The sequence below is a fragment of the Rhizobium sp. 01T444 genome, from assembly GCF_056398305.1.
The window spans coordinates 1-57671 of the sequence record NZ_JBFTPD010000032.1; the positions used below are offsets into that span (position 1 = coordinate 1).

54 protein-coding genes, 1 tRNA gene and 1 pseudogene (1 of these 56 running past the window's edge) are annotated in these 57671 nt (G+C 60.3%); 29 read left to right on the top strand and 27 right to left on the bottom strand.

Annotation, left to right across the window (positions count from 1 at the left end):
- The first annotated feature begins 405 nt into the window (after window positions 1–405).
- From AC1DTN_RS30380 to AC1DTN_RS30460, 17 genes are all read left to right on the top strand, one after another.
- Window positions 406–744 (top strand): hypothetical protein, encoded by a 339-nt coding sequence (locus tag AC1DTN_RS30380; RefSeq protein ID WP_007815384.1) that lies wholly within the window; start codon window positions 406–408, stop codon window positions 742–744.
- A gap of 135 nt (window positions 745–879) precedes the next feature.
- Window positions 880–1086 carry a hypothetical protein gene (locus tag AC1DTN_RS30385; RefSeq protein WP_477923929.1) on the top strand — a complete coding sequence of 69 codons (207 nt, stop codon included), beginning with the start codon at window positions 880–882 and terminating at the stop codon, window positions 1084–1086.
- Window positions 1087–1250: 164 nt separating this feature from the next.
- Window positions 1251–2057 (top strand): pseudouridine synthase, encoded by an 807-nt coding sequence (locus tag AC1DTN_RS30390; protein WP_477923930.1) that lies wholly within the window; start codon window positions 1251–1253, stop codon window positions 2055–2057.
- A gap of 11 nt (window positions 2058–2068) precedes the next feature.
- On the top strand, window positions 2069–2752 hold the full coding sequence (locus AC1DTN_RS30395; RefSeq protein ID WP_477923976.1) for a phosphoribosyltransferase: 684 nt from the start codon (window positions 2069–2071) through the stop codon (window positions 2750–2752).
- A gap of 108 nt (window positions 2753–2860) precedes the next feature.
- A complete protein-coding gene (locus tag AC1DTN_RS30400) occupies window positions 2861–4603 on the top strand; it encodes an SLC13 family permease (RefSeq protein ID WP_477923932.1) in 1743 nt (580 codons plus the stop codon).
- 78 nt (window positions 4604–4681) lie between these two features.
- Complete coding sequence (locus AC1DTN_RS30405; protein ID WP_477923934.1) at window positions 4682–5626, top strand: phosphoribosylaminoimidazolesuccinocarboxamide synthase; 945 nt, start codon at window positions 4682–4684, stop codon at window positions 5624–5626.
- A gap of 98 nt (window positions 5627–5724) precedes the next feature.
- On the top strand, window positions 5725–6327 hold the full coding sequence (locus tag AC1DTN_RS30410; protein WP_439016441.1) for a TetR family transcriptional regulator: 603 nt from the start codon (window positions 5725–5727) through the stop codon (window positions 6325–6327).
- Between the two features lie 150 nt (window positions 6328–6477).
- The gene (locus AC1DTN_RS30415; RefSeq protein WP_477923935.1) at window positions 6478–7695 is read left to right on the top strand and encodes an efflux RND transporter periplasmic adaptor subunit; all 1218 of its coding nucleotides are present in this window, start codon (window positions 6478–6480) and stop codon (window positions 7693–7695) included.
- Window positions 7696–7745: 50 nt separating this feature from the next.
- The gene (locus AC1DTN_RS30420) at window positions 7746–10856 is read left to right on the top strand and encodes an efflux RND transporter permease subunit (RefSeq protein ID WP_477923937.1); all 3111 of its coding nucleotides are present in this window, start codon (window positions 7746–7748) and stop codon (window positions 10854–10856) included.
- Window positions 10857–11010: 154 nt separating this feature from the next.
- Window positions 11011–12444, top strand: coding sequence for an efflux transporter outer membrane subunit (locus AC1DTN_RS30425; RefSeq protein ID WP_477923939.1), 1434 nt, complete (start codon window positions 11011–11013; stop codon window positions 12442–12444).
- A gap of 170 nt (window positions 12445–12614) precedes the next feature.
- A complete protein-coding gene (locus AC1DTN_RS30430; RefSeq protein ID WP_477923940.1) occupies window positions 12615–13658 on the top strand; it encodes a LacI family DNA-binding transcriptional regulator in 1044 nt (347 codons plus the stop codon).
- A 1-nt stretch (window position 13659) separates the two neighbouring features.
- Window positions 13660–14682, top strand: a complete 1023-nt coding sequence (locus AC1DTN_RS30435; protein WP_477923943.1) for an ABC transporter substrate-binding protein — start codon at window positions 13660–13662, stop codon at window positions 14680–14682.
- 65 nt (window positions 14683–14747) lie between these two features.
- Entirely contained in the window at window positions 14748–15575 is an 828-nt protein-coding gene (locus AC1DTN_RS30440; protein WP_477923945.1) for an ABC transporter permease, read from the top strand.
- A complete protein-coding gene (locus tag AC1DTN_RS30445; protein ID WP_113323756.1) occupies window positions 15572–16351 on the top strand; it encodes an ABC transporter permease in 780 nt (259 codons plus the stop codon). The genes AC1DTN_RS30440 and AC1DTN_RS30445 overlap by 4 nt, the downstream gene beginning before the upstream one ends.
- A complete protein-coding gene (locus tag AC1DTN_RS30450) occupies window positions 16344–17369 on the top strand; it encodes an ABC transporter ATP-binding protein (protein WP_113323757.1) in 1026 nt (341 codons plus the stop codon). The genes AC1DTN_RS30445 and AC1DTN_RS30450 overlap by 8 nt, the downstream gene beginning before the upstream one ends.
- Window positions 17370–17373: 4 nt before the next feature.
- Window positions 17374–18294 (top strand): nucleoside hydrolase, encoded by a 921-nt coding sequence (locus AC1DTN_RS30455; protein WP_477923946.1) that lies wholly within the window; start codon window positions 17374–17376, stop codon window positions 18292–18294.
- Complete coding sequence (locus tag AC1DTN_RS30460) at window positions 18291–20078, top strand: adenine deaminase (RefSeq protein ID WP_007826963.1); 1788 nt, start codon at window positions 18291–18293, stop codon at window positions 20076–20078. The genes AC1DTN_RS30455 and AC1DTN_RS30460 overlap by 4 nt, the downstream gene beginning before the upstream one ends.
- A 6-nt stretch (window positions 20079–20084) precedes the next feature.
- Here AC1DTN_RS30460 and AC1DTN_RS30465 read toward each other — a convergent pair whose 3' ends face one another.
- From AC1DTN_RS30465 to AC1DTN_RS30500, 8 genes are all read right to left on the bottom strand, one after another.
- The gene (locus AC1DTN_RS30465; RefSeq protein ID WP_113323759.1) at window positions 20085–21260 is read right to left on the bottom strand and encodes a M20 aminoacylase family protein; all 1176 of its coding nucleotides are present in this window, start codon (window positions 21258–21260) and stop codon (window positions 20085–20087) included.
- A 92-nt stretch (window positions 21261–21352) separates the two neighbouring features.
- Entirely contained in the window at window positions 21353–22858 is a 1506-nt protein-coding gene (locus tag AC1DTN_RS30470) for a tripartite tricarboxylate transporter permease (protein ID WP_113323760.1), read from the bottom strand.
- A 9-nt stretch (window positions 22859–22867) separates the two neighbouring features.
- The gene (locus AC1DTN_RS30475; protein WP_007826966.1) at window positions 22868–23329 is read right to left on the bottom strand and encodes a tripartite tricarboxylate transporter TctB family protein; all 462 of its coding nucleotides are present in this window, start codon (window positions 23327–23329) and stop codon (window positions 22868–22870) included.
- 101 nt (window positions 23330–23430) lie between these two features.
- Window positions 23431–24414, bottom strand: a complete 984-nt coding sequence (locus AC1DTN_RS30480; RefSeq protein WP_113323761.1) for a tripartite tricarboxylate transporter substrate-binding protein — start codon at window positions 24412–24414, stop codon at window positions 23431–23433.
- A gap of 204 nt (window positions 24415–24618) precedes the next feature.
- On the bottom strand, window positions 24619–25065 hold the full coding sequence (locus AC1DTN_RS30485) for an SRPBCC family protein (protein ID WP_113323762.1): 447 nt from the start codon (window positions 25063–25065) through the stop codon (window positions 24619–24621).
- Between the two features lie 56 nt (window positions 25066–25121).
- A complete protein-coding gene (locus AC1DTN_RS30490) occupies window positions 25122–25445 on the bottom strand; it encodes an ArsR/SmtB family transcription factor (protein WP_037072691.1) in 324 nt (107 codons plus the stop codon).
- Window positions 25446–25567: 122 nt separating this feature from the next.
- Entirely contained in the window at window positions 25568–26923 is a 1356-nt protein-coding gene (locus AC1DTN_RS30495) for a sigma-54-dependent transcriptional regulator (protein WP_439016450.1), read from the bottom strand.
- Window positions 26920–28839: a sensor histidine kinase gene (locus tag AC1DTN_RS30500; RefSeq protein ID WP_442206364.1), complete on the bottom strand. Its 1920-nt coding sequence runs from the start codon at window positions 28837–28839 to the stop codon at window positions 26920–26922. Before AC1DTN_RS30500 ends, AC1DTN_RS30495 begins: the two co-directional genes overlap by 4 nt.
- A gap of 65 nt (window positions 28840–28904) precedes the next feature.
- Here AC1DTN_RS30500 and AC1DTN_RS30505 point away from each other — a divergent pair, with 65 nt between their 5' ends.
- Complete coding sequence (locus tag AC1DTN_RS30505; RefSeq protein WP_442206365.1) at window positions 28905–29567, top strand: sulfite oxidase-like oxidoreductase; 663 nt, start codon at window positions 28905–28907, stop codon at window positions 29565–29567.
- Here the strand turns inward: AC1DTN_RS30505 and AC1DTN_RS30510 are convergent.
- The 3 genes from AC1DTN_RS30510 to AC1DTN_RS30520 all read right to left on the bottom strand — a co-directional run bounded on the left by AC1DTN_RS30510 (window position 29552) and on the right by AC1DTN_RS30520 (window position 31196).
- Window positions 29552–30154 carry a hypothetical protein gene (locus AC1DTN_RS30510; RefSeq protein WP_442206366.1) on the bottom strand — a complete coding sequence of 201 codons (603 nt, stop codon included), beginning with the start codon at window positions 30152–30154 and terminating at the stop codon, window positions 29552–29554. The two genes, AC1DTN_RS30505 and AC1DTN_RS30510, sit on opposite strands and share 16 nt — an antisense overlap.
- An 84-nt stretch (window positions 30155–30238) precedes the next feature.
- The gene (locus AC1DTN_RS30515; protein ID WP_439016454.1) at window positions 30239–30973 is read right to left on the bottom strand and encodes a CbtA family protein; all 735 of its coding nucleotides are present in this window, start codon (window positions 30971–30973) and stop codon (window positions 30239–30241) included.
- Between the two features lie 13 nt (window positions 30974–30986).
- Complete coding sequence (locus AC1DTN_RS30520; RefSeq protein WP_113323767.1) at window positions 30987–31196, bottom strand: CbtB domain-containing protein; 210 nt, start codon at window positions 31194–31196, stop codon at window positions 30987–30989.
- A 230-nt stretch (window positions 31197–31426) separates the two neighbouring features.
- On the opposite strand from AC1DTN_RS30520, the gene AC1DTN_RS30525 reads away from it, so the two are divergent.
- Window positions 31427–31972: a histidine phosphatase family protein gene (locus AC1DTN_RS30525; protein ID WP_442206367.1), complete on the top strand. Its 546-nt coding sequence runs from the start codon at window positions 31427–31429 to the stop codon at window positions 31970–31972.
- Between the two features lie 553 nt (window positions 31973–32525).
- On the opposite strand, the gene AC1DTN_RS30530 is transcribed toward AC1DTN_RS30525, so the two are convergent.
- A complete protein-coding gene (locus AC1DTN_RS30530; protein ID WP_442206368.1) occupies window positions 32526–32879 on the bottom strand; it encodes a hypothetical protein in 354 nt (117 codons plus the stop codon).
- Window positions 32880–32939: 60 nt separating this feature from the next.
- Window positions 32940–33182, bottom strand: coding sequence for a DUF6894 family protein (locus tag AC1DTN_RS30535; RefSeq protein ID WP_113323771.1), 243 nt, complete (start codon window positions 33180–33182; stop codon window positions 32940–32942).
- Between the two features lie 201 nt (window positions 33183–33383).
- Here AC1DTN_RS30535 and AC1DTN_RS30540 point away from each other — a divergent pair, with 201 nt between their 5' ends.
- Window positions 33384–34955: a putative bifunctional diguanylate cyclase/phosphodiesterase gene (locus AC1DTN_RS30540; protein WP_442206369.1), complete on the top strand. Its 1572-nt coding sequence runs from the start codon at window positions 33384–33386 to the stop codon at window positions 34953–34955.
- Between the two features lie 107 nt (window positions 34956–35062).
- On the opposite strand, the gene AC1DTN_RS30545 is transcribed toward AC1DTN_RS30540, so the two are convergent.
- Entirely contained in the window at window positions 35063–36658 is a 1596-nt protein-coding gene (locus AC1DTN_RS30545) for an inorganic phosphate transporter (RefSeq protein ID WP_442206370.1), read from the bottom strand.
- 205 nt (window positions 36659–36863) lie between these two features.
- Between AC1DTN_RS30545 and AC1DTN_RS30550 the strand changes: the two genes are divergently transcribed.
- Window positions 36864–38039 (top strand): acetate/propionate family kinase, encoded by a 1176-nt coding sequence (locus AC1DTN_RS30550; protein ID WP_442206371.1) that lies wholly within the window; start codon window positions 36864–36866, stop codon window positions 38037–38039.
- A gap of 72 nt (window positions 38040–38111) precedes the next feature.
- Window positions 38112–40499, top strand: coding sequence for a phosphoketolase family protein (locus AC1DTN_RS30555; RefSeq protein WP_442206372.1), 2388 nt, complete (start codon window positions 38112–38114; stop codon window positions 40497–40499).
- Window positions 40500–40569: 70 nt separating this feature from the next.
- Here AC1DTN_RS30555 and AC1DTN_RS30560 read toward each other — a convergent pair whose 3' ends face one another.
- Window positions 40570–40956 (bottom strand): hypothetical protein, encoded by a 387-nt coding sequence (locus AC1DTN_RS30560; RefSeq protein ID WP_439016463.1) that lies wholly within the window; start codon window positions 40954–40956, stop codon window positions 40570–40572.
- A 158-nt stretch (window positions 40957–41114) separates the two neighbouring features.
- On the opposite strand from AC1DTN_RS30560, the pseudogene AC1DTN_RS30565 reads away from it, so the two are divergent.
- Both AC1DTN_RS30565 and AC1DTN_RS30570 read left to right on the top strand, forming a co-directional pair.
- A pseudogene (locus tag AC1DTN_RS30565) lies at window positions 41115–42012 on the top strand (LysR family transcriptional regulator).
- Window positions 42013–42116: 104 nt separating this feature from the next.
- Entirely contained in the window at window positions 42117–42305 is a 189-nt protein-coding gene (locus tag AC1DTN_RS30570) for a hypothetical protein (RefSeq protein WP_439016465.1), read from the top strand.
- Between the two features lie 4 nt (window positions 42306–42309).
- Here the strand turns inward: AC1DTN_RS30570 and AC1DTN_RS30575 are convergent, their stop codons facing one another.
- The 5 genes from AC1DTN_RS30575 to AC1DTN_RS30595 form a co-directional block, all read right to left on the bottom strand.
- Complete coding sequence (locus AC1DTN_RS30575) at window positions 42310–42747, bottom strand: universal stress protein (RefSeq protein ID WP_113323778.1); 438 nt, start codon at window positions 42745–42747, stop codon at window positions 42310–42312.
- A 106-nt stretch (window positions 42748–42853) separates the two neighbouring features.
- Window positions 42854–43105: a hypothetical protein gene (locus AC1DTN_RS30580; RefSeq protein ID WP_007827016.1), complete on the bottom strand. Its 252-nt coding sequence runs from the start codon at window positions 43103–43105 to the stop codon at window positions 42854–42856.
- Window positions 43106–43194: 89 nt separating this feature from the next.
- A tRNA-Met gene (locus AC1DTN_RS30585) sits at window positions 43195–43271 on the bottom strand.
- Between the two features lie 134 nt (window positions 43272–43405).
- Window positions 43406–44605: a tRNA 2-thiouridine(34) synthase MnmA gene (gene mnmA, locus AC1DTN_RS30590; RefSeq protein WP_477923956.1), complete on the bottom strand. Its 1200-nt coding sequence runs from the start codon at window positions 44603–44605 to the stop codon at window positions 43406–43408.
- 41 nt (window positions 44606–44646) lie between these two features.
- On the bottom strand, window positions 44647–44790 hold the full coding sequence (locus AC1DTN_RS30595; RefSeq protein WP_477923958.1) for a hypothetical protein: 144 nt from the start codon (window positions 44788–44790) through the stop codon (window positions 44647–44649).
- A gap of 82 nt (window positions 44791–44872) precedes the next feature.
- On the opposite strand from AC1DTN_RS30595, the gene AC1DTN_RS30600 reads away from it, so the two are divergent.
- Window positions 44873–45829, top strand: coding sequence for a DMT family transporter (locus AC1DTN_RS30600; RefSeq protein ID WP_442206374.1), 957 nt, complete (start codon window positions 44873–44875; stop codon window positions 45827–45829).
- A 2-nt stretch (window positions 45830–45831) separates the two neighbouring features.
- Here the strand turns inward: AC1DTN_RS30600 and AC1DTN_RS30605 are convergent, their stop codons facing one another.
- Complete coding sequence (locus tag AC1DTN_RS30605; protein ID WP_442206375.1) at window positions 45832–46932, bottom strand: mechanosensitive ion channel family protein; 1101 nt, start codon at window positions 46930–46932, stop codon at window positions 45832–45834.
- A gap of 299 nt (window positions 46933–47231) precedes the next feature.
- Window positions 47232–48356: a TDT family transporter gene (locus AC1DTN_RS30610; protein WP_442206376.1), complete on the bottom strand. Its 1125-nt coding sequence runs from the start codon at window positions 48354–48356 to the stop codon at window positions 47232–47234.
- Window positions 48357–48463: 107 nt separating this feature from the next.
- On the opposite strand from AC1DTN_RS30610, the gene AC1DTN_RS30615 reads away from it, so the two are divergent.
- Complete coding sequence (locus AC1DTN_RS30615) at window positions 48464–49342, top strand: LysR family transcriptional regulator (protein WP_442206377.1); 879 nt, start codon at window positions 48464–48466, stop codon at window positions 49340–49342.
- On the opposite strand, the gene AC1DTN_RS30620 is transcribed toward AC1DTN_RS30615, so the two are convergent.
- Window positions 49334–51415 (bottom strand): putative bifunctional diguanylate cyclase/phosphodiesterase, encoded by a 2082-nt coding sequence (locus AC1DTN_RS30620; RefSeq protein WP_477923960.1) that lies wholly within the window; start codon window positions 51413–51415, stop codon window positions 49334–49336. The two genes, AC1DTN_RS30615 and AC1DTN_RS30620, sit on opposite strands and share 9 nt — an antisense overlap.
- A 271-nt stretch (window positions 51416–51686) precedes the next feature.
- Between AC1DTN_RS30620 and AC1DTN_RS30625 the strand changes: the two genes are divergently transcribed.
- Window positions 51687–51905 carry a hypothetical protein gene (locus AC1DTN_RS30625; protein WP_442206485.1) on the top strand — a complete coding sequence of 73 codons (219 nt, stop codon included), beginning with the start codon at window positions 51687–51689 and terminating at the stop codon, window positions 51903–51905.
- A 90-nt stretch (window positions 51906–51995) separates the two neighbouring features.
- Here AC1DTN_RS30625 and serA read toward each other — a convergent pair whose 3' ends face one another.
- From serA to AC1DTN_RS30640, 3 genes are all read right to left on the bottom strand, one after another.
- A complete protein-coding gene (gene serA, locus AC1DTN_RS30630; protein ID WP_442206379.1) occupies window positions 51996–53591 on the bottom strand; it encodes a phosphoglycerate dehydrogenase in 1596 nt (531 codons plus the stop codon).
- 82 nt (window positions 53592–53673) lie between these two features.
- On the bottom strand, window positions 53674–54852 hold the full coding sequence (locus tag AC1DTN_RS30635; RefSeq protein WP_477923962.1) for a phosphoserine transaminase: 1179 nt from the start codon (window positions 54850–54852) through the stop codon (window positions 53674–53676).
- Between the two features lie 139 nt (window positions 54853–54991).
- The gene (locus AC1DTN_RS30640; protein ID WP_113323788.1) at window positions 54992–55606 is read right to left on the bottom strand and encodes an NAD(P)H-dependent oxidoreductase; all 615 of its coding nucleotides are present in this window, start codon (window positions 55604–55606) and stop codon (window positions 54992–54994) included.
- Window positions 55607–55699: 93 nt separating this feature from the next.
- On the opposite strand from AC1DTN_RS30640, the gene AC1DTN_RS30645 reads away from it, so the two are divergent.
- Window positions 55700–56320, top strand: coding sequence for a TetR/AcrR family transcriptional regulator (locus tag AC1DTN_RS30645; protein WP_113323789.1), 621 nt, complete (start codon window positions 55700–55702; stop codon window positions 56318–56320).
- Window positions 56321–56372: 52 nt separating this feature from the next.
- Here the strand turns inward: AC1DTN_RS30645 and AC1DTN_RS30650 are convergent, their stop codons facing one another.
- The gene (locus AC1DTN_RS30650) at window positions 56373–57218 is read right to left on the bottom strand and encodes an outer membrane protein (protein WP_113323790.1); all 846 of its coding nucleotides are present in this window, start codon (window positions 57216–57218) and stop codon (window positions 56373–56375) included.
- 322 nt (window positions 57219–57540) lie between these two features.
- Between AC1DTN_RS30650 and AC1DTN_RS30655 the strand changes: the two genes are divergently transcribed.
- Window positions 57541–57671, top strand: the 5' portion of a protein-coding gene (locus AC1DTN_RS30655) for a class I SAM-dependent DNA methyltransferase (protein WP_113323816.1). It continues 484 nt past the right edge of the window; the window shows 131 of its 615 coding nt (coding positions 1–131); its start codon is at window positions 57541–57543; its stop codon lies off the right edge, out of view.

Below are 57671 nucleotides of genomic sequence, written 5' to 3' on the forward strand. Positions count from 1 at the left end.
ACGAAAGACTTCGTCGCCAGCAGCGCCGCCGCCCTCGTTCAGTGAGTGGGCTTATAAGCCTCACACATCGAAACAGTCAACACTACTCATCCAACTTTTTTGACATTTTTGTAACAGGTTGATTCGACAGGGGATTTTCTGGTCGAAAGTTATCCACAGACCGCCCTTTGGGACAAAATCCCCGAACAATCTTTTACCAGGCGATAAAAAATCATCCGGAACCCCTCCAAAAAACGCGGAAAGGCCACGAAAAAACAGTGCCTTGGGCAATTTTATGGTTAACGCGGAATAAACGCCGGCCCCATCGCCACTGTCAAACAACCGTCATATCGGATTGTGGCGAAAGGTTTGGAACCTAACGCGGTTTTTCGTGTTTCCCTCCCCATTGAAGGAAAGGAGACAGACATGGCCGCCAATACCGATGATCTCAGAACTTCCGTCAGCAAAGATATCGCCGCTCTGCAACAGGAGGTCTCCCGCCTGCAGAAGATGATTTCAGCGCAGGGCGCCGAAGCCTATTATGAAGTGCGCGACCGCGCCGGCAAGGCATACGAAGACGCGCTTCCCCGCGCAAAGAGCGCTGTCGCCCAGATCCGGGCCGAAGGTGCGGCAGTCGCCGGCACGGCCCGCGAACACCCGGCAGCGACCACAACGGCGCTTCTGGTTGCCGGCGCGATCGGCTTCCTGGCTGGTTATATGTTGTCAGGCGCCTCGCAGCCCGAGCCGCGTCACTGGTGGCGTTGAACTGCCAAGCTCCAGATCCCGCATTTTTTACGCATCCCGCAGATCCATTTTTTGCAGGATGCGTAAACACTTATGTCTTAGAAAAACCAATTTTTAATGCGACTGATAGGAACATAAAAATGAAGGGAGGACATTATGGACAATAAGAGAGAGAAGCTGATCGTTGAAGTCAGCGTCGACGCCAGCGATGGACGTCGCGCAGTCGGCATTATGAACATGCGCCAGGCGCTCGATCTGCCCGAAATGCCGAGCCTCTCCTATACACATCCGGACCCGGCCAAGGCCGCAGCCGGCATTATGATGAGCCGGCAGGAACTCGCCGGTTTCATGGCCTGCCCTTGAGGCGGTAGAAAAACTCTTCTTGCCCACTGCGCTTTGTCCAAAGCGTCGATGATTTCTTTCGGCATCCGAAATCCTGTACTCCCCAGAATTTCGACCACCATTGCTGGCATCCGTGCGCCGTTCATGCAAAGAACGGCTTTCGCAATCGCATCAGGGATGGCGAAGTGAAAGGCCGGCGATCACCGCAGAAAACACACGAACGCAACAGACCCCAGGCCGAACCGGCCGGCAAGAGGGTCACGCTTCCACGTGCGCTCTCCAAGCTTGGCTATTGTTCCCGCACGCAGGCCGAACGGTTGATCGCCGAGGGCCGCGTCGCGGTCGGTGATCGCATTGTCACAGATCCATCGGCATGGGTCGATCTTTCGACCGCCCTTATTAAGGTCGATGGCAAGGAGGTCGCAGCCGAGGCCAGGATCTACCTGATGCTCAACAAGCCGCGCGGCCTTGTGACTACTCGTCATGATCCGGAAGGTCGCCCGACCGTCTTTGACTGCCTGACCGATTTTGATGCCCCGCACCTCTCGCCTGTCGGTCGGCTCGACAAGGCGAGCGAAGGGCTACTGCTCTTTACTAACGATACGGAATTCGCCCAGACGCTGCTCGATCCAATCACCCATGTCTCGAAATCCTACCATGTGCAGATCGATCGGATCGCCGATGACGACATGCTGGCGGCGATGATGTCAGGTCTTCGGCATGACGGCGAACTGCTGCGCGCCACCGCTGCCCGCAAGCTGCGCGAGGGCGACCGCAATTCCTGGATCGAAGTGGAATTGCAGGAGGGCCGCAACCGGCAGATCCGCCGAATGCTGGAAGCGCTCGATATCGCCTGTCTACGGCTCGTGCGTGTCGCGATCGGTGGGCTGGAGCTTGGCGACCTGCCGAAGGGATCGGTCAGGGCGCTGACTGAAACTGAACTGAAAGATCTTCGCCGGAAGGTCGGTACCAGCAAGGCAATACGGGATTGAGAATGAACGAGATGAAGCCGCATGATTTCTGGCAGGAGATCCATCCGTCGGGCAGTTTCGAAACAGGCGGCGATTTCACCTCCTTTTTTATAGCGGAACTGGAAGATGGTAGGCAGTTGCGGCTGCCGATCCGGGTACTTTCGGATGGTGAGCATGCGCTGGCCTCGCTGATCATCAATCAGGCAAGCTTTGCGGTGCTGGATGTGCTCGCCGAAAACCTTGCGGCAGAGATAGAACCATCAGGCATCGATGTCGTCGCCGGCCTGCCAACACTCGGCCTGACGCTTGCGGCGGCCGTCGCCCAGAAKCTCGGCCACAGCCGTTATGTGCCGCTCGGCACCTCCCGCAAATTCTGGTATCGCGACGAACTGTCGGTCGCCCTCTCATCGATCACCACGCCGGAACAACAGAAACGGCTCTATGTCGATCCGCGCATGCTACCCCTCCTAGAAGGACGCCGTGTCGCGCTGATTGATGACGTCATATCGAGCGGGACCTCGATCGCCGCAGGTCTCGATCTGCTCGCAAGCTGCGGCACAGAACCCGTCGTTATTGGCGCGGCCATGCTGCAATCGGACCGGTGGCGCGCCAAACTCGACGCCGCAGGCCCACAATGGCAGGCACGCACGAAAGGCGTTTTTACCACGCCCATCCTAGAGCGGACCGCCGAAGGAAAATGGCGCAGACCTGCCTGAGCGACATCAAGATCACATGTGAGGACCGATCATTCTTTCGTCTGAACGGGCTATACAGCGCCGGACGAAGAGCTACATTCGGCGTGTGATCGAAGACAGGAACCACCGATGACGCTTGAGCAAGCAGCCCTCCTGATCCTGCTGGTGGCGATGCTCTTCCTGTTCTCCCTCGACCGCCTGCGCATGGAAGTTATCTCGATCGGCGGATTGCTTGCGGGCTATGTGCTCGGCCTTTATCCCGCCGATAGCATCTTTGCCGGCTTCGCAAGCCCTGTCGTCGTCACCGTAGTCGAAATCCTGCTGATCGTCCAAGTACTGGCGCGCACCAAACTCTTTGACAGCCTCACCGAGCGCTTCGTGGCATCGGGTCTCTCGCATTTCCGGGTCATAACAGGCGTCTCCGCTCTGACCGGCTTCATCTCGATCTTCATGAACAATATCGGTGCCTTTGCGATCAGCTTGCCGCTGGCGTTGCGGCTGAGCACGCTCATGAGCATTCCGCGCCGGCAGCTCGTGATGCCGATCTCCTTCGCCGCTCTTCTCGGCGGTCTCGTCTCATTGATCGGCACGCCCGCCAATCTTCTCGTCAGCGATGCGCTTGAAAAAACCACCGGCAAAGGTTTCCGCTTCTTCGACTTCGCTTATGTCGGGCTTCCGGTCGCCATAACAGGCATTCTGCTGATCGCGCTGATCGTGCAGCGATTGTTTTCGGAGCCGGATGAGGCCGCGGAAGTGCCAACTCCGCCGGCCCGCCGCATCGTCGTGGAGCGCAGCATTCCCGAGCATTCGCCGCTCGTCGGCGTAACACTTGCCCAATGTCCCGAGCGTTTCGGCATCCAGCCGCATGCCCTGATCCGCGACAGGGCTTTCGTCTTTGGCCCGCTCGAACAATCGGTCATCCAGCCGGGCGATATTCTGCTGGCGCAGGGCGCGGATTCGGTCTTCGCGGATCTGGCCGCATCGCAGGCGCTGGTGCCAGACGCCCATCCGCACGGGCTGCAGCCGGATTTCGTCAGCATCGAAGCCGTCGTCATGCCGGAAAGCACGGTCGTCGGCTCCCGCATCGCCTCACTCGAGGTCTTCCGCAATCGCGGGGTCACGATCTCGGCACTGTCGATGCGTTCTCCCCGCATAGAAGGACGCTTTGCGGATCTGCAGCTTTCGATCGGCGACATATTGGTGCTGGAAGGCCCGAAAGCGGCGATAGCTGAGGCGTTGGAAGAGTGTGAATGCCTTCCGCTTGCCTCCGCAGCGCCCTCCCCCGGATCGTCAGCTTCATGGCAGCCTTTTGCAATCTTTGCCTGCGGCGTTGTCGCTTCCGCCTTCGGCCTACGCCCCGATATTGCTCTTRCCTTCGTGTTGCTGGCGCTCGCACTGCCCGGCTATCTCAACATTCGCCATGCAATGGCGGATCTCAACTGGCCAATCATTATCATGCTTGCCGCGATGATCCCGATCGGCCAGGCGGTCGCAACAACGGGCACGGCCGAGACCATCGCAGTATGGCTGAGCCTGGCCTTCCCTATCAGCCATCCCCTGTGGGGCATTGCACTCGTTTTGTTTCTCGCCATGGCGCTGACGCCCTTCGTCAACAACGCGACGGTCGCAATCGTGCTTGCGCCGATTGCGCTGGAATTTGCAAGAGCCGGCCAGCAGCCGCCGCAGGCCTATCTAATCGCGGTGGCCGCAGGCGCCTCGCAGGATTTCCTGACCCCTTTCGGCCATCATAACAATACGCTGTCGATGAGCATCGGCAGCTACCGCTTCGGCGATTTCCTGCGCGCCGGCTGGCCGCTGACGCTTGCCGGCTATATAGTCACGCTCATTCTCATCGCCCTCCTCTGGCTTTGAATGAGCCTTTGCTTGACTTCCCCGGCAATGAAACTAGAGCAGGGACAGTCTAAGCCGATAGAAGGATAGCCAGGCACCGTGCGTATTCTCTCCGAAGCCCATTTCCCGGAACTGCCGAACTACTATCGTGGCAAGGTACGCGAGAACTACGATCTTCCGGATGGGCGGCGCATTATCATCAGCACCGACAGGCTGAGCGCCTTCGACCGCATCCTGACCTGTATTCCCTACAAGGGACAAGTGCTGACCGAGACGGCCCGCTACTGGTTCGAGGCAACGAAGGACATTTGCCCCAATCACGTTCTCGACTATCCCGATCCGAACGTCGTCATCGGCAAGCGACTCGACATTCTTCCGGTCGAAATCGTTGTGCGTGGTTATCTCGCCGGCACGACCGGCACCTCGATCCTGACGCTTTACAAAAAGGGTGAGCGCGAGATGTACGGCATGCGCCTGCCCGACGGCATGCGCGACAACCAGATTCTTCCCGAGCCGGTCATCACGCCGACCAGCAAAGAGTTCGATGGCGGCCACGACGAGCCGCTGACGCCGGCCGAAATCGTCAGCCGCGGACTGCTGACGAAAGAGCAGTGGGAAACGCTTTCGAAATATGCGCTGGCACTTTTCGCCCGCGGCCAGGAAATGGCGGCAAAACGCGGCCTGATCCTTGTCGACACCAAATATGAATTCGGCACGGACGAGAATGGTAACATCATTCTCGCCGACGAAATCCATACGCCCGACAGCAGCCGATACTGGGTGGCGGAAACCTATCCCGCTGCCTTCGAAGCCGGAAAGCGGCCGGACAGCTTCGACAAGGACTTCGTGCGCGCCTGGGTGGTCGAGCGCTGCGACCCCTACAAGGATGAAATTCCGGAAATTCCGGTCGAGCTGATCGAGCAGACCTCGGCCGTCTATATCAAAGCCTATGAATGGATCACCGGTGAACGCTTTGTACCCGACGACCGCGGCGAAACGCCAGCGGCGCGTGTCCGGGCAAATCTCGCGCCCTATTTTTCCTGAACCGTTGAAGACAAAGCTGCGAGCCTGCTTGCAGCCTTTCAACCAATCGCGCTAGCATCGGAAAAAAGGGGTGCCGGGCCGAGCCCGGCGGGGGACAGATGGCACGCAGGCCCAGACGCAAGGCCGAAGAGACCAGGGAGGATATCCTCTCGATGGCGGAGACACTGTTTCGCCAGCGCGGCTTCGTCGCAGTTTCCATCGCCGATATCGCCTCGTCGCTGCACATGTCGCCGGCCAATGTTTTCAAGCATTTTCAATCAAAGGCGGTGCTTGTCGATGCGATTGCCGAGCGCCACCTCGGCAATGCCACGGAGCGCTTCGCCGCCGTCGACACCAGCCTGCCGCCTAAGGAGCAGCTGCTGAGCTTCGTCCTGCGCCTGCTCGACAGTCATCTGCAGGACATCCAGCAGAACCCCTACATCTTCGAAATGGTGATCTCGACGATCGACGCCAAGCTTGACGCCGGTCATCGCTATCGCGAACGGATAGAGCAGAAGCTCGGCGAGATCATTCGCGAAGGCGTGGCCGAAGGCAATTACCATTGCGACAATACGGACGTGGCAGCCCGCACCGTTGCAGACGTTCTGGCCTGTGTTCTGCATCCCATTCTCATTGCTAAGGACGACAAAAACACACTTGTTCACCGTGCGGAAAAAATCGTGTGTTTCGTGGATGCCGCACTGCAAAATAACCCTTGCTAAGTGACGATTGCTGAATTACGTCACTTCGTAAAGCTTTTCTTAATATCGGATAACGGCATCTGTTTCCGGATCAATCATCACTCTTATATAGAGCGGCGCCTCAAAGGGCCGGCGATTGAACCGCTACTGCCAACCGCACAGGAATTCAGCATGACCAGGCGTGCCCTCATCGTCTCCTCGGCCCTCTTGCTGGTTATGGGCCTCGCCGCCTGCAACGAGAGCGGCAGCAAGCCCGCCGGCAATGCAGGCGCGGGCGGCGCTGCCCAGCAGGCTGCCCCGGTCGGTGTGGTCACGCTGAAGAAGGATACCTATCCGATCACCACGATCCTGCCTGGCCGCGCCGAAGCCTTCCAGGTGGCCGATATCCGCCCGCAGGTGAACGGCATCATCCGTGAAATCGCATTCAAGGAAGGCGGCGAAGTCAAGAAGGGCGACCTGCTCTACCAAATCGACGATGCCGCCTACCGCGCGGCTGTCGAGCAGGCCCAGGCCGCGATTTCCAAGGCTCAAGCGAGCGTGCCAAGCGCCCAGAGCAATTTCGATCGCTACCAGCGTCTGGTCGGCAGCGGCGCAACGCAGATCGAATTCGAAACCGCACGCACGGCCCTTGCCCAGGCAAATGCAGAGGTCGAATCCGCAAAGGCGGCATTGACCGCAGCGCAGATCGACCTCGATCACACGAAGATCACGGCTCCCTTCGACGGCGTCATCGACCAGACAGCCTACAACATCGGCAACGTCGTCGCGGCCAACCAGTCGACCGCACTGACCACCGTCCGCCAGCTCGATCCGATCTACATTTCGCTGACGGAATCGAGCACCAACCTGCTGAAATTGCGCGATGCGATCGCTGCCGGCGAGGTCAAGGGCGAGGACAACAACATCGCGTTCCGGCTGATCCTTGAAGACGGCCGTGAATATAATCAGAAGGGCAAGCTCGACATGTCGAAGCAGGTCGTCAGCGAAACGACCGGCACCTTCATCATTCGCGTGGTTTTCCCAAATCCGGACCGCGTCGTCTTGCCGGGCATGTATGTCCGCGCCACAGTCGAGCTCGGTGCTGAAGCCGGATATTCCCTGCCGCAGCTTGCAACAACTCGCGATGCCAACGGCCGCCTGACCGCACAGTTCATTTCCGCCGAGGGCAAGGTCGAGACCCGTGTCTTCGAAAATGCCACACCCTCCAACAATTCCTGGCTGGTGACGCAAGGCGTGAAGGACGGCGATCAGCTGATCGTCAGCGGCCTGCAGTCGATTGTATCAGGCATGCCGGTAAAGCCGGTTCCAATGAAGATCAACGACAACGGCGTGGTTGTCCCTGCCGATCAGCCGGTGGCCGGAGGCGAACAGAAACCTGCAGCAAAGTAATGCGCAGGCACTTTCGTATCGTCACCGTCCCAGCCGTACAGGAATAACCGATGGCCAAGTTTTTCATCCGACGACCGATCTTCGCCTGGGTCATTGCGATCACCATCATGCTCGCAGGTCTGCTCGCCATCTTTACGCTGTCGATCTCACAATATCCGGATATTGCGCCGACCACGGTCCGCATCAACACCAGCTATCGCGGCGCAAGCGCCGAGACGGTCGAAAAATCGGTGACCACCATCATCGAAGACGGCATGACCGGTCTCGACGACCTGACCTACATGACCTCGACCTCATCGACAGGCTCAGCCAGCATCTCTCTGACCTTCGGGACCAGCATCAATCCTGACATCGCGCAGGTGCAGGTGCAGAACAAGCTGCAGCTCGTCCAGTCGCAGCTCCCGGGCGACGTCATCGATGCCGGCATCAGCGTCACGCGCTCCACCTCGAGCATTCTTCTCGTCGGCTCGCTGGTCTCGACGGACGGCAAGCGCACCTCCGTCGACCTCGGCAATATCATGTCGACCTCGATCGAGGACCAGATCCAGCGCCTGGAAGGCGTGGGCAGCATCAACGTATTTGGTTCCGGCTATGCCATGCGCGTCTGGCTGGATCCATTCAAGCTGCAGAAATACCAGCTTACCCCTGGCGACGTGACCTCGGCCATCCAGGCACAGAACACCCAGGTCTCAGTCGGCTCGCTCGGCGCCCAGCCGGCCGTCCCGGGCCAGCAGATCAACGTCACCATCACCGCGCAGAGCCAGCTCACCACCGTCGCGGATTTCGAGCACATCATCCTGAAGGTCGAAAAGGACGGTTCGACAGTCCGCCTCAGCGATGTCGCCCGCGTCGAGATCGGTCAGGAAAGCTATGGTGGCAGCTCGCGCTATAATGGCCAGCCATCATCAGGCTTCGCCATCAACCTTGCGATCGGCGCGAATGCCATCGATACCGCCGCCCGTGTCCGCACCGCGCTCGAAACGATCGGCCGTGGCCTGCCGGAAGGCGTCGAGATCACCTATCCCTATGACACGACCCCCTTCGTCGAACTGTCGATCGAGAAGGTCGTGCATACGCTGATCGAGGCGATCGTGCTCGTCTTCGTGGTCCTGCTCATCTTCCTGCAGAACCTGCGCGCGACATTGATCCCGACCATCGCCGTTCCCGTCGTGCTTCTCGGCACGTTCGGCGTCCTTGCGGCAACAGGCTATTCGATCAATACGCTGACGATGTTTGCCATGGTGCTGGCGATCGGCCTTCTCGTCGACGACGCCATCGTCGTCGTGGAAAATGTCGAACGCATCATGTCGGAGGAAAAGCTCTCGCCGCTCGAAGCGACCGAGAAGTCGATGGGTGAAATCACCGGTGCCATCGTCGGCATCGCTCTCGTGCTGACCGCCGTTTTCATTCCCATGGCCTTCTTCGGCGGCTCGACCGGCATCATCTATCGCCAGTTCTCCATCACCATCGTTTCGGCCATGCTGCTGTCTGCGCTCGTCGCCATCGTGCTGACGCCTGCGCTCTGCGCCACGATGCTGAAGCCGGTCAACGAGCATAAGAAGCATCGCATCGGCGACTGGTTCAACCGCAACTTCACCCGCTCGACCAACGGTTATGTCCGCACCATCGGCTACCTCTTGAAGCGGCCGATCCGCGTCATGCTGGTGTTCCTGCTGGTCGGCGTCGGTTGCGCCTATCTCTTCTCGCGCCTGCCCAGTTCGTTCCTCCCGCAGGAAGACCAGGGCGTGCTCTTGACCATCGTCACCACACCGCCAGGCTCCACCACGCAGCAGACGCAAGCCGTCGTTGAAAAGGTCGAAAAATACTTCCGTGAAAACGAGAAGGATGCGGTGGATTCCGTCTTCGGCGCGCTCGGCTTCGGCTTCAACGGTTCAGGCCAGAACAGCGCCATCGTCTTTACTAAGCTCAAGGACTTTTCGCTGCGCACCGATCCCAATCTCAGCGCGCAGTCAGTGGTCAACCGGGCTCTCAAGAACTTCTTCACGATCCGCGAGGCGCAGGTCTTTGCGCTGCTGCCGCCCGCGATCCAGGGTCTCGGCGTGTCGAGCGGCTTCTCCATGTATCTGGTGGATACCGGCGGTCATGGCAATCAAGCCCTGACGGCCGCTTCTAAGCGGCTGATCCAGATGGCTGGCACCACCGGCAAGGTCGTGGCACTTCGTTCGAATAACAAGGAAGTCGAGCCGCAGATGAAGATCCTGATCGATCAGGAGAAGATCGGCGCCATGGGTGTGGACCTCGCCTCGGTAAACTCCATGCTGTCGATCATCTTCACCGGCCGCGACGTCAACGATTTCACGCTGAACGGTGAGATCAAGCCGGTTTACGTGCAGGGCGACGCGCCCTTCCGCATGCAGCCGACCGATCTGAACCATTGGTATGCCCGCAACAACGCGGGCGAGATGGTGCCCTTCTCCGCCTTCACGACAACCCAATGGGTCGATGGCGCGCCGTCGCTCGCTCGCTTCAATGCCGTCAGTGCTATCCCGCTCGACGGAGCGGCAGCTCCTGGCGTCTCCTCGGGTGAAGCCATGAACGAGATGGAAGCCCTGACCGAACAGCTCGGCGGCGGCTACACGGTCGCCTGGCAGGGCATCTCCTATCAGGAGCGGCTCTCCGGCTCGCAGGCACCGATGCTTTACGCGATTTCGGTTCTCGTCGTCTTCCTCTGCCTGGCTGCGCTTTACGAGAGCTGGTCGATCCCGTTCTCGGTCATCATGGCCGTGCCGGTCGGCGTGCTCGGCGCGCTTGCCGCAGCAACGCTCTTCGGGCAGGCGAACGACGTCTATTTCAAGGTGGGCCTGCTCACGACCATCGGCCTTGCCGCGAAGAACGCGATCCTGATCGTGGAATTCGCAAAAGATCGAATGGAGACGGGCATGGGGCTTTTCGAGGCAACGCTGGAAGCAGCAAGGCTGCGCCTGCGCCCGATCATCATGACCTCTCTGGCTTTCATTCTCGGCGTCGTGCCTTTGGCCATCGCAACGGGCGCGGGTTCCGCTGCCCAGAATGCGATCGGCATCGGCGTGCTCGGGGGCATGCTTTCGGCGACGGCGCTCGGCATTTTCTTCGTGCCGTCCTTCTTCGTCGTGATCCGCCGCATCTTTGCCACACGGCAAAAAAATGAGGCGGGAGTGTGATATAAATGCACTGTGAGAAAGCTTTCCGGATTGCTACATTGCGCACGGACTGCTTCGGCATGTGTTTAGCGTAAGGAACGAGGCGCGTCAGGCCGATAGTGAAGCATGACGCTTCGGACAAGAATTGACTTGCTCGAGTTACAGGATGAAATGCATGGTATCTCTTCGTTATGCCACACCGGCGCTATTGTTATTGCTGTCGGGCTGTGTAGTAGGCCCTGATCACGTACCTCCTGAAATGGCGCTTCCTGGAAAATTCAGTGAAGGTGGCAAAAAGAACATCGGCGATGTCGCTACCACGGCCTGGTGGACTGCCTATAATGACCGCAAGCTAGACAGCCTTGTCCAGACCGGACTTAGCCAGAACCTGACGATTCAACAAGCGATCGAGCGTATCAATTCCGCATCCGCCAACGTGACCATCGCCGGCGCCGGTGCCTTGCCCGCCCTCGATGTTGGCGCTTCCCACACCGTCAGCGGCCAGACCGGCGAGCTGCGCGACCAGTTTAACACCCGCAATACCAGCGCCGGACAGCTTTCCCTGTCCTGGCTGCTCGATCTGTTCGGTCTTGTCAGGCGCGGCAAGGAAAGCGCCCTCGCCTCTCTTGATGCCGCTTACGCGGGTGCCGACATCGCCAAGCTGTCCTACATCCAGGACCTTGTCTCAACCTATATTGACCTACGCTTCTTCCAGCAGCGCCTGGCGCTTTCGAAAGCCAACCTGAAGTCCCGTCAGGAAACCTACGACCTGACCAAGTTCCAGCTCGACGCGGGCGCGGCCTCCCGGCTCGACGTCGTGCAGGCTGAAGGTCTTGTCCAGTCGACGCTGGCAGAAATTCCCGGCCTCGAAACCAACATCCGCGTTTCGGCCCATCATATCGCCACCCTCCTCGGCCAGCCGGCCGGTTCGATGGTTGATGAACTGTTGCGTGGCTCCGGCCAGCCGACTTTCCGCGGCGGCATCAATTCCGGCATTCCGGCCGACCTGATCCGCAACCGTCCAGATATTCGCCAGGCCGAGCGCAACCTCGCCGCCGCTACTGCCCAGATCGGTGTCGCAGAGGCTCAACTCTACCCGTCGATCTCGCTGTCCGGTTCGATCTCGCCGAGCTACATCAACCAGCGCGGCATACACGGCGGCCTGTCGGCGTGGTCCTTCGGCCCGACCCTGAACCTGCCGATCCTCGACGGCGGTAGTCTGCGCGCCAATGTCGACGTCTCCAAGTCCAACGCCGTCGCATCCTACCTCGCCTGGAAGCAGACCGTCTTGACGGCAATCCAGCAGGTCGAGGATGCCCTGTCGGCCGTTCGCCGTGACGCCCAGACGGTTGATGCGTTGCGCGCCCAGGTCCGGACGACGCAGGAAACCCTCGAGCTTTCGACGGCATCCTACAAGGACGGCGCTTCCTCGCTGCTCGACGTTCTCGACGCCCAGCGTCAGGTCTCTCTTGCTCAGGCAAGCCTTGCCGCCGCTGTTCAGCAGATGGCGAAGGATTACGCTGCGCTCAACATCGCAACCGGCGGCGGCTTCGCTCCGGGCGGCAAGACCACCGGTCCGGGACCGGTCAAGGCTGCCAAAGGCAGCTAAGCTCCTCGCATAGTATCATTCCGAAGCCCCGCGGTTTTCCGCGGGGCTTTTTCTTTGCGTGAATATCTGCCGGGATAGATAATATGCGCATGGAAGGAATTTGGATTCGACAAGCCGCAATCGCTACGCTATGCAGTTGATTAAACGATTAAGCGCAGCACTTCGAAACAATGGCTTCACAACGCCCGGGACCCAACCTCAGCAGGATAGCGACGTCGCTTGGCGTCTCTGTTGCCACGGTCTCGAATGCGCTCTCCGGCAAAGGCCGGGTTTCCGACGCTCTGATTGAAAGAATTCGCACGCATGCTGCTGAACTCGGTTATGTGCCGAGCCAGGCCGGCCGGGCGCTGCGCACCGGCCGCAGCGGCGTGCTCGGCCTTGTCCTGCCTGATATCGCCAATCCTCTCTTTCCGAAGATCGCCCAGGCCATCGAATATGCTGCATCCGCCGCAGGCTACGGCGTGCTGATCGCAGACTCCCGCGGCGATATCACGGCGCAGACCGAGGCGATCAACCGGCTGGTGGAGCGTGGCGTTGACGGCATGGTGGTCGTGCCGCGCCGCGCCACCCGCATTTCCGCCGCAAGCTGCCCGGTCGCAGTCATCGATACCGCCTCCACGCCCGGCAATACGGTCGCTGCCGACCACTGGCAGGGCGGCAGGGAAATCGCCGCCTATCTCGCCGGCCTCGGTCACAAGCAGATCCTGATCATCGGCAATAATCACGAATCCAATGTCCAGAATGACCGCGCCGGCGGCATCAGGGCCGGCCTGCAGCCCGGCATGCGCTCCGAAACGCTCTGGATCGAGCGGTTGGAGAACGAGACGGGCGCCGGCTGCCGGCTGGGCCTTGCGGAAAAGGCGCGTCAGGGCTTCACCGCCTTTGCCGCCCTTTCCGACCTGCAGGCGCTGCGCGCGCTGACCGAACTGCAGCAGGAGGGGATCAGCGTGCCCGCCGATGTCAGCGTCACCGGCTTCGATGATCTCATCTGGTCGCCTGTCGTCACGCCGTCGCTGACAACGGTGAGGATGGACATGGATACCATCGCCGAAATCGCCGTCTCGGCCCTGGTCGACAAAATAAACGAAAGCGGCACACGAGAGGGCGTGCTGGTTACGGCGGAGACCGAACGCGTGCCCATGCAACTCATCATCCGCCAGTCATCCGGGCTCGCGAACCCGGCACCAAAAACCTCAGAGATGGAGAACTTGTAGAATGAAGAAAGCTCTTATTGCATCGGTGGCGCTCGCCGCACTTTCCCCCCTCGGCGCCGCGGCACAGGAACGCACGCTCACGATTTCCGTCTACGCCTTCGCCCAGGATGACTACAAGACGATCGTCTACGATCCCTTCGAAGCCAAGTGCGGCTGCAAGCTCGTTGTCGAAACCGGCAACAGCGTCGAGCGCATCGCCAAGATGGAAGCCAACAAGGCCAATCCTGTGGTCGATCTCGCTGCCGTCTCCATGGCTGACGGCCTTGCCGCTTCCCGCGCAGGCCTGATCGACAAGGTCGATACATCCAAGCTTGAAAATTTCTCCAAGCTCTATGATGTCGCCAAGGATCCGAACGGCGACGGCATGAGCGTCGGCTACACCTTTTACGCCACCTCGATCGCCTATCGCGCGGACAAGATGAAGATCGAGTCCTGGGCTGACCTCTTGAAGCCCGAATATGTCGGTCACGTCGCCTTCCCGAACGTCACGACCAACCAGGGCCCGCCGGCGCTCTATATGCTCGGCCTCGCGCTCGGCAAGGACACCCCTGATCTCAAGGCGCCGATTGAGGCGCTTGGCGAAAAGAAGGACGAGATCGTAACCTTCTATGAAAAGTCTTCCCAGATCGTACAGCTGATGCAGCAGGAAGAAATCTGGGCCGCTCCGATCGGCCGCTTCTCTTGGGCAGGCTTTACCAAGCTCAACGTCCCCGTCGCCTGGGCAACGCCGAAGGAAGGCCAGACCGGCGGCATGAACGTGCTGGTCCTGACCAAGGGTTCGAAGAACCAGGATCTCGCCCTGCAGTTCATGGATTTCTGGCTCTCGACCGAAGTCCAGACCAAGCTCGCCGAAAAGCTGATCGACAGCCCGGCCAACAAGGAGGTCAAGGTCTCCGACAAGGTCGCCAACAACATCACCTATGGCGAAGACACCGCCAAGAGCCTGAAGCTGATCCCCTCCGCAGCCGCCCTCGACAGCCGCAATGGCTGGCTGAAGGAATGGAACGAAAAGGTCGGCCAGTAAGCCACTGCTGAAATCGGTCCCGGCACCGACAGGGACCGACCCTTCCTCCGCTCGAAAGGCGTCTCATGTTTCAGAACCGCGCAGAAGCCCTGGCGCTTGCCCTGCCGGCAGCGATCTTCGCCGCCGTGGTCTTTCTGCTGCCTGTCGCGATCCTGCTCTCCGAAGGTTTTCGCATTGGTGGGGCATGGACACTTGCCGCCTATACGGATTTCTTCTCCGAAACGCTGAACCGCACCGTCTTCTTCCGCACCTTCCGGCTTGGCCTCGAGGTGACAGCGGTGTCGGCCGTCATCGGCTATGCCGCCGCCTTTGCGATCGTCAACCTGCCGCCGAAGGGCAAGCGCCGCATGATCGGCCTCATCACCCTGCCGCTGATGATTTCGCCGGTCGCCCGCACCTATGCCTGGATCGTCATTCTCGGCCGCACCGGCATCGTCAATGAAGCCATCACCGGCCTCGGCCTGAGTGCGGAACCGCTGCGACTGCTCTTCACCGAAACCGCCGTCTTCATCGGCCTGCTGCAACTTTTCTTGCCGCTGATGATCCTGTCGCTCATCAGCGCGCTCGAGAACATGCCGAAGGATGCCATTCCAGCTGCCCGCGTGCTCGGTGCGAACTGGTTCCAGGTCTTCTGGAAAGTCATCCTGCCGCTCACCAAGGAAGGCCTCGTCGTCGGCGGCACGCTGGTCTTCACTGGCTCGMTGACGGCCTATATCACGCCGGCCATCCTCGGCGGCTCCAAGGTGCTGATGCTGGAAACGCTGCTGTACCAGCAGGTCTCCGTCGCCAACAATTTTGTCTCGGCGAGCGTCATCGCCTTCATCCTGATCGTCATGAGCTTTGCCGCCAATATCCTGCTGAAGCGCCTTGCCACTGCGAGGAACCGCCGATGAGCATCCGCCTCTTCTCGCCGGTCGTGCTGTTCCTGCTGCTGGTTTTCCTGATTGGCCCTTTCCTGATCATCATCGCCGCTTCGCTTTCGGCCGGCGACACACTGGCCTTTCCGCCGCAGGGCCTGTCACTGCGCTGGGTCGCCAAGGTCTTCACCATCGATAGTTTCCGCGAGAGCTTCGCCATGTCGATGTTCCTTGCGGTCTTCGGCACGCTGGCGGCCCTCATTCTCGGCATCCCCGCCGCCTATAGCCTGTCGCGCTACCGTCTGCCGGGCGCAGAGACGGTGAGAACCATCGTCTCGCTGCCGATCATCGTGCCCGGCATCATCGTCGGCCTGGCACTACTGCGTTACCTGGTCGTACCTTTCGGCTTCAACATCACGCTGGCTCTCTTCTTCGCCCATACCGCACTCGTGCTGCCCTATGCAGTACGCGTGGTGTCCGCAAGCCTCGGCAACCTGCGCTCGGACATCGAGGAAGCCGCGGTCTTGCTCGGCTCCTCGCGGCTCGGCGCCTTCTTCCGCGTGGTCATGCCGAATATCCGCGGCGGCATTCTCGCGGCCTTCATTCTCGGCTTCGTCACCAGCTTCAATCAGGTGCCGGTCTCGCTCTTCCTCTCCGGCCCTGGCGTGCGCACGCTGCCGATCGACATGCTGGGCTATATGGAGACAACCTACGACCCGTCCGTTGCCGCGCTTTCGGCGCTGCTCGCCTTCCTTTCGATCGGCATCGTCTTCCTCGCCGAACGCTTCCTGGGATTCTCACGCTATGTCTGATGCCTACCTTCAACTCGACAAGCTGACGCTCGCTTATGGCGATACGGTCGCGGTGAAGGACCTCGACCTGTCGATTGCCAAGGGCGAGTTGGTAGCCCTTCTTGGCCCTTCCGGCTGCGGCAAGACGACGACCATGCGCGCCATTGCCGGCCTGCTGAACCCCGCTTCCGGCCGCATCAATCTCGATGGCGCCGAGATCACCCGCGTCTCCGCCAACAAGCGCGCCGTCGGCCTCGTCTTCCAGTCCTACGCGCTGTTCCCGCATCTGACTGTCTATGAAAACGTTGCCTTCGGCCTGCGCTTGAAGGGCCTTCGCGGCGAGGTTCTGGATGGCAAGGTCAATGCCGGCCTCAAATCCGTCGGCCTTGCGAAATTTGCCGGCCGTAAGCCGGGCGAACTTTCGGGCGGCCAGCAGCAGCGCGTGGCGCTCGCCCGCTCCATGGTCATGGAGCCGAAAGTGCTGTTGCTCGACGAGCCGCTTTCCAACCTCGACGCCCGCCTTCGCCTTGAAATGCGTGCCGAGCTGCAGCGCGTCCAGAAGGAAACTGGCGTAACGATGATCTTCGTCACCCACGATCAGGCAGAAGCGCTTGCGCTTGCCGACCGCATCATTGTCATGCTGAACGGCGGCATCGAGCAGATCGGCACGCCCGAGGACATCTACAACAAGCCTGTTTCCTCCTTCGTCGCCGATTTCGTCGGTTTCGAAAACATCTTTGCGCTGAAGGACGGAAAGCTTGCGACGCCGAACGGCCCTGTCGCGCTTTCCGCCGCAGCACCTGACGGTGCGGCGGGCCTGGCCTGGCGGCCGCGTGCGGTGGTCCTTGGTTCTGGCCCTTTCCACGGCACGGTGCGTGGCACATCCTTTGCCGGCAATAGCCGCGAATATCTGCTGGACAGCGTGCTCGGCCCGATCAAGGCGGAAGTCGATGCCGCCCTGCCGCAATACGAACTCGGCAGTATGATCTCCTTCGACCTGCCGGTCGCAGCCTCCGCAAGCCTCAAACGTTTCGGGTGACATCATGGGCGTCTGGATCGACACGGATATGGGCTTCGACGACATTGCCGCCATCATGGTGGTGACGAATGCCGAGCTCGACATCGACGGTGTCTCGCTGGTCTTCGGCAACGCGCCACTGCCGCAGGTGCGCACCAATGCGGCGGGCGCAGCCAAGGCCTTCGGTTGGAAATTTCCGATCCACACCGGCCGCGACATGCCCGTTCTCGGCAAGCTAGAGACTGCCCAGGCGATCCTCGGCGAAAGCGGCATTCCGACGACCGGTAGACATCTGCCGCCGGCCCCGATCCTGCCGGATAGCGATGCCTTCGTCGCGCTTTGCCGCTGGCTGGAACTGGAAGGCCCTCACCGCATTCTGGCGCTTGGACCGCTGACGAATATCGCGGCACTCGCGCTCGCCCGGCCCGATCTTGCCGCCCGCATCACCGAACTCGTCTGGATGGGCGGCGGTGTTACCTCCGGCAATCATACGGCCTCCGCAGAATTCAATGCGCTCGCCGATCCAGAGGCGCTCGCAATCATCATCGCCCGCGAGCTGCCACTGCGCATGGTCGATCTCGATCTCTGCCGCAAGGTTCTTGCGAAGCCCCAGGATGCCGATCCAGTTCGCGCTGCCGGTGGCGCCAATGCCGAGCTGATCGCCGATATGTTTGYCGGTTATATTCGCATTGGCACGAACCGCGGTCGTCCCGCCATGGCAATCTATGATCCTTCGGCTGCCGTCGCCTTCGTCGCTCCGCAAGTGGTGAGCTTCCGCCCTGCCCGCATCGACGTGGAATTGCAGGGGCAGCATACGCGCGGGCGCACGGTCGTTGAAACCCGCGCCACTCACGCAACGTTCAATGCACAGTTCGCCGCCGACATCGATGCCGACATGGCGCGTGTCATCATTCTCGCCGCCCTGGTCAACGAGGCCCGCAAATGACTGCAACTCCGCGCCAGGAACCCGCCGATCTCAACGAGCCCGCCTTACGGGCCCGCGCTGTTGCTGCCGCCCGCGGCGATGCTCCCTTCGATGTGCTTGTGACCGGCGGCCGCATTCTCGATGCCGTCACAGGCCTGATCCGCGAGGCCGATATCGGCCTCGTTGGCGCGATGATTGCGAGTGTTCACGCATCGTCGAGCCGCACGGACGCTGCCAAGGTAATTGACGCAGCCGGTAGCATCGTCTCTCCCGGCCTCATCGATACACACATGCATATTGAAAGCTCGATGGTGACGCCGGCTGAATATGCTGAAGCCGTGTTGCCTCGCGGCGTGACAACGATCGTCTGGGATCCGCACGAATTCGGCAATGTCCATGGTCTCGATGGCGTACGCTGGGCAATCGAAGCCTCGCGCAATCTGCCGCTGCGCACGATCCTGCTTGCCCCCTCCTGCGTTCCTTCCGCCCCTGGTCTGGAACTCGCCGGTGCGGATTTCGACGCCAGTGTCATCGCCGAGCTGCTGCGCTCGCCGGCGATCGGTGGCGTGGCGGAAGTCATGAACATGCGCGGCGTCATCGATGGCGATCCGCGCATGACCGATATCGTCAATGCCGGCCTCACCTCCGGCAAGCTCGTCTGCGGCCATGCCCGCGGACTGGAGGGTACCGATCTCAACGCCTTCATGGCCGCTGGCATCACCTCCGATCACGAGCTTACCTCGGGCGCCGATTTGCTGCAGAAGCTGGCGGCCGGAATGACGATCGAGCTGCGCGGCTCGCACGATCATCTGCTGAAGGAATTTGTCGATGCATTGAACGGCATCGGCCACCTTCCGCCGACCGTCACGCTCTGCACGGATGATGTCTTCCCCGATGAACTTTATCAGAATGGCGGCCTCGACGACGTCGTGCGTCGCCTCGTGCGCTACGGCATGCGCCCGGAATGGGCATTGCGCGCCGCTACCTTCAACGCCGCGCAACGCCTGAAGCGTTCCGACCTCGGGCTCATCGCCGCCGGACGCCGCGCCGATCTCGTGCTGTTCGAGGACATGAGCGAATTCAAGACCCGCGCCGTCATCGCCAACGGCCGACTAATCGCCGAAAATGGCATGGTCAGCGATCGCCTTCCGTCGTTCGACGCCGGGCCGCTCATGCAATCGGTCAAGCTCGCACCGCTTGCCGAAGACGATTTCCGCATTCCCGCCAACGGCACGAAGGTGCACCTCGCAACAATCGACCGTCCACGCTTCACCCAGTGGGGAGCAACCGAAGCGGATATCCGCGACGGCTTCGTCGTACCGCCGGCTGGCAGCGCCATGATAGCGGTTGCACATCGCCATGGACTGGCGGATGGCAAGCCGCGCATCGGCTTCCTGACCGGCTGGGGTGAGTGGCGCGGCGCCTTCTGCACCACGGTTTCACATGACAGCCACAACCTCACTGTGTTCGGAGGAAATATCAGTGATATGGCGCTTGCAGCCAATGCCGTCATCGACGCCGGCGGTGGCATGGCCGTGGCAAAGGATGGGCGCATCGAAGCCCTGCTGCCCCTGCCACTCTCCGGCCTCGTGACGGATGCATCCCTGCAGGAAACCGCCGATGGCTTTGCTGCCATCCGCAAGGCAATGGAAAAGATCGTCGACTGGAAACCGCCCTATCTGGTCTTCAAAGCCTGCTTCGGCGCGACACTTGCCTGCAATATCGGCCCACATCAGACCGACCGCGGCATTGCCGACGTCATTACCGGCAAGGTGTTGGAAAGCCCCATACTGGAAACGTTTTGAGGCGGCTTACGCCTCAGCCTTGAGCTCCCGCTCCACCAGCGCCACCCAATAGGCCGCTCCATATCCGAGCGCCTCATCATTGAAGTCGTAGGCTGTATTATGATGCAGCGCTCCATCGACGGCCGGGCCGTTGCCGAGCCAGACATAACAGCCGGGCGCATTTTGCCCGAAGAAGGCGAAATCGTCGCCGGCAGTCGACGGCGGAAAGCTCGTACGCGCCTTTTCACCGAACACCGACTGTGCGGCGCCTAGCGCCCGCACAGTCGCATCCGCGTCATTGACGACGGGCGGAATGCGGCGTTCGAATTCATAATCTACCGAAATGCCGAACATGGCGGCGGTTCCCTGTGCCAGACGGCCGATTTCGGCCTCAAGCTGATCGCGAACCTCAGGCGAATAGGCCCGCGCCGTTCCGCCGATCTCGACAATATCGGGGATGACATTCAATGCCTTCGGATTGCCGGCCTGGAGTGAACAGGCGCTGACGACTGCCGGCTGAAGGGGATCGATGACGCGCCCGACGATCGTCTGCAGAGACGAAAGGAAAGTGGCGGCAGCTGTGATCGGATCGCGGCCGAGGTGCGGCTTTGCGCCGTGCGTACCAACACCCCGGAAGATGATCCGCCAGCTATCCGAAGAAGCAAGCTGCGGCCCCTCGACGACCGCGATCTCATCCACGGCAAGCCCGGGCATATTGTGCAGCCCATAGACGGCATCGCAGGGAAACTGCTTGAACAGCCCTTCCTCCACCATGCGCTTCGCACCGCCACGGCCCTCTTCGGCCGGCTGGAAGATGAAATGCACGGTGCCGGAAAAACCGCGCGTTTCAGCCAGATACCGTGCCGCGCCGAGCAACATCGTCGTATGCCCGTCATGGCCGCAAGCATGCATCTTGCCCGGCACGGTCGACTTATAGGGGCGATCCGCCGTTTCCGGCATGGCGAGCGCGTCCATATCTGCCCTCAGCCCGATCCTGCGCGTACCATTGCCGATCTGCAGCGTTCCGACGACACCGGTGCCGCCAAGGCCGCGGTGCACCTGAATACCCGCCTCATCCAGAAGTTTCGCGACGATATCGCTGGTACGCTCCTCCTCGAAGCCGAGTTCGGGATGGGCATGCAGATCACGGCGGAGATTGGTGAGAAAAGGCAGATCGTTGCTGATCCGGGCGGGAATGCTCATGAGCCTGGATATCCTGTAAAGCGAAACGGGCGCCCGACGGCGCCCGCATCAGATCGTTCTTTTTTCAACAAACAGGCCGTAAGCGCAAGCCCTTACGCCTCTTCGACGAAGACCTCCTCGCGCTTGCGCTTGACGCTCGGCAGGAAGACGATGATCAAAACCGCCACGGCAATCGTCAGCAGGATGGCGCTGATCGGCCGCGTGACGAAGGTGGTCGCATCGCCGCGCGACAGGATCATGGCCCGTCGCAGGTTTTCCTCCAGCAACGGTCCGAGCACGAACCCGAGCAGCAGCGGCGCCGGCTCGCAGCGCAGTTTCGCCAGCACGTAGCCGATGAGGCCAAAGAAGGCGACGGCGTAGAGGTCGTAGACGTTGGAATTGACGCTGTAGACCCCGATCGAGCAGAAGGCCATGATGACGGGGAAAAGCACATAGTAAGGCACCGTCAGCAGCTTCACCCACAAGCCGATCAGCGGCAGATTGAGGATGACGAGCATCAGGTTGCCGATCCACATGGAGGCGATGATGCCCCAGAAGAGCGCCGGCTGTTCGGTCGCCACGTTCGGCCCCGGCACGATACCCTGGATGATCATCGCGCCGACCATCAGCGCCATGACAGGGTTTGCCGGGATGCCGAGCGTCAGCAGTGGAATGAAGGAGGTCTGCGCACCGGCATTGTTGGCCGATTCCGGTCCGGCGACACCGGCAACTGCGCCGTGGCCGAACTCTTCCGGCTTCTTCGAGACACGCTTTTCCACCGTATAGGAAGCGAAGGAAGCAAGGATCGCTCCGCCGCCCGGCAGGATGCCGAGCGCCGAACCAATGACAGTCCCGCGAATGACCGGCGCGATCATCTCCTTAAACTCTTCCTTCGACGGCAATAGACCCGAGACTTTCGCCATCAACACTGTGCGCGTCTTTTCGCCTTCCAGATTGCGCAGGATTTCCGCAATGCCGAAGACGCCGACGGCAAGAGCCACGAAATTCAGCCCGTCAGCATATTCGCGGATGCCGAGCGTGAAGCGCGGCGTGCCGGTATAGATATCCGTGCCCACAAGGCCGAGCAGCAGCCCGAGCGCCACCATCGCCAGTGCCTTGACGACCGAGCCATGGGCCAGTGCGATCGAGGATACGAGCCCGACGATCATCAGTGAGAAATACTCGGCCGAGCCGAATTGCAGCGCAATCGCCGTTAGTGGCGGAGCAAAGACAGCCACGAGGAAGGTCGATACCGTGCCGGCGAAGAAGGAGCCGAGCGCCGCGATCGCGAGCGCCGCGCCGGCCCTGCCCTTCCGCGCCATCTGATAGCCGTCGATGGCTGTCACGGCCGAGGAAGATTCGCCCGGCATATTGATGAGGATTGCCGTCGTCGAGCCGCCATATTGCGCGCCGTAATAGATGCCGGCGAGCATGATGAGCGAGGAGACCGGCTCGAGCTGGAAGGTGATCGGCAGCAGCATGGCGATCGTTGCCGTGGCGCCGATGCCGGGCAGCACGCCGATCAGCGTGCCGAGCAGCACGCCGATCAGGCAGAAGAACAGGTTTTCCGGGCTTGCCGCCGTATAGAAACCGAGTGCGAGATTGCTGAAGAGTTCCATACCCGCCTCCTAGAACCGGACCCAGGGGCCGAAACGTTCGAACGGCAGCCCGAGTGCGTAGCTGAAAACCCCAACCGAAAAGACCGTCAGCAGCAGCGAAAGAACCAGCGCGAACAGCACATTCATGCGACTGGATGCAAAGCAAGCGATGAAGGCCGTCAGAAAGATTGCCGGAGCAAAACCGAGCCCGCGCACAGTCAATCCGAAAAAGACCGGTGCGGGCAGGATGAAGAGCATGCCGCGCCAGGCGAAGGGATCGATCGGCTCGCCCTGAACCCGCACCGCCTGCACGAGAATGATCAGGCCGAGCAGGACGAGGATGCCGGACAGGACGAGTGGGAAATATCCGGGTCCCATGCGCAGCGCCGTGCCGATATCGAGGTTCAGCGACTGATAGGCAAAGAAGGCACCGGTCGCGGCAAGCAAAGCGCCGCAGATGACATTGGTGGTGTCGAAACTGAGAGATTTCATGATGTCTCCTGGGGTTGGAGATGAAGCGTCGCGACGGATACGAGGCTGCGCAAACACCCTCCTCCCCGGCTGGGAGGAAGGTGCGCGTGCGGCGGCCAGGCTCAGTCCGCGTATTCGCCGGCTGCTTCGATGACGGACCTCCAGCGGGTGATTTCGCTCTCGAGCTTCGCCTTCAGCGCCGCCGGCGTCGCATCAGCGTCCAACGAGGGAGCGGTGCCAAGTTCGGCAAAGCGGGCGCCAACATTCGGGTCCTTTAGTGCGACCTGCAGCGACTTCGACAAGCGCTCATTGATTTCGGCCGGCGTGCCCTTCGGCGTGTAGATGCCGTGCCAGATACCGACTTCGAAGCCCGGCAGACCGGCTTCGACCGCCGTCGGAATGTCCTTGAGCACATCGAGGCGCGCCGGCGACGTCACGGCATAGGCCTTGATCGTGCCACCCTTGATCTGCTTCGTCGTATTGGTCGTCTGGTCGCACATGATATCAACCTGACCGCCGAGAAGGTCGGTCATGGCCGGGCCGGTTCCCTTGTAGGGAACGGTCGTCAGCGGCGTCTGGATGGCGCTCATGAACATCATGCCGCAAAGATGGGATGCGGCGCCAATACCGGCATTGGCGACGGTGACCTTGTCCTTGTTCGCCTTCACATAGTCGATCAGGCCCTTCAGATCGGCCGGTTCGAAATCCTTGCGGGCAACGATCGTCATCGGAACATCGGTGACGAGACCGACATATTCGAAGGCGTTCAGTGTGTCGTAGGCGAGCTTGCGGTAAAGCGTGGCGCTGGTCGCCATGCCGATATGATGCAGCAGGATCGTGTAACCATCCGGATCGGCATCGGCGACGCGGCCGGCGCCAAGCGTGCCGCCAGCACCGCCGACGTTTTCGACGACGATCTGCTGACCGAGATCCTTCGACATGGATTCAGCAACGAGGCGCGCGACGGTATCGGTCGGGCCACCGGCTGCGAAAGGCACGACCATGGTGATGGTGCGTTCGGGATAGGTCTGCGCCGAAGCAGAATAAGCGAGCAGCGAAACGGCAGCGGCGGCGGTCACGCCGAGCATGGCCTTCAGGATTTTCATCGTTTTCCTCCCTGATGAAAATGGTCGTTCCGCCGGCGCATCCTCCGCACCGGCTCGGATGTCCCATTTGCAGGCCAGGGACTGATGGTCGCAATCGCGAGGCGAGGAGAGGAATGACGATTTTGCGACAGTGCACCGCAGCATGGGTTGATTTGGAAACAAATGGCTAAAGCGATGGGTGGAAATCCACCCATCGCTGGTCCTTCACCGGTTGGGCGGCAGAACAACCTCGCCCGTTTCCAGCAGCGATTTGAGGTTGGAGAGAATTTGTGGCCATCCGCCGGAAACGGCACCGATGAATTTGGAACCTTCTATCGGCATCGAATGTGTCAGCGTCAGCTTGACCGCCTCGCCGACCGGCTCGAGCTCCATCACGCACCGGGAAAACCCTTCAGCCTTGAGCTCCGGCCTGAACTCATTATGCCACTTCAGGACAAGCCGCTTGGGCGGATCGAATTCGAGGATTTCGCCTGTATCGGTAACGGTTCCGTCGGAATAGCTCATCTGCCAGGCAGAACCGACTTTCCAATCGGTCTCGAATTGCACGCCGAGCCAGAATTTCTTCATGAATTCCGATGTCGTGAGTGCCGACCAGAGCTGCTCCGGTGTAGTGCGGATATAGGTGACGTAATTGAATGCGCTGCCAGCCATGATGGTACTCCTTTTGGCCAAGGCTTGGTCACACCCTCGCCGGCAGGCGGGACGATTCATTCGTCTTTGCTGCCTTCGAGGCTCTTCTTGAGATCGGAGAGCGCCTCTAACGCACGGCGCTCGAATTTGCTGATCCAACGGTCCGCGATCTCGTTGATCGGAACCGGATTGATGTAATGCAGCTTCTCGCGCCCCTGCCGGCGCGTGGAAACAAGGTTTGCTTCCTCGAGAATGCCGAGATGCTTCGTCACCGCCTGGCGCGTCATCTCCAGCCCTTCACACAATTCGCCGAGCGTCTGGCCATTGCGCGCATGCAGGCGATCCAGCAGACGTCGCCGGCTGCCATCCGCCAGAGCTCGAAAAACCGCGTCTTCATCCATGTCAATACGGAACCATTTGGTTGCCTGTTGTCATTTTATAGGCAACCAAATGGTTGCCTGTCAAGGCATAAATCGAGCGAGGCCTGAAAACAGACGATCACATCAAGAAATTCGGGATTGGATCAGAGCTCGCGGCGCATCTCACCAGCCATGTCGTTGGCCAGCAGCTTCTTGTCGAGGCCGTACTTCTGCATCTTCTCGTAAAGTGTCTTGCGTGAGATGCCGAGCGATTCATAGACCGGCTTCAGGCTACCGCCATGGGCGACCAGCGCACTTGCAATCACGCCACGTTCGAATTCCGCGACACGCTCGGCAAGCCCCGCGACCTCTGCCTGCCTGCCGCCGCCATCGAGACCAAGCACGAAGCGGTCGGCCGCATTGCGCAATTCGCGGACATTGCCCGGCCAGTCGCGCTGCGCGATGTCGGAAATCACATCCGGTGGCACGGCCATGTCGTCCTTGCCGTAACGCGCGGCCGCCTCCCTGACAAGCTGCATGAAGAGCAGCGGAACATCGGCCCGGCGTTGTGAGAGCGACGGCACATGAATGGTCGCGACGTTCAGGCGGTAGAGGAGGTCGGCGCGGAATCGGCCACCAGCGACTTCCGCTTCCAGATCGACCTTGCTCGTGGCGATGAACCGCACGTCGAGCGGTACGGTCTCATTCGATCCGAGGCGGGAAATCATTCTCTCCTGCAGCACCCGCAGGAACTTCGCCTGCAGATCAAACGGCATGGAGCCGATCTCGTCGAGCAGAATGGTGCCGCCCCGCCCATGCTCGAACTTGCCGTAACGCGGCCGCACGGCCCCCGGAAAAGCGCCGGCCTCATGCCCGAAAAGCTCGCTCTCGATCAGGTTTGCTGGAAGTGCTGCGCAATTGATGGCGATGAAGGGCCGGCTTGCCCGCGCGCTGATATCGTGCAGCGCCCGCGCCACCACTTCCTTGCCCGCACCAGTGTCGCCGACAATAAGCGTGTCGGCATCGCTCGCCCCGATCGCACGGATGCGATAGCGCAGGTCGACCATGATCTGCGTTCGTCCCGGCAGGCGCGCCTCGATATCGTCGCGCTTGCCGGCCACCGCCTTCAGCAGCCGATTTTCCAACACGAGGCTGCGCCGCTCCATGGCGCGGCGGATGACGCCGGCGAGCATCTGCGGCGTAAACGGCTTCTCGATGAAGTCATAGGCGCCCTCGCGCATCGCCTTGACGGCAAGCTGTACATCGCCGTGGCCGGTGACGAGAATAACCGGCACTTCGGTATCGAGTTCGCGGATCTTCTGCATCAACGTCATGCCGTCCATGCCCGGCATGCGGATATCGGTAACGACGACACCGGGAAAACTGTAGCCGATCAGTTCCAGCACGTGGTCGGCATTGGAAAAGGTCTCGACGCTGAAGCCGGACAGTTCCAGCGCCTGCGCCGTCGAGCGGCGCAGTTCCTCTTCGTCGTCGACGAGCAATATCTTCTGTTCGTTCATTCCGCCGCCTCCGGCATCATGCCAGCTGCCGCGGAAAGCTCGATACGGAACACGGCTCCACCCTCCGGATGGTTGGAGACGGTCAGGCTGCCGCCAAAATCCTTGATGATGTTGTAGGAGATGGAAAGCCCCAGCCCGAGCCCCTTGCCCACCCCTTTGGTGGTGAAGAAGGGATCGAAGATGCGCTCGGCAATCGCCGCCGGCACACCAGGCCCATGATCACGCACGGTCAGGATTACCCTGCCGGCCTCTTTGGACGCCGAAACCTCGATGCGCCGGTCCTCGAGCCCCTCCACGGCATCAGCCGCATTCGAGATCACATTGACCAGCACCTGCTGCAGTCGCACCGAGCCAGCCTTGACCACCGGCGGCCGCCCCCCGAGATGCAGCCGGAGATCGGCATCCGCAGCCTTGAGCCGCCAGGCGACGATCTCGAGCGTATCGCGGATCGCCTCATCGAGCGGGACGGCCCCCAGCTTCTCATTGGGTTTGCGCGCGAAATTGCGCAGATGCCGACTGATGGAAGCCATGCGATCTATCAGTCCGCCAATGCGCTGGATGTTGTCCTGCGCTTCGGCCGTGCGGCCTCGTTCGAGCAGGACAGAGGCGCTGTCCGTATAGGTCTTGGCGGCGGCAAGCGGCTGGTTGAACTCATGCGAAAGTGCTGCCGACATCTGACCTAGACCGGCAAGCTTGCCCGCCTGGATGAGATCGGCCTGTGTCTGGCGCAGCTGCTGTTCGGTCAGGCGTCGCTCGGCAATCTCCTCCTCGATGCGGCTGTTGACGCAGGCAAGATCAGCCGTACGCTCATCAACCCGTCGCTCCAGCTCGTTCCGCGCCTCGGCCTGCAACTGCAGGCGCTCAGCAAGCCGCATGCGTCTTTGCCGAAGAATGGCAAATGTCAGAGCGGCAATGCAGAGAATGAGGAAGACGACGACCAGCGCGGTACGGGCCTGCGCCCGGATGGAGCTCGTGTCCATCAGCACGTTCACCGTCCAGTCCTCGGCCGGCATGTAGTGCGAGAGCACGAGATATTCGCTTTGCCCGCGATCGCTGGCGAGCGTCATCAGGTCATGATCTTCGAAGCGATGACGGATGACCGGCAGTTCGACCAGTTTCGCATTGGCATAACGTCGCGATGCCTCGGTGCGCGCCACCCGATCCGAACTCAGCGGCAGGATCGCCCCATAGAGCCAGTCCGGACTGTCGGACATGAAGATGATGCCCTCGGGATCGGAGACGAAGATGCGGTACTCGCCGCCGCTCCAGGAGGATTCGATTACGTCGATATCGACCTTGAAGACAATGACGCCGCGGATTTCGCCATCCACCCAGATCGGCGAAGAGAAATAATAGCCGCGCTTCAGCGAGGTCGTACCGAGGGCATAGAAGCGGGCCTGATGCCCGCCGATCGCCTCCTGGAAATAGGGGCGATAGCTGAAGTTCTCACCGATGAAACTGCCGGGGCCATCATAATTGCTGGCGGCGATCGTCTCGCCATCCGGACGCACGACATAAATATCGGATGATTTCAGCAGCCCGTTGATTTCCTTGAGGTAGAGATTGGCATTGTCGCGCAGCGAGCGATCATCCGGCCGACTCACCAGCTCCTTGACATCGTCATGATCGGCGATCAGCGCCGGCAACGCCTCGTAGCGGCTGAGATGGCCACTCAGTGCCGAGGCCGCAAGCCGGAGTGCCGTGCCGGCCTGCGCCGAAGCCTCGCCCATATAGGCGCGCGTAGCGACCGCGCTCCCGTAATAGAAGAAAGCGAAAATCAGCAAGGGTGCGGCGCAGAGCGCCGCAATGACACGATAGCGCGAAGACAGCGTCTCGCTCCTCCCTTTCCGCCTCCGCTCCCCGTGGAGGCATAACCCGACGGCTTCAAGTGTAATGAGCGCGGTGGAGATTTCCAAGAGGCGCCGAAACTTGACACTTATCAGGCGCGGATGTCTGATTGCTGCACCGCAAGGAGACCGCTATGAGCGATGACCAGATCCCGGAAGACAGCAAGCTCACGACGTCCAAGCGCCGCTGGGCGGTGGAGGGAAAATTCCTGACCGGCCGCATCAGCCGTCCGGAAACCGAGCGCCTGCCGCCGGGCCAGCATCTGGTCAAGAACTGGCCGGTGCTCGACCTCGGCCAGCAGCCGATCATTTCCATTGATAGCTGGCGGCTGGAAGTTCACGGTCTGGTCGAGACACCGCTCGACCTTAGTTGGGCCGCCTTCCAGGCGCTGGAACAGAGCACAATGATCACCGACATCCATTGTGTCACAACATGGTCGCGCTACGACAACAAGTGGAAGGGTGTTTCGACCCGAGACCTGCTTGATCTCGCCATGCCGAAAGCCGAAGCCTGTTACGTCATGCTGACAAGCTATGACGGCTACACGACCAACCTGCCGCTATCCGATTTCGCCGCCGAAGACGCCATTCTCGCCACCTCATGGGAAGGCCTGCCGCTCACCCGCGATCACGGCGGACCTATGCGTCTCGTCGTACCGCATCTCTATTTCTGGAAAAGCGCCAAATGGCTGCGCCGCATCGATCTGTTGCCGGCCGACAAGGCCGGCTTCTGGGAAAAGAACGGCTACCATATGTATGGTGATCCGTGGCGCGAGCAGCGCTATTCCGAGGACTGAATCCGAAGAAGCCGCCTGAGAACAAAGAACCCCGCGGCGAGGATCGCTGCAAATCCGGTGAGTGAGGCCATGCTCGCTGGATGCAGCGGAATTTCGCTCCAGCGCGGGCGTACGACATCGGCCGTGTTGAAACCCTCGCCACTGAAGCGGCAGGTCACAAGCGAGAGCCCGCGCCTAACCATATCGACATCGACAGCCGATGCGATTTCACCGGCCACTACCGCCTCCTGTGGCATGTCGCGCATGGCGAGCAGCACCGCCTTGGTCGCGGCGAGATAGGCATGGGCGCATTCGTTGAACGGACTTTCCTCATCCGTCACGCTACCGGGCATCCGACCCCAGAGACAGTAGGAATACTGGATTTCGGCATAGTTCAGGACACGCCGGAAAGGTTCGTTCGTATCGACCGCGCTTGCGGCGAGATCCATGATACGGCCGCGATAGTCGGCAATCACAGCCATTTCCCCGTGAGATATTTCGGGCACCGGCAGGCCGGCACGGCTGCCCTCGCCGCCTCCATGCGCGGATGCGCTACCAGCGATCAACAGGGCAAGGCCGAAACAAAGGAGATTGAATCCGTTTTTCACAATAGTCCAACGTCCCGACGCAGCAGCCAAGAGCCGATAGGTTTTGCAAGGAAAGAGGGAGCGGCAAGCCCCCTCTCCCGACCCTTATCGATAGGCCGGACGCAACCCGCTCTTCGCCCCGAGGCGCTTCTCCGCCAGCGCGCCGAAAGCGAGACCGAGCACTAACCAGAGGATCATATGCATGCCGAGCGTGGTCGTGCGGAAGCGCCATAGCACCATCGCCGAGAAATTCTCCGGCACTTCATTGATCGGAGGCAGCAGATATTCCACCAGACCGATGAAGACGACGAAGAGAATACCCGCAACGACCGCCGCGTTCCATAAGCCGTAGCGCGCTCTCAGGCTGCGGGCAATTGCGACGGCCGCGATCAGCGAAGCAACCGAGACGACAATCATCAGGAAGAACAGCTCTGTGCGCACGCCGATCGTATCCGAGTTGCCGACAGCCGGCGGATTGGCCGGATATTTGATAGCCGGAACGATGACGATGGCGACGAAAGCTGCGATTGCGATAACGGCCGAGGTGCCGCGTGCCGAAAGGCTGCTGAAGCGGCCGTGCACGAAGGCGAAGACAAGCGCAAACAGCCCGCCAATGGCAACGCTATAGGCCATGACACCGATAAAGAGCCCAGGCCCCGCCTGGGTGGCGCGGCTGACGATTTCCGGTTCGGCTGCGGCACCGGCCGCCTGCGATGTAGCCTCTTCAAAGGCAATCGCCGCATCGACCAGCGGCTCACCAAAGACGCGTGCAAAGGCAAAAACCAGGATGCCAGCAATCAGGCCCGCGATCATGCCGCGAAGCAGAAGATTTCCAACCATGTGAGGCACTCCCTTAGTGGCAGGGGAAGCCGAGGAGGTGACGGGCGTCATGCACGAATTCGTGCACATACATGCCGTTGAAGAGCGCCATCGCGCCTTCTTCGGTGCCAACGAAATAGATGGCGATCAGCATCAGCAGGCCGCCGAAGATCGCCCATGGCAGAATCTGGCCTACGGGAATTGGGGCGGGTGACGCGACGGGCGCGAAAGTGGTGTCAGACATGTATTCCTCCTGGAATGACGCGTTCAGTCGAGAATCTTGCGTGCAGTTAGGTCTGACTTCCAACGCGAAGAATTTCGACACGCTGGTCACAGTGGCGCGACCGCGCCGGACTCTCACCGGCTTCCAAACCCGCAACGTCACGGTTATATCTGCACGCCAAAGACACTGTCAACGAAACTTCATATGCGGGCGGCGGCCATCCCGCCCCATCTCCGCAAGGCGCGAAAGACGTGACCACCCGCCTCACATGGATCTGCCACGGCGCGACAGCAGCCAATCGTACCGCCTCCTTTCCGGCGGACGAACCGCTGGAGGAAAAGGTGCTGAGCGATACCACGCTACCGGCGCCGGGACGGGCGGATAGGGTTTTCACAAGCCCGGCCCTACGCGCCAGACAGACCGCCGAAATGCTGGGCTTCGACGCGACCGTTGCCCCGTCCCTCAGGGATTGTGACTACGGCTGCTGGGTCGGCAAACCGTTGGTCAGTCTCCACGCCGAGGAGCCTGAAAATCTTGCGCTCTGGATGTCCGATCCCGAAGCGACCCCGCATGAGGGCGAGAGCCTGCAACAGCTTGGCAAACGCATCGCCGGCTGGATGAACGAGGAGATGCCGCTCGGCGGCCATATCATCGCGGTCACCCACGCAGCCGTCATCCGCGCCGCGATCCTGAACGTGCTGAAAGCGCCACCCGCATCTTTCTGGACCATCGATGTCCAGCCACTTGGGATAGTGCGCATGACGCATGACGGCCGCCGCTGGTCGCTGCGTTTCTGAATAGTCCTCGTAAATTAGTCCAGTCTTACACAAGCAAACGCAGTCATACATATTGAACCCGGAACCCGGGCTCTACGTCCTTCCCCGAGGAGACGAAAAATGACCTATGACTGGAGTGGGGAGCGTACGCGGCGTATTCGCATCGTGCGTGTCGCAACTGTTGTCGCCGTTTTCGTCGGCGTCATGATCAGCCTGCCATTGCTGATCAACGTCGTCTGAACTGTCAGAGCACGTCAAAGGCGAGCGTGCTACGGCTGCTCGCCTTTCTCTTTGCCAATCTATTGCGGAATCTGAATGACAGCGACGAACAGACCGAGTTGGCCGAGGGTTAGCAAGAAGCAACGCGGACAAGTCTCGGCATCCTGCAGGGTGGAAAGCAGATCGGCTGCCGCACTGCGCACGCGACGTATCCGCGCCACATTTCCGCACCAACCAGAGCGGCGCTCCGATAATTTCCATCAGGATCAGCACGCCGAGCGGCGGTAAAAGCGCCCCACGATCAAGCCGATGATCGCGGGGTGCTTTCAGGCATAGCGGGCCATAAAAGGGTAGATTAGTGTTTGCTTCCCTTAGGGATCGCGGTGTTGGTGACCGAGACTGGATCGCTGGCGGGGAAGGTGCCTTCCAGCCCTTCGTCAAGCTGCTCTTCCATCGTTCCCTTGTCACCCGCCGCACGGGCACTCCGGAGCACGCTGGGTCGACCATCATCGTCGTCCCGGATCTTCGCCGTGGCAAAACGGCTCATCACTTCCCTCGCCTTTTCGACCGCATTCAGCCGGTTCAATTGCTGGCCGGGGTCGTTCTTGATCTGCACGGAGACGACTTCGCCGCCGTCGCCCACGAACTCGACCGTGAAACCGCCTTTGCCGCCATAGGCGGGGATGACCTGGGTGCCGACAACTTGCATGAGATTGTCCTCTCTCGTGAATGCTCCCGGAAAACGGCTTCGACGCAATATTGGTTCCGCTCAGGCCGGCCGGATGTAATCCACTTTCAGTTCCAGCCGCAGTCGCACGATCGGAGAATGATCACCGTTCTGCACTTCTATGCCCAGCGATCCGCCCGGCCATTGCGGCAAACCGTCGAGCGCCATTTCGGCCAGCACATGCTTTGCCTCTTCCACGGCGGCGAAAAGATCGGGAAATTCGAACGGCAGATCGCCGGGAACCGTGCCGTCATTGTCTATGGTCTTGAAATAGAAGAGGGACATCTGCCTGCATCCGTTGCGAAAGCATAAAGCGGCAAGCGGCCAAAGGTTTCAAATCGCCGGTAAAATTCGGTGTTCCGCACACTCGCTTCCGATGAAAGTGCTACCGAATGCATGGCATGGCCTCCAACAATTCGCCTTCAGGTTTCAATAAACATTTCAGACTTTCATGATATTTCCGCCCGGGTGGAGATGGAGAAGCTCATGCCGGAATTCTTCGGGAGCAGGGCGGGAAGGCAATGTCTGACGATCATGGCGCTCGGTGCAGTGCTGTGGATTTCGGCCACCCTGCTGGATGTCGATAGCTGGCTCGTTTCCTTCATGAGCACCTTCGAGAATTACGGTGCCGATAAGTTCGTGCTGGCCCTCGGCATCGCCGGCGCGATGAGCTTCATCTATTCCGTGTTGCGCATTGCCGACCTTCGCAAGGAGATGCAGCTTCGCGACTCCGCCCAGGCGCGCGCCGACTGGACCGCCACCCACGATCATCTGACCAAGCTTCCGAACCGCTACGCCTTCGAACGCAAGATCCTGCCCAAGCCCGCCGATAAGGACGGCAATCTTCCCGAAGAGGCCAAGAGCAACGTCACGATCTTCTCCGTCGATCTCGACGGCTTCAAGAAGGTCAACGACCTCGTCGGCCACAAGGGCGGCGACGTTCTGCTGGTGGAAGTGGCCAAGCGCATTTGCGCCTTGGGCAATGCCGACTGCGTCTACCGTTTCGGCGGGGATGAATTCATCATCATCGCCCTCGGCATGACCGCGGCGCGGGAGGAATGGTTTGCCAAAGTGCTCATCCAGGCGGTTACCCGCCCCATCCTGATCGATGGTTTTGCCGTAGAGGTCGGCGCCAGCGTGGGCTACGACCGCTGGAGCGAAGGCGCAGAGCCGCTGGAGGATGCCGCTCACCGCGCCGACCTTGCCATGTACGAGGCGAAATCGCGCGGTCCTAATCATCAACTGATCTTCGAAACGTCCATGCAGGACAAGGTGACGGAACGCGCATCGCTCGAAACCAAGCTGCGCGGCGCCATTCAGAACAAGGCGATCAAGACCTACTATCAGCCGCTGATCGATCTCAGGAGCGGCAGGCTCTGCGGCTTCGAGGCGCTGGCCCGATGGACCGACGAAGACGGCATGAATATTCCGCCTCCGGTCTTCATCGGCATCGCCGAAGAAACTGGCATGATCACCGAACTGTTCGAAAACCTTCTCACCCAGGCCTGCAGCGATGCCCTCGCCTGGCCTGACGATGTAAGGCTTTCCTTCAACGTGTCACCCGTCCAGATGGAGGATAAACTCCTTCCCTCGCGCATCTTCAAAGTGCTCGCTGCAAGCCGCCTGCCCGCCAGGCGACTGGAAGTTGAAATCACCGAAAACGCGCTGGTCCAGGATCCGGCGATCGCGGCCCATATTCTCGATGAGTTGCATAAAGCGGGCGTACAGATCGCGCTCGATGATTTCGGCACGGGCTATTCGAGCCTTGCTCAGCTTGCCCGTTATCGCTTCGACAAAATCAAGATCGACAAGAGTTTCATCGCCACCTGCCGGGAGGACGAGAAGCAGGAAAAGATCGTCCGCGCCATGCTCGCTCTCGGAAGAAGCCTCAACATCAAGACAACGGCTGAAGGCGTCGAGGAGCACGCCCAGCTCGCCTATCTGCTGCAGCTTGGCTGCGACATCGGTCAGGGCTATCTCTTCGGCAAGGCGATGCCCGCCGCGGAGGCGGGCATCTTCATCGAAAGCCAGAATACCAATCTGGCCTCTACGGCCTGAATAAAGCAATTCCAGCAAAAGTGTGAAGCGGTTTTGCGTCCGGAATTGCGTGAAAACAAAGAGATAAAGCATTTCCGTGTTTCGAAGAAAAACGGAAATGCTTTAAACTAGAAGACTTGCCGCAGGATCACGAACAGCAGGAAGGCGATCGCGATCGAGGCCGGCAGCGTCAGCACCCAGGCCATGAGCATGTTGCGCACGGTGGACCATTGCAGGCCCGAGCCGTTCGCAGCCATCGTGCCCGCCACACCGGAAGACAGAACATGCGTGGTCGAAACCGGCAGGCCGAGATGGTCGGCCGAGGCGATCGTCACCATGGCGACGACTTCCGCGGCGGCACCCTGGCCGTATGTCAGGTGCGTTTTGCCGATCTTCTCACCAACCGTCACGACGATGCGCTTCCAGCCGACCATCGTGCCGAGGCCGAGCGCCAGCGCAACGGCGACCTTCACCCACAAGGGGATGAACTTCGTCGCATTGTCCACCGCCGCATGATAGCCGGTGACGGCCTTGAGATCGCTGGCATCCATCGGCAGCAGCTTCTGCTTGTCGATGAGCTTCAGCGCCTCGCCGATCAGGTAAATGTCGTTGCGGACGTTGCTGACGAGATTGGTCGGAACGGCTTCCAGCGTCGGGAAAGCGGCGACTTCGGCGCTCGTCTGATGGATATACTGCTGCAGCGCCGGCGTGGTCGCGTCCGTCCAAACCTTGTTCTTGACGGCATTGCCGACTTCCGCCTTGTAGTCGGTAACTGTCACGCCCGGCTTTACATACTTGCCGAGCGCCGTTTCTACCTGCGCCGAAGCCGACTTGTAGGCTTCGAGATAGTTGACGTCAGGCGTGCGGTTCAGCGCGAAGGCGGTCGGCACCAGGCCGATCAGGATGAGCATGATGAGACCCATGCCCTTCTGGCCGTCATTCGAGCCATGGGCGAAGCTGACGCCCGTGCAGGTGAAGATCAGGATGGCGCGGATCCATAACGGCGGCGGCTGGTTGCCCTTCGGCTCCTGATAGAGCTCGGGTTTGCGCACCAGGAACTTCATAACGACGAGCAGGATGGCCGAAAGGCCGAAACCGATGATTGGCGAAATCAGGAGTGACAGGCCAATGTTGGTCGCCTGCGACCAGTCCACACCGCTGGTGGCCGAGCCTGCCGGCGCCAGGAACTGGTTGGCGAGGCCGACACCGATGATCGAGCCGACCAGCGTATGCGAGCTCGATGACGGCAGGCCGAGATACCAGGTACCAAGGTTCCAGACAATCGCTGCTATCAATAGAGCGAAGACCATGGCCAGACCCGAGCCGGAGCCGACCTGCAGGATGAGCTCGACCGGTAACAAGGCCAGGATGCCGAAGGCGACGGCGCCCGTCGACGTCAAGACACCGAGAAAATTGAAGAAGCCCGACCAGATGACGGCAAATTCCGCCGGCATGGAGCGCGTATAGATAACGGTCGCCACGGCATTGGCCGTATCGTGGAAACCGTTGACGAACTCGAAGCCGAGCGCGATCAGCAGCGCAAGGCCGAGAAGCAGCCAGGGAACGGCAACTGCGGCAGTCAGATCACGGGCGAGGGCATAGCCGACATATCCGAGACCGCAGACCACAACGAGCCCGAACACCGGCAGGAACCATTTGCCGGCGGAGTTCGAATGATGCAGCGGATGGGAAGCGTCGCTATGGCTGGGGGCAATGTCGGCCATGGCATAGTTCCTTGTTCCATTTGCAAATTGCCGTTTGTTAATAAATCCCTAGCGTGAAGCTCTCATGACGCGACCATTCCCGCCATCCGGATCCGGAACCGAAATCAGCAACCAAAAATTGCCTGCCGGGACGCAAAAGACTTCCCACCCGGCACGATGACGCTAAGTTCGTCACCGTCACGCTCGCAGGGGAGCATCAAGCAAAATGCCGTCGACCGACCTTCTCCTGACCTTCAATGCCGGCTCATCGACGGTGAAGATCGGCATCTTCGCAATCGAGGATGCAAAGGTGCGCCGCATCGGCAAGGGCGTGATCGACTTCCGCTCCAACCCACTCGCCTTCAAGCTGACGGAAGGTCCGCAGGCATTTGATACACCGCTGAAAGCGGAACTGACAGACGATCTGCACGCCGTCATCGACGAAACGTTCAAACTGCTCTCGGAGCATTTCGATATCGGTGACGTCCGCGCTGCCGGCCACCGCGTCGTCCATGGCGGCGACCGTTTTACCGCGGCAACCGCGCTCGATGATGCCGCAATCGCGGCGGTGGACGCGCTCACGCCGCTCGCACCCCTTCATCAGCCGCAGGCGCTTCGCTTCATCCGGGCACTGAAGCACCTGAAGCCGCATCTGACCCAGACGGCCTCCTTCGATACCGCTTTTCACGCCACGCAGACCGATCTCGTCCGCCGCTTCGCCATCCCCCGCGCGCTTCATGACGAGGGCATCAAGCGCTACGGCTTTCATGGCCTCTCCTACAAATTCATCGCAGGGGAGGTAAGCCGCAGGCTGTCGAACAAAGCGAAAATCGTCGCCGCCCATCTCGGAAGCGGCGCAAGCCTCTGCGCTCTGGAACAGGGCATCAGTCGCGATTGCAGCATGGGCTTTTCCACGCTGGACGGCATTCCCATGGCCACAAGGCCCGGCTGGCTCGATCCCGGCGTGATCTTGCATCTGCTGCAGCAGAGGAAGCAGTCCGCCGATCAGGTGGAAGATCTGCTCTACCATCGCTCCGGCCTGCTCGGCGTCTCCAGCATCAATGCCGATACCCGCGATCTTCTCGAGGATGACCGCGCAGAAGCCCAGGAGGCGCTCGACCTCTTCACATTGCGCATCGCAGGCGAGATCGGCCGCATGTCGGTGACGCTCGGCGGGCTCGACGCCATCGTCTTTACGGCCGGCATCGGCGAGCATCAGCCGCAGATCCGCGCAGCAGTCCTCCAGCGTCTGGGTTGGCTCGGCCTCGCAGTCGATGAAAAGGCGAATGCCGCCAACGGCTTCACGATCACGACACCCGCAAGCCGCATAACGGCGCATGTCATTGCCACCGACGAGGAACAGATCATCGCGCAGGAAACGCTCTCTATTCTTCGCTCCTGATGATCCAGATCAAATGCACGCCAGCGCCAGCCGCTAGAATTGACGTTGAACAAGTTTAAACCGGAGAAATCCATGGAAAAGCATGTCTCGACTCCAGCAGTTCTGTCAGACGCCGAACTCACACTCATCGACCGCTACTGGCGTGCCGCCAACTATCTCTCGGTCGGCCAGATCTATCTCCTGTCCAATCCTCTCCTGCGCCAGCCCCTGAAGCCGGAACACATCAAGCCCCGCCTGCTCGGCCACTGGGGCACCACGCCCGGCCTCAACTTCATCTATGCGCATCTGAACCGCGTCATCCGTGCCCGCGACCTCGACGTCATCTATATGTGCGGTCCCGGCCACGGCGGACCGGGCATGGTCGCCAATACCTATCTCGAAGGCATCTACAGCGAGATCTATCCCGACATCGCCGAGACCGAGGACGGCATGCGCAAGCTCTTCCGCCAGTTCTCCTTCCCCGGCGGCATCCCGAGCCATGCAGCGCCGGAAACGCCCGGCTCCATCCATGAGGGCGGCGAACTCGGCTATGCGCTCGTCCATGCCTACGGCGCAGCCTTCGATAATCCCGATTTGATCGTCGCCTGCGTCATCGGCGACGGCGAAGCCGAGACCGGGCCGCTGGCGGCAAGCTGGCATTCCAACAAGTTCCTGAACCCCGCCCGCGACGGTGCCGTCCTGCCGATCCTGCATCTCAACGGTTACAAGATCGCCAATCCGACCATCCTCGGCCGGGCGAGCGACCAGGATCTGACGCATTTGTTCGAAGGCTATGGTTATGAGCCCTTCTTCGTCGAAGGCCACGAGCCGGCAAAGATGCATCAGCAGATGGCCGCCACCTTCGACAAGATCTTCGACCGCATTCGAGCAATTCAGAAACAGGCACGCGACGGCAAGGCTCCGCAGGCCTGCCCGCGCTGGCCGATGATCGTGCTGCGCAGCCCCAAGGGCTGGACCGGCCCGAAGGAAGTGGACGGCAAGAAGGTTGAGGGCTTCTGGCGCGCCCATCAGGTGCCGGTTTCCAATTGCCGAGAGAACGACGGACACCGGAAAATCCTCGAAGACTGGATGCGCGGTTACGATCCCGAAGACCTCTTCGATACCTCGGGCGCGCTGAAGCCTGAATTACGGGCGCTGGCCCCCTCAGGCAAACGCCGTATGGGTGCCAATCCGCACGCCAATGGTGGTCTGCTGCGCAAGGAGCTGATCACGCCCAATATCCGCACCTATGAGGTAAAGATGGAGAAACGCGGGGCTGAGATGGTGCAATCCACCGAAATCCTCGGCCATTACCTGCGCGACACGATGAAGCTCAATGAAGCCAACGCGAACTTTCGCATCTTCGGCCCCGACGAAACGGAATCAAACCGTCTCGGCAGCGTCTTTGAAGTCACCGATCGCGTCTGGATGGAGAAGATCGAACCCTATGACGTGAGCCTCGCCAGCGACGGCCGCGTCATGGAAGTACTGAGCGAACATCTTTGCCAGGGATGGCTGGAGGGCTACCTGTTGACGGGCCGGCATGGCCTGTTTTCCTGCTACGAGGCCTTCATCCACATCATCGATTCCATGTTCAACCAGCATGCCAAGTGGCTGAAGGTCACCCGCGAACTGGAGTGGAGGAAGCCGATCTCCTCGCTCAACTATCTCTTGACCTCGCATGTCTGGCGGCAGGACCATAACGGCTTCTCGCATCAGGACCCCGGCTTCGTCGATCTCGTCGCCAACAAGAAGGCCGATATCGTCCGTATTTACCTGCCGCCGGACGCCAACACCCTGCTCTGGGTCGGTGATCATTGCCTGAAGACCTACGACCGCATCAACGTCATCGTCGCCGGCAAGCAGCCAGAGCCACAATGGCTGACCATGGACGAGGCGGTGAAACACTGCGAAACCGGCATCGGCATTTGGAACTGGGCGAGCCACGAGGACGATACGGTCGCGCCCGATGTCGTCATGGCCTGCGCCGGCGACGTACCGACCATGGAGACGCTCGCTGCCGTCGATCTGCTGCATCGGCATACTCCGGAGCTGAAGATCCGCACTGTCAACGTGGTCGACCTTCTCGCCCTGCAATCGCAGGATCAGCATCCGCACGGCCTGACGGACGAGGCCTTCGACGCAATCTTCACGAAGGACAGGCCGGTGATCTTCGCCTATCACGGCTATCCCTACCTCATCCACCGGCTGACCTATAAGCGCACCAACCACCGCAATATCCATGTGCGCGGCTTCATCGAAGAGGGCACGACAACCACGCCCTTCGACATGACAGTGCTCAACGAACTCGACCGCTTCCACCTCGCCATCGAGGCGATCGAGCGCGTTCCGGGCCTGAAGGAGAAAGTGCCTGAAGTGCTGGAAAGCCTGAGGGCCAAGCTCGTCGAGCATCATGCCTATGTCCGCAAATATGGTGAAGACATGCCGGACGTGCGCAACTGGAAATGGCCCGCAGCCTGAAAGGGATGCTCCCTGATATGAAAAGGGCCGCGCGGAAACCGCGCGGCCCTTCCCCAGCCGTGATGCGAAGTTACTGGCCGTTCTGCGTGCCGCTTGGTGCAGTCGCGCCCGTCGGCCCGCTGCCATCAGGCGTCGGGTTGCGATCTGTCGGCTCCAGCGGCTTGATGGAGCCGGTCGCCGGATTGTTGTCTAAAGTACCGGCACCCGAAGGCTGCCCGGTGATCGCATTGGGCGTTGTGGATGCGGTCGAAGCCGGTTCTGTGGTCGTACCAGGCCAGATGGCAAAGCTCACCGCAGCGATCAGAATGACCAGAATGCCGGCTGCGAGCACACCCCAGAGCGAGACGCTACGCCGCTCATCGGCAAGCACTTTCTCCTCTTCATAGGATGCCTGCCCAAGTGGCATGCCGGTATTCTCATCCACGATTCGGTTCTTGTCGTCACCATATTGGGTCATCGCTTGATCCTCCAATCTGTGCGGAAGAAACCAAATTGGAGGGAAGATGTTCCATCAAGCCGGTTTTTGGATCCATACGGGCAGCGATAAGGTGTCGACGTTCTTGACTGGCCTGCACTTCCTTAACATCATCAATGACATCAAATCAGGAGTGACCCATGGCATTCGACGGCCGCCTGCTTTCCGGTGTCTGCACGCTTGCCGCGGTGGTCGAAAGCGGCAGCTTCGTCAGGGCAGCCGATGCGCTTGGCCTTTCAGCCTCCGGCGTCAGCCATAGCGAGGCTGGAGGCGCGTGTCGGCGTGCGCCTGCTCGACCGCACCACCCGCTCGGTACGGCTGACGGACGAAGGCGCCCGTTTCTACGAACAGGTCGCTCCGCATCTCGATGGGATAGAGGAGGCCGCGACGCTTGCATCAGGTGCGTCTCTGACCGTGCGCGGCCGGCTGCGCGTCGATGTCGATCCGATCTTTTCCCGCATGGTGCTGGCGCCGCATCTGAAGCGGTTCATGACCCGCTATCCGGCGCTGGAACTCGAATTGATAACCCGCGACCTGATGAGTGATCTCGTCGCCGACGGCATTGATATCGCCATCCGCTTCGGCCAGCAGCCGAACTCGTCGCGCATCGCCCGCAAGCTGATGGAAACCCGCGTCCTCACGGTCGCCACACCTGCCTATCTCGCCGAGCATGGCACGCCGAGGACACCTGCCGAGATCGCCAGCCACTCCTGCATCCAGTTCCGCGATCCGCTGACGGGCCAGACTTTCGAATGGGAACTGCACAGGGGCAAGAAGATCGTGCCGCTCGACGCTCGTGGATCGCTTCTGATGAGCGACCCCGGTACCATGCTCGATGCCTGCCTTGCCGGCGCCGGCATCGCCCAGGTGCTTGCCCTTAGCGTCAAGGACCTGCTTGCCGACGGACGCCTTGTAGAGCTCTATCCGGACTGGCCGAGCGAAACTTTCCCCCTCTACGCTGTCCACCCTTCCCGGCATCATGTACCGGCCAAGGTCAACGCCTTCATCGAGTTCTGCCTGGAACTTATCCGCGACTAAATGCCGATCTTCGAAAGTTGGTGACAACCTTTCGGCCCTTGTTCCAGACCGGCCTGAACGTAGGCTATGAAATTTCACAACTGGAAACACCGCCGAGGAAAGCCATGAAGGGTTTCGCCACCAGCCTCACTGCCTCCCGCCTGGAGGAAATGCTGGCCTTCTATATGACACCGACGGCCGGTAGCCCTAACGAAGCCGACGACGGCGGTGAGGAAAGCGGAGCAGTGTCCACCAAGACGGCAGATCACACTGCCGAGCGCATGGCGCCTCTCGCCGCACTGACGGAGAACTAAGCGCTTACTTTACCACCAGCACCGGGATACCTGCCTCGGAAAGGACCTCGGACGTCTGGCTGCCGAGCATGAGCCGCGAGATCCCGCGGCGGCCATGCGAGGAAATAACGATCAGGCCGCAGCCCCGCTCTGCTGCCGTTTCCAAAATGGCGACTGCCGGCGAAAGATGCACCTTGCTGACGAAGTCGGCGACGACACCGGCGCTCTTCGCTTTTTCCCCGATGATCTTTTCCAGATCCTCGATCTCCTTCCGGCGGCCCTCATTATAGCTGTCCATCGCCTCAGCCTGCACGATCCCTTGCAGCGCAAAACCGGTCAGCGGCACGATGACGCTGATAACGGTCACGGGAAGGTTGAGCGCCTTGGCAAGCGCAAGACCATGATCGACACCCCGACCGGCAAGTTCCGAACCGTCGGTGGGCAGCAATATGCGATTGTACATGGGAGATCCGTTCTGCTGGCTGAATTCAAATAAGAAGGGAATTCACCAGTGATCGTAATCCCGCGCCTTGACGCAGGTCAACATCAGGCGAAGCTGACACCCCTCTTCAGTTCCAGAGGAAATCTTCGCTTTCAATACGGGAGGCAAGCTTGAGCGTGCCGTCAGGCTGAACGACATAACGTTCGAACTGCCGAACGCCAAATTTGCCGAGGAAAGTATGCTTCACCACCGTGCCGGGCTTATAGGGCGAATGGATAACCTTGCCGCCATAGGTCAGGCTGCCTGGGATAGGCTGGTCTTCCGTCGTCGTGCTGCAGCCAGCAGCGAGAAGAAGAATTGCGACAACAGCATATTTCATCACGCACCCCCGATGACGAAGCGTCTTCCGACAAAGTTATATCGCCTGCGCGGCGAGCGCGCACTGATAGTTTTGATTTCGGGGACAAGTGGTAGCGGAGGAGGGATTTGAACCCCCGACACAAGGATTATGATTCCTCTGCTCTGACCTACTGAGCTACTCCGCCACTGGTCAAACGATACCGTTCGCGAAGCGCTTCCGGTCCGTGGGATGTGCGGCTTATAAGGTGCGCTTCCGCTTTGTGTCAAGCACATGATGGAGAAAAACGGTGGGCTTTCCGCAGTGCCGTTTTTCGCCGTTTCAGGCCATCGCGTAGTTGGAAAGCAGCGCCTTCAGCGAGGCTTCTGCGTCAGGCTCGCGCTCGGAACGTTCGATGAAGCCGCCGCCGAAGACGCGGGCGTCATCGCCGGGTGCCGAATAGAGCGCGCAGGCCTGGCCCGGCGCAATGCCTGCCTCGCCGACCGTCAGGTCGACATAGACGCCACTTGCATCGATGTGCAGCACGGCAGGCGCCGGCGCGCGGGTGGAGCGCACCTTGGCGTAGCAGGCAAAGCCTTCGCCTGACGCCGCGACCTGAAGTGTCTCGTCACCCAGCCAGTTGACGTCGCGTAGATAGACGCGATGCGTTTCCAGCGCTTCCTTCGGACCGACGATGACGCGGCGCGAGCGGGCGTCGAGAAAGACGACATAGAGCGGCTCGCCGGTGGCAATGCCGATGCCGCGGCGCTGGCCGATCGTGTAATGCAGGATGYCTTCGTGCTGGCCGAGGATGCGACCGTCGAGATGAACGATATCACCGGCCAAAGCCGAATTCGGCTTCAGCTTGGTGATGATGTCGGAATACTTGCCCTGCGGCACAAAACAGATGTCCTGGCTGTCGGCCTTCTTGGCGACAACAAGGCCCATCTCTTCGGCCAGTCGGCGGGTTTCCGACTTTGGCAGACCGCCGAGCGGGAAGCGCAGATAGTCGATCTGCTCCTGCGTCGTGGCGAAGAGGAAATAGCTCTGGTCGCGGTCGGCATCGGCCGGGCGATAGAGCGCGCGGCGGCCAGGATTGCAGGAGGACGGGTTCGGGCGCGAGCGGATATAGTGACCAGTCGCCAGCGCATCGGCGCCGAGTTCCTTGGCTGTCGCCAGAAGATCGGCAAACTTGACCGTCTGGTTGCAGGCAACGCAGGGGATCGGCGTCTCGCCGGCGACATAGCTCTCGGCAAAGGGGTTGATGACGGTTTCGCGGAACCGCTTCTCGTAGTCGAGCACGTAATGCGGAATACCGAGCGTCTCGCAGACACGGCGTGCATCATCGATATCCTGGCCCGCGCAGCAGGAGCCGGCGCGGTGGACCGCAGCGCCATGATCGTAAAGCTGCAGCGTGATGCCCAGCACATCATATCCCTGGCGTTTGAGAAGCCCGGCCACGACGGAGCTGTCAACGCCGCCAGACATGGCGACGACGACACGGGTGTCTTCCGGCTTCTTGTCAAAATCCAGTGTGTTCACGGGGTACTGCCAAATTCTGTGCTGTTTCGATCCGCCTTTTCTCACGTCGGAATGTGGCGGATTTCCTGTGTTCCGGCGGGATCGTCCGCCAGCTTGCATGGGCGACGGATATAGAAACTATTGCGCCCCTGCGCAAGGCCCAGCGATTCGGGCCTCTCCGGCAGCGTCATGCGCGGGTCACGCATTGCAGCTATTCGCAATCGACCTTTGATAGGCCGTATTTCATCACGTAGATGAAATGACCCACCTTTTAAAAGATTCGGATAAATGACAGCCGCCTCCACCACGCTTCGTGGCGTCCTTGTCGCATTTGCGGCCTATGCCGTCTTTGCCTTCAGCGATGCGTCCATCAAGGCCCTGCACGGCACGGTTCCTTCCTTCCAGGTCGCCTTTACGGGTGCGATCCTCAGCCTAGTAGCCCTGCCCTTTATTAAGGGACCAGGTGATTCATGGCTGGACATTTTCAGGACGACGAACCGGCCGCTCTGGCTAGCGCGCTTTGCCGCCGGCGCAACCGGCGCAATCGCCTCCATCATCACTTTCACCAAGTTGCCGATGGCAGAGGCCTTCTGCCTGCTCTTCCTGCTGCCCTCCTTCGTCACCATCCTCTCGGTGATCTTCCTGAAGGAAGATGTGCGCTGGCAGCGCTGGGCCGCCGTCATCGTCGGCTTCCTAGGGGTGCTCGTGGTTCTGAGGCCCGGTTTCCGCGAACTGTCCGTCGGCCATCTGGCTGCGACTATTGGAGCGATCGCGGCAGCCATTGCCATCGTCATCCTGCGCAAGCTCGGCCCGGCCGAAAAGCGCCTCTCGCTTTATGGTGCCTCGCTGCTCGGCACGCTCATCGTCAGCGGCCTGCTCATGCTGTCGCAAGTGGTCGTGCCAACGCCGCAGCAATGGTTGTTTCTCGCAAGCTACGGCCTGCTGGGCGCAGCCGGCAACGTCATGCTGATGACGGCAGCCCGCCTCGCCCCGGCAACGCTGGTCGCGACACCGCAATATAGCCAGATGATCTGGGCAATCGCCTTCGGTTATTTATTCTTCAACGACAGCGTCGACCTGCCGATGGCTCTCGGCATCGTGCTCATCATCTGCTCAGGCCTCCTGACGCTGATCCGCGAACGCAAGCGCCAGGTGCCTCTGCCCGCAGCCGTCGCCTCCGGTGATGCGCAATCCCAGATCGCTACGACGCCGGTGGAAGGCGAAGCAGAAGCGCCGATGCGGTAGATCTATTCTGCCGCCTCGCGCCGGTCTCGAGCGGGTGGCTCGCTCATCACCGCCCGCATGCGCGGCAAGGATGCCGGATATTCGCGCTGGATGAAATCGATCAGCTTCTCGCGAACCTCGCAGCGCAGATCAAAGGTGCGGCCGGAATTCGATGCCGATACGAGAATGCGGATTTCCATCACCGCTTCGCGGAAATCGGTCACCGCGATATTGACCACATGGCGATCCCAGAGCTTCGAGCCCTGCGCGATCTCCTCGACCTTCTTTCGGATGGCGGCGACGGGCACGCTGTAATCGAGATAAATCATGACAGTGCCGATCAGCGCCGAGCTTTCGCGCGTCCAATTCTGGAACGGGTTCTCGATGAAGTAGCTGAGCGGCAGGATCATCCGCCGCCAATCCCACAATTGCACGACAACATAGGTCGAGGTGATCTCTTCCACCCTGCCCCACTCGCCTTCTACCAGCAGCGCATCGTCGATGCGGATCGGCTGCGTGATGGCGAGCTGAATGCCGGCAAACAGGTTTTTCAGCACAGGCTGGAGCGCGAGACCGACGACGATACCCGCCACACCGGCGGAGGCGAGCAGGCTGACACCATATTGCCGGACCGCATCGAAAGTCATCATGCAGGCCGATATCGCCACGACGACGATCAGCAGATCGGCGACGCGCTCCATGATACGCGTCTGCGTCACGTGCTTGCGTGCCAGAAGATTATCCTCGGCATCGAGCTTGAAGCGCCTGAGATAGACCGTCATCCAGATATGTTTGACGATCCTGGCCATCCAGGCGACGAGCACGATGAAGAAAATGAGCAGGATGTGACGAACGGTTGCCGACTGCATGTCCGTCAGCGGCGCGACCGTCGCGCCAAAGGAAAGGCCGGCCACCAGCATTGCAAGCCGCACGACACGCTTCAGGCGCGAGACGAGCGAGCGCCAGAAGAGATCCTTGCTTTCAATCAGCCGCGTCAGCAGGCGGAAGAGAATGCGATGCGCAAAAAGCGTAACTGAGATGACCGCGGCGAAGATGATGGCGCTTGCAAGCCAGTCCGGCAGCCAGACGCCTTCTGCGCGGATATCGTCCAGAAACTCCGTCATGCGGGCACAGTTAGGGTGCAACGCAGCATGGAAAAGGGAAAGGCATCAAAAAAGGCGCAGCCGGAGCTGCGCCTTTAAGAAAAGGATGGGCGGTATCGGCTCAGGTGCCGATCAGTTTGTTGCAGGCAAGTGCGATGCCCGGATTGGCGATGATGGCAGTCATGAGCGCCAGACCGATCATCGACAGCGTGTAGCGTTTCATGTGCATCCTCCTTTTTCAGCCCCGCCGAGAGTATGCAATGCTGACTGGCATTCTCAAAATAACGAATGATTGAGGCAGTTGCGTAAGCGCCAGACGATCAGCTCTCCAGGCTGGGATCGACGAAGAGCGAACCATTATAGGCGCCGCAACTCGTGCGGATGGCGACGACGACCCAAATCGCAGCAAGAGCTACGACCAGAACCTCTCCGAACCCTGTCAGCGCCGGCAACGGAAAGATACCGGCAAGCCGCAGCGTGGCGACGGCATAGACACCGATCGGGAAGGTGTAACCCCACCAGCCGAGATTGAAGGGCAAGCCCTGCCGCAGGTGGTTGATGGTGATGGCAACCGCCAGGCCAAGCCACCAGAGGCCATAGCCCCACAGCAGGACAGCACCAAGCAAAGCCGCACCCGAAATCGCTGGAGCCAGCGCGCCAAGGCCGCCGGCTGCAAGAGCTTGCCCGCCATTGATGGAAAACAGAGCAAGCCCAAGTGCGCCGGTGCCAACAGGACCGAGGGCAAGGAAGCTCGTCGCTGCCATGCTTGCGGGCGGCAGCTTGTGCAGAGCCAGGCGCAGGAAGAGGATGACGAGAATGCCGAGCGCCAGCGGCACTGAGCAGGACCAGAGCACGAAGCTCGCAAAAAGCACCGGAAGCTGCGTACCTTCGGCAAGATGCGGCACCAATAATCCGCCGCTTGCAGCTGCGACCTCAGAGGCAACGATCGGCAGCAGCCAGACGGCGCTCATATGCTCGATTGCATGCTGCTGCCGTGTGAACATGACCAGTGGAATGGCAAGACCCGCCAGAACCGCCAGCGCTGCATCCAACCACCACAGCTCCGCCGCGATAGAGACGCTTGCCTCACCTAAAAGGCCCGGTCCGAAGATCAAGAAACCGTTGACGATGGTCGCAAGGCCCATCGGAATGCAGCCGAAGAACATCGAAACGACGGGATGGTCGAATGCCCTGAGTGCAGCGCCGGGATACAGCAGCCACTTTCCGGCATAGATGCAGGTCAACGTTGCAAACAGGCCGATATTCGCGAGCCACAGCATCTCGCCTGCTGCGTGGACTGTCGGCAAATCCGGAAACTGACCGAAGCAGACGGCAAGGATGCCGGTCCCCATTGTCGTCGCAAACCAGTTCGGCGTGAAGTGGCGCAGGACATGCGTCCGCAAGCGAACAGTCGGGACAGAAGGAGATAGATGCAGCGCGGTCATGGCGAATTCCTTTCGTTGACCGCTTTCATACCGGCACCAAATAATCGCTTCCAACGATTTATCTTTGTCATTTCGTTCGATAAAATCGAATGATTAATGGAGGCGACATGACACTGGAGCAGCTGAGAATATTCGTAGAGGTGGCAGCGCGTCAGCACATCACGAAGGCGGCAGCTCACCTGAACATGACCCAGTCGGCCGTCAGCGCCGCAATCACCGCATTGGAGACACGACACGGCGTCACCCTCTTCGACCGGGTTGGCCGTTCGATCGTGCTGAACCGGACCGGCCAGTTATTCCTGAAGGAAGCACAGGCCGTACTGACCAGCGCAAAGGCGGCGGAGGCCGCCCTGATGGACCTCTCCGGCCTCATGCATGGAGAGCTCACGATCATGGCGAGCCAGACGATCGGCGGCTATTGGCTGTCGCCGCGACTTGCCGCGTTCCGCCGAAATTATCCCGGCATCGAACTGGCAATCCGCATCGGCAACACTGCTGAAGTGTCTGACGCCGTTGCCAAGGGCGAGGTGGAAGTGGGCCTCATCGAGTGGCCGAGCGACAGGCACGGCGTTTCGGCAAGGCAGGTCGCCCTGGACGAGATGATCGTCGTCGTTGCTCCCAACCACCCATGGGCTGACGGCAAATTACGCGCCCCGACCGATTTTTCTCAGACGCAATGGGTCCTGCGCGAACAGGGGTCCGGCACCCGCCTCGCCTTCGAAAGCCTTCTGCAAAGGGCGGGCCTCGATATCGATGCGCTTGATGTGGCGATGGTGCTGCCGGAAAACGAGCCGCTCGTCGGCATCGTCGAAGCTGGTATTGGCGCGACGCTGATGTCGCGGAGCGTGGTTTCCATGAAGCTGCGCAGCGGTCTTCTCACCGAAGTGAATGTGCCGCCCCTGCCCCGTCCCTTCTTCTTGCTGCGCCATGAGGAGCGCTATCGCAGCAAGGCGGCCGACGCTTTCGATGCGATGATCTCAGGCTGATGCCTTCTTGAGTTGGCGTCCGTAGATCAGTGCCTCGGCCTCATGCTGCGGCATGGGTCTGCCGAGAAGATAGCCCTGCACCTCGCCAAACCCTTCGGCCCGCAGCTGCTGCAACTGCTCCTCGGTCTCGATGCCTTCGGCGAGCGTAACCGCATTGAAGCCGGAGCCGATGCCGGCCACGGCCCGCACGATGGCCAGATTGCCGGGATCGGTCTCGATGCCGGACACGAAGCTGCGGTCGAGCTTGATCTTGTCGAAGGTGAAGGCGCGCAGATAGCTGAGCGACGAATAGCCCGTGCCGAAGTCGTCGATGGCAATGCGCACACCGAGTTCCTTCAACGCCCGAAGCAACGGCAGGCTTTGCACCACATCGGCCAGGAAGACGGATTCGGTGATTTCGATTTCCAGCCGTTCAGGACGCAGACCCGCCTCATCGAGTGCTGCGACGACGCTGGAAAGCAGGCTTGTATGGCGGAACTGGCTGACGGAAAGATTGACCGCGATCTTCAGATGGCCCGGCCAGGAAGCCGCCGTACGGCAGGCCTCCCGCAGCACCCAGTCGCCGATCGGAATAATTAGCCCCGTCTCCTCCGCCAGCGGAATGAAATCCATCGGCGGCACAAGACCACGCACCGGATGCCGCCAGCGGATCAGTGCTTCGAAACCGCCGATTCCATCATCCTCGAGCTGGACGATGGGCTGATAGTAAAGCTCGAACTGCCCGTGTTCCAGCGCACTACGCAGTTCGCCGGTCAGATGATGGCGACGCTCGGCCTCGAGCCGCATCGCCGGCTCATAGAAACGATAGGTCGAGCGTCCGCTTTCCTTGGCGGCGTAGAGCGCGAGGTCGGCATGGCGCATCAACACATCAGCCTCGCCGGCATCGACAGGCGCCAGCGCAATGCCGATGCTGCAGGTGACATGCTCCCGGGTGCCATCAAGATCAAAAGCTCTGGCAAGCGACTTGAGCAACAGATCGGCAAAACGCTCTGCCCGGTCGGGCTCGGCTAGCTGCAGCACGACTGCGAATTCATCACCGCCGAGACGTGCCACGAGGTCGCCCTCATCGCCAAGCGCCAGCAAGCGCTCCGCCACCTGGCAGAGCAGCGCATCGCCGGCGGCATGGCCCTTGCTGTCATTGATCGTCTTGAAGTGGTCGACGTCGATGTAGAGCAGCGCCAYCGGCTTTTCGATAGAAGCGGTAATGGCCTGCTTGCGGATATGCTTGGAGAAGGCGGCGCGGTTCGGCAGGCGCGTCAGCGAGTCATGCATGGCAAGATGCGCAAGCCTCGCCTCCACCGCGCGCTCTTCCGTCACATCGTGAGAGATGCCCAGCAGATAGCGCGGCTCCTTCCCTTCAGGCGCCGGCAGGGCACGCTTGACGGTGCGAAGAATGCGCTTGCCACCGTCGGCTCGCTCCATTGTCTCCTCGAAGCTGATCGTCGCACCGGCGACGAACGCCTCGTGATCCTGTTCGCGAAAGATGTCGGTCTGCTCAGAGGGGAAGAAGTCCCGGTCCGTCCTTCCAACCACGTCGCCGGTATGAAAGCCCATGATCTCGCCGCACGCCTCGTTCAGCAGGATGTAGCGGCCATCCTCTTCCATATCCTTCACGAAGACGCCGACAGGCAGGTTGTCGACGATGCTGTCCAGTAGCGAACGTGTATCGGTGATCTGGCGCTGCGCGGCATTCACCTCGGTACGGTCCTGCACGATCGCCAGGATCGCAGCCCTTCCTTCGAAGCGCACTTCCCGGCCGTAGGTCAGAACCTCGATGGCCTCGCCATTGGCCTTCAGATGCGTCCAGCGCTCGGCCTTCTCCATGTCAGTGCGGTCATGAACGGCACTGAGCATCCGCTCCCGCTCGGCAGCTGGGCGGATATCGAGCACGGTCATGCCCTGATAGTCCTCTGCGCTGTAGCCATAGAGCATGAGCGCCGCATCATTGACGATCAGGAAGCGTAGCGTATCCGGATCGTAGACCCACATTGGAGAGGGATGCGTCGTAAACAGCGAACGGAAATCATCCACAAGAGCTTCGGACTGCCCGGATATCGTCTGAAACGAGGCCATTGAGAAATTCACGCAAAATTGGAACCAATATTGAAAGTGGTATAGCCGAGAAAGCTAAATAAAATCACAATCATAAGGGGCCTAAACTTTGAGCGCACGCCCTTAAAATAAGCAGTGAAAGTTTCTCGAACCAGCCATTTCGCGGCCCAGTTGAAAATTTCAGTGGCCGGCCAAGCCAAGGGCTCGGCCACGTGGCTGATTGTCGGGCGGAACCAAATCATTTGCAAAGAGTTATCTTCGATTGAAAATACAACCCATCGGCAGGGAGGCGATGATGGGCACACCCGCAATAACAGATCATGATAAGATCCGGAAATGGATCGAAGCACGCGGCGGCCATCCCGCCCGGATGAAAAGCGGCCTGATCGGCGTTGATTTCAGCAGGCAGGAAAGCTCTGTCGAGAACATTTCCTGGGACGAATTCTTCAGGGTTTTCGACGCGAGCAGAGACACTTTCCTGCATCACGACACCAACGCCACCCGCCACTGATCACAGGTTACTAACGACATGCACTGAACCATGTAAAAAACCGGCCCAGAGACCGGGCCGGTTTTTCGTGTCTTTCCTTGGGAGGAAAACTCAGTCGACGTTGAAGGCCAGTAGCTTTGCCTGGCGGATCGCAGCATTGGCCGTCAGTTTGCCCAGAACGACGTCGTCAACCGCGGCGTCAACATAGAGCAGAGCGATGGCGTCGCCCCCCTGTTTGTCGCGGCCGAGCTGGAAGTTGGCGATATTGACGCCGGCAGCACCAAGCGTCGTGCCGATGAAGCCGATCATGCCGGGAACGTCGGTATTGGCAATGTAGATCATGTGGCTGCCGACATCGGCGTCGAGGTTGATGCCCTTGATCTGGATGAAGCGCGGCTTGCCGTCGGAGAAGACCGTGCCGGCAATCGAGCGCGTCATGGATTCCGTGGTCACCGTCAGCTTGATGTAGCCGTCGAAGACGCCCGACTTGTCGCGCTTTACCTCGGAAAGGATAATACCCTTTTCCTTGATCATGATCGGTGCCGAAACCATGTTGACGTCGGCCACCTGCGAACGGATGAGACCGGCGAGAACCGCCGAAGTCAGTGCGCGGGTGTTCATGTTGGCCGTGACGCCATCATAAAGGATTTCGATTTCCTTGATCGGTTCTTCCGTGACCTGGCCGACGAAGGCGCCGAGAACATCGGCGAGCTTGATGAACGGCTTCAGGATCGGCGCTTCTTCAGCGGTAATCGACGGCATGTTGATGGCGTTCGAAACCGCACCCTTGACGAGGTAGTCAGCCATCTGCTCGGCAACCTGCAGAGCGACGTTCTCCTGTGCTTCGGTGGTCGAGGCGCCGAGATGCGGCGTACAGACGACGTTCGGCAGCCCAAAGAGCGGGCTTTCCTTGGCGGGTTCGACTTCGAAGACGTCAAAGGCTGCGCCAGCGACATGGCCGGACTTGATGGCATCGGCAAGGGCTGCCTCATCGACGAGACCGCCGCGGGCGCAGTTGATGATGCGAACGCCGGGCTTGGTCTTGGCAAGCGCTTCCTTGTTCAGGATACCACGCGTCCTGTCGGTCATCGGTACATGCAGCGTGATGAAATCGGCATGGGCCAACAGTTCGTCGAGCTCGACCTTGGTGACGCCCATCTCCTCGGCGCGCTCCTTGGACAGGAACGGGTCATAGGCAATGACATGCATTTTCAGGCCAATGGCGCGGGCACAGACGATGGAGCCGATGTTGCCGGCGCCGATGACGCCGAGCGTCTTGCCGGTGATTTCGACACCCATGAACTTCGACTTTTCCCACTTGCCGGCCTGCGTGGACGTATCGGCAGCCGGAAGCTGGCGGGCAACCGCAAACATCAGGGCGATCGCATGTTCAGCCGTCGTGATCGAGTTGCCGAAGGGCGTGTTCATGACGATGATACCGCGGCGCGATGCGGCCGGGATATCGACGTTGTCGACGCCGATACCAGCACGGCCGACGACCTTGAGGTTCTTGGCCGCTTCGATGATCTTCTCCGTCACCTTCGTGGCGGAACGGATGGCGAGACCATCATAGTTTCCGATGACTTCGAACAGCTTGTCCTTGTCCTTGCCGAGCTGCGGCTGGAAATCGACTTCGACGCCGCGATCGCGAAAAATCTGGACGGCGGTTTCCGACAGTTCGTCGGATACGAGAACGCGAGGTGCCATAAGGGCCTCCTTCAAAGAGTTCAGCGATGAATGAATTCGGAATGCGAGGCTCCGCCATCAGGCGGAGCCGGATGCGATCACGTCAGGCAGCAGCCTGGGAAAGCGTTGCTTTCTGGGTTTCAAAGGCCCAGGAAAGCCAAGGCATCAGCTTCTGCATATCAGCGGTTTCGATCGTGGCACCAGCCCAGATGCGCAGGCCGGACGGAGCGTCACGGTAAGCGCCGATGTCGTAAGCGACGCCTTCCTTTTCGAGGAGAGCGACGAGGCCCTTGGCGAAATTCGCCTGACCATCGGCATCGAGAGCAGCCACATCCTTGTCGACGATTTTCAGGCAGATCGACGTATTGGATTCGATCTCCGGCTTGACGGCCAGATTGGCGATCCAGTCGTTTGCGGCGACGAAATCGGCAATGGCCTTGGCATTGGCGTCAGCGCGGCCGATCAGAGCCTTGAGACCGCCGAGCTGCTTGGCCCAGAGAAGCGCATCGATATAGTCCTCGACGCAGAGCATCGACGGCGTGTTGATCGTCTCGCCCTGGAAGATGCCTTCGATCAGCTTGCCGCCCGAAGTCAGGCGGAAGATCTTCGGCAGCGGCCATGCCGGCTGGTAGGAAACCAGACGCTCGACCRCACGCGGCGACAGGATGAGGATGCCATGCGCACCCTCGCCGCCCAGAACCTTCTGCCAGGAGAAGGTGACGACGTCGAGCTTGGCGAAATCGAGGTTTTGCGCGAAGGCGGCCGAGGTCGCATCGCAGATCGTCAGGCCCTTGCGATCAGCCGGGATAAAATCGGCATTCGGAACGCGGACGCCAGAAGTGGTGCCGTTCCAGGTGAAGACCACGTCACGGTCGAAATCGACGGTGGAAAGGTCGGGAAGTTCGCCGTAACCGGCTTCGATCTTGCGCACGTCCTTGAGCTTGAGCTGCTTGACGACATCGGTAACCCAGCCGGCGCCGAAGCTTTCCCAGGCGACCATATCGACGCCGCGCTCGCCGAGCAGCGACCAAAGCGCCATCTCGACGGCACCGGTATCGGAAGCCGGCACGATGCCGATGCGGTAGTCCGCAGGCACTTCGAGAATTTCGCGGGTGAGATCGATGGCCTGCTTCAGCTTGGCCTTGCCGACTTTCGCGCGATGCGAACGACCAAGGGCCGCATCGGAAAGAGCTTCGAGCGTCCAACCAGGACGTTTCGCGCAGGGGCCAGAAGAAAAATGAGTGTTTTGCGGACGCACGTCCGGCTTTGCGGTATTTGCCATATTGCTACCCTTCCAGATAGATGGCTCCTCGTTGGGGAGGAGTGTCCCGCCGCCGTGTTTATGGGCGAAGCCCGTCATAGTCAAGCGGGAGATGTCGTTTCTGGAAGCTATTTTGCCGCAGCGGCGATCACATCTCGGGTTAAACCGCGCCGCTGGCGGCGCGATGGCCTGCGTTGAAGATATCGCTGCCAATGCGGCGCGCCATCTCAATATGCGCAGCACCATTTCCTGCATCCGAGTCGAGAAACATTTCCGACGTCACTACAGGAGCACCGCAATAGTCGAAAATGCCATGGTCGATCTGCGTCTTGATGGCGCTGAAATAACCGTGCCGCTCATAGGTGCGAGCATCCGCACCGCCTATGCCGACGAGATGGACGGGCAGATGCCTAAGCTTTTTCACAACCTTGCCGGACGTGTCGTCATAGGCCCAGCCATTAGCAAAGACGCGATCGATCCAGCCCTTCATCAAAGCCGGCATGGACCACCAATAGACAGGATAGACCAATACGAGCGCCTCGGCGCGATCGATCCTTGCCTGCTCGGCGGCGACATCGGCAGGTGCCGCGGCTTTCCGGCGATGAGCTGCAATATCGGCCTCATTAAATCTGGGATCGAAAGCCTCTTCCGTCAGGTCTGCGATCTCGAAGGAGTTGCCGGCATCGGAAGCCGTTATACCTTCGGCAATTCCCGCGGCGACGCCATGACTGAGCGAGTTGGAATCGGGATGAGCGAGAACGATGAGTGCATGCATGGCGAAACCTCCTGATCGGCGATTGCGAGCAAAGCCAATCGCTTATATACTTTTCGTAAGATACCTTTAGTAAGTTACTTTTCGTAGGTTACGATGTCAAGCACCGACAAAGACCACATCGACGCTCTTCCTCGCCCCCGTCGCCGGCTTTCGAGAGAAGAACGCCATCGCCAGCTCCTGGATGTCTCGTGGCGATTGATCAGGGAGGAAGGAACGGACGCGCTGACGCTGGGGCGCCTCGCCGAACAAGCCGGCGTGGCAAAGCCTGTCGTCTATGATCACTTCGGCACGCGGCCGGGATTGCTTGCGGAACTCTACCGCGAATTCGACGATCGGCAGACGGCGCAGATGGAAACTGCACTTCGCGAAAGCGGACCTGCACTGAGCGACAAGGCCAAGGTCATGGCGGTCGCCTTTATCGATTGCGTTCTCACACAGGGGCGCGAAATTCCTGACGTCATCGCCGCTTTGGCAAGTTCTCCGGAGCTGGAAAAGGTCAAGCACAAGTGTCAGGTGGTTTTTATGGACCAGTGCAGATCCGTGCTTACTCCCTTCGTTGGTGCAGGGACAATCGCGTCAGCCAGCCTTTGGGCAATGCTCGGCGCTGCGGAAACTCTCTCCTATGCTGCGGCAACCGGCGAGATCAGTGCCAGCCAGGCTGAAAGCGAACTTTTCGAAATCATTCTGGCAATGGTCGCCAGAAACGTCAGCTGAAACGAAAAAGCCGCCCTTGCGGGCGGCTTTCGATAATCCTTGAAGCTATGGCTTACTTGTAGACCGGCTGCTGCAGCGGAATTTCCGGCGGTTCGTAGGCAACCGGCTGAGCGCAGCCGCCGAAGAGATAGCGCGCGCCGACACGGGCTTCATGGACGTTGACGCCACGGTCGCGACCCGGGCCGCCGTTTTCGTTGTAGCCGAACATGTTGCCGCCATCGATATGCAGATAGCGGTAGCCGACATCGGCCTTGACGTTGCAGGTCACGTCGATCGAGGCGCCGGCCATGAGGGCGTAGCTGAAGCGCCAGCCGCCGCGACCGCCATGGACGACTTCATCATCGCAACCGGTGCCATCATCGGCGCAGGCGACGTTGTGGAGGTCCTTCCACTTGACGTAGGAACCACCGATACCGGCGCCGACATAGGGCGTGAAGTAGGCGTAGGTGCCGAGATCGACATAGGCGTTGGCAAGCAGCGTGTAGGCCGTCATCGACGATACGTCGCTCGACGTACATGCGACCACGCAGGCGCCAAAGGCCGCCCCACCGCCGACCGTCGAACCGCGGAAGTCAGACTTGGTAAGATAGTCGAAGGTCAGGTCGGTGCGCAGATAGCTGTTGATCTGGTAGCCGACACCGCCGCCAACCGTCCAGGCATCATCAAGGTCCGCATCGTCGAAATCGGCTTCGAGAGCATTGCTGCCCTGGAAGAACTTCGCGCCGCGCAGGTCGGTGAAGGCGTAGCCGACATCACCGCGCAGATACCAGCCGGTCGATTCGCTGACGGCGACTTCCGGGGGCTGTTCCGGAATGGGTTCGACCGGAGCAAGATCGGCAGAATAGGCATTCGACGCGATCAACAGCGCGGCGAAGATACCGGACAAAGTTCGTTTCATGGATTCACTCCAGTCGGTTGCGTCGGCGCGTTGCAGGCCGCCAAAACGGATATGCTTTTTATGGATAATGAATCGGAAACGTTAAAAGCTGCTTAACCATAAGAAGTAATGCGAATATTCACGCCAGAACATGTTTCGAAAAGTAATCTGCCCGTCTCGACTTCCCAAATCGGGAAGACAACGAATAAAAAGCCCGGCGAACGTTCACGCTTGCGAACGACGGATGAGCAAAGACGAGCAAACCGCATCACCCCACATGATCCTCCGGGATCGAACCGCTAAAGACAAATCGAAGATTTTTCCACAGAGGATCAGCAAGCGTATGCAGAACAGCAACAGGCAGGCCGCCGATACCATTACCGATCTCTACGAACGGCATGCCAAAGTCTGGGATTCAAGCCGCGGCAAGACCCTTTTTGAACGGAGCTGGCTGGATCGCTTCACCGCACTGAT

Bases quoted from the DNA above. Each gene is read 5' to 3' on its own strand.
- AC1DTN_RS30380 (WP_007815384.1), top strand. From the start codon at position 406: ATGGCCGCCAATACCGATGATCTCAGAACTTCCGTCAGCAAAGATATC.
- AC1DTN_RS30385 (WP_477923929.1), top strand. From the start codon at position 880: ATGGACAATAAGAGAGAGAAGCTGATCGTTGAAGTCAGCGTCGACGCC.
- AC1DTN_RS30410 (WP_439016441.1), top strand. From the start codon at position 5,725: ATGGCACGCAGGCCCAGACGCAAGGCCGAAGAGACCAGGGAGGATATC.
- AC1DTN_RS30415 (WP_477923935.1), top strand. From the start codon at position 6,478: ATGACCAGGCGTGCCCTCATCGTCTCCTCGGCCCTCTTGCTGGTTATG.
- AC1DTN_RS30420 (WP_477923937.1), top strand. From the start codon at position 7,746: ATGGCCAAGTTTTTCATCCGACGACCGATCTTCGCCTGGGTCATTGCG.
- AC1DTN_RS30425 (WP_477923939.1), top strand. From the start codon at position 11,011: ATGGTATCTCTTCGTTATGCCACACCGGCGCTATTGTTATTGCTGTCG.
- AC1DTN_RS30430 (WP_477923940.1), top strand. From the start codon at position 12,615: ATGGCTTCACAACGCCCGGGACCCAACCTCAGCAGGATAGCGACGTCG.
- AC1DTN_RS30435 (WP_477923943.1), top strand. From the start codon at position 13,660: ATGAAGAAAGCTCTTATTGCATCGGTGGCGCTCGCCGCACTTTCCCCC.
- AC1DTN_RS30445 (WP_113323756.1), top strand. From the start codon at position 15,572: ATGAGCATCCGCCTCTTCTCGCCGGTCGTGCTGTTCCTGCTGCTGGTT.
- AC1DTN_RS30450 (WP_113323757.1), top strand. From the start codon at position 16,344: ATGTCTGATGCCTACCTTCAACTCGACAAGCTGACGCTCGCTTATGGC.
- AC1DTN_RS30460 (WP_007826963.1), top strand. From the start codon at position 18,291: ATGACTGCAACTCCGCGCCAGGAACCCGCCGATCTCAACGAGCCCGCC.
- AC1DTN_RS30465 (WP_113323759.1), bottom strand. From the start codon at position 21,260: ATGAGCATTCCCGCCCGGATCAGCAACGATCTGCCTTTTCTCACCAAT.
- AC1DTN_RS30470 (WP_113323760.1), bottom strand. From the start codon at position 22,858: ATGGAACTCTTCAGCAATCTCGCACTCGGTTTCTATACGGCGGCAAGC.
- AC1DTN_RS30475 (WP_007826966.1), bottom strand. From the start codon at position 23,329: ATGAAATCTCTCAGTTTCGACACCACCAATGTCATCTGCGGCGCTTTG.
- AC1DTN_RS30480 (WP_113323761.1), bottom strand. From the start codon at position 24,414: ATGAAAATCCTGAAGGCCATGCTCGGCGTGACCGCCGCCGCTGCCGTT.
- AC1DTN_RS30485 (WP_113323762.1), bottom strand. From the start codon at position 25,065: ATGGCTGGCAGCGCATTCAATTACGTCACCTATATCCGCACTACACCG.
- AC1DTN_RS30490 (WP_037072691.1), bottom strand. From the start codon at position 25,445: ATGGATGAAGACGCGGTTTTTCGAGCTCTGGCGGATGGCAGCCGGCGA.
- AC1DTN_RS30495 (WP_439016450.1), bottom strand. From the start codon at position 26,923: ATGAACGAACAGAAGATATTGCTCGTCGACGACGAAGAGGAACTGCGC.
- AC1DTN_RS30505 (WP_442206365.1), top strand. From the start codon at position 28,905: ATGAGCGATGACCAGATCCCGGAAGACAGCAAGCTCACGACGTCCAAG.
- AC1DTN_RS30515 (WP_439016454.1), bottom strand. From the start codon at position 30,973: ATGGTTGGAAATCTTCTGCTTCGCGGCATGATCGCGGGCCTGATTGCT.
- AC1DTN_RS30520 (WP_113323767.1), bottom strand. From the start codon at position 31,196: ATGTCTGACACCACTTTCGCGCCCGTCGCGTCACCCGCCCCAATTCCC.
- AC1DTN_RS30530 (WP_442206368.1), bottom strand. From the start codon at position 32,879: ATGCAAGTTGTCGGCACCCAGGTCATCCCCGCCTATGGCGGCAAAGGC.
- AC1DTN_RS30535 (WP_113323771.1), bottom strand. From the start codon at position 33,182: ATGTCCCTCTTCTATTTCAAGACCATAGACAATGACGGCACGGTTCCC.
- AC1DTN_RS30540 (WP_442206369.1), top strand. From the start codon at position 33,384: ATGCCGGAATTCTTCGGGAGCAGGGCGGGAAGGCAATGTCTGACGATC.
- AC1DTN_RS30545 (WP_442206370.1), bottom strand. From the start codon at position 36,658: ATGGCCGACATTGCCCCCAGCCATAGCGACGCTTCCCATCCGCTGCAT.
- AC1DTN_RS30550 (WP_442206371.1), top strand. From the start codon at position 36,864: ATGCCGTCGACCGACCTTCTCCTGACCTTCAATGCCGGCTCATCGACG.
- AC1DTN_RS30555 (WP_442206372.1), top strand. From the start codon at position 38,112: ATGGAAAAGCATGTCTCGACTCCAGCAGTTCTGTCAGACGCCGAACTC.
- AC1DTN_RS30560 (WP_439016463.1), bottom strand. From the start codon at position 40,956: ATGACCCAATATGGTGACGACAAGAACCGAATCGTGGATGAGAATACC.
- AC1DTN_RS30570 (WP_439016465.1), top strand. From the start codon at position 42,117: ATGAAGGGTTTCGCCACCAGCCTCACTGCCTCCCGCCTGGAGGAAATG.
- AC1DTN_RS30575 (WP_113323778.1), bottom strand. From the start codon at position 42,747: ATGTACAATCGCATATTGCTGCCCACCGACGGTTCGGAACTTGCCGGT.
- AC1DTN_RS30580 (WP_007827016.1), bottom strand. From the start codon at position 43,105: ATGAAATATGCTGTTGTCGCAATTCTTCTTCTCGCTGCTGGCTGCAGC.
- AC1DTN_RS30595 (WP_477923958.1), bottom strand. From the start codon at position 44,790: ATGCGTGACCCGCGCATGACGCTGCCGGAGAGGCCCGAATCGCTGGGC.
- AC1DTN_RS30600 (WP_442206374.1), top strand. From the start codon at position 44,873: ATGACAGCCGCCTCCACCACGCTTCGTGGCGTCCTTGTCGCATTTGCG.
- AC1DTN_RS30605 (WP_442206375.1), bottom strand. From the start codon at position 46,932: ATGACGGAGTTTCTGGACGATATCCGCGCAGAAGGCGTCTGGCTGCCG.
- AC1DTN_RS30610 (WP_442206376.1), bottom strand. From the start codon at position 48,356: ATGACCGCGCTGCATCTATCTCCTTCTGTCCCGACTGTTCGCTTGCGG.
- AC1DTN_RS30615 (WP_442206377.1), top strand. From the start codon at position 48,464: ATGACACTGGAGCAGCTGAGAATATTCGTAGAGGTGGCAGCGCGTCAG.
- AC1DTN_RS30625 (WP_442206485.1), top strand. From the start codon at position 51,687: ATGATGGGCACACCCGCAATAACAGATCATGATAAGATCCGGAAATGG.
- serA (WP_442206379.1), bottom strand. From the start codon at position 53,591: ATGGCACCTCGCGTTCTCGTATCCGACGAACTGTCGGAAACCGCCGTC.
- AC1DTN_RS30640 (WP_113323788.1), bottom strand. From the start codon at position 55,606: ATGCATGCACTCATCGTTCTCGCTCATCCCGATTCCAACTCGCTCAGT.
- AC1DTN_RS30645 (WP_113323789.1), top strand. From the start codon at position 55,700: ATGTCAAGCACCGACAAAGACCACATCGACGCTCTTCCTCGCCCCCGT.
- AC1DTN_RS30650 (WP_113323790.1), bottom strand. From the start codon at position 57,218: ATGAAACGAACTTTGTCCGGTATCTTCGCCGCGCTGTTGATCGCGTCG.